Genomic DNA, 57,413 nt, shown 5'->3' on the forward strand with positions numbered 1-57,413 from the left:
ACTGTTAATCGAGTTGTCACAGGTTCGAGTCCTGTTCGGGGAGCCATATGGAGAGGTGTCCGAGTTGGCCGAAGGAGCACGATTGGAAATCGTGTAGGCGCCACAAGCGTCTCGAGGGTTCGAATCCCTCTCTCTCCGCCATAGTAAGGCCCGTTGGTCAAGGGGTTAAGACACCTCCCTTTCACGGAGGTAACAGGGGTTCGAATCCCCTACGGGTCATAATTTTAACCTTAAAAAAGAGGTTGATTTTAATAAGAGTTTTATGTTAAGATCATAAATGTGTTGTTCGGAGGCTTAGCTCAGCTGGGAGAGCATCTGCCTTACAAGCAGAGGGTCGGGGGTTCGAGCCCCTCAGCCTCCACCATATAACTTTTATAACGACGCGGGGTGGAGCAGCCCGGTAGCTCGTCGGGCTCATAACCCGAAGGCCGCAGGTTCAAATCCTGCCCCCGCAATTAAACTTTCATTAAGAAAGTGATTTGGAACCGTGGTGTAGTTGGCCTAACATGCCTGCCTGTCACGCAGGAGATCGCGGGTTCGAATCCCGTCGGTTCCGCCATTTTTACTCTGCATGAGGAATATGTTCACTAAGTCTGCTATATGGCACCGACGCCCTGGATAAAGTGTAACGTTCATGATTAGACTTTATTATGGCTCGGTAGCTCAGTCGGTAGAGCAGAGGACTGAAAATCCTCGTGTCGGCGGTTCGATTCCGTCCCGAGCCACCATTATCATCACAACTTAATACGCCGGTGTAGCTCAACTGGTAGAGCAACTGACTTGTAATCAGTAGGTTGGGGGTTCAAGTCCTCTCGCCGGCACCACTATGGAGGATTAGCGAAGTGGCCAAACGCATCAGACTGTAAATCTGCTCCCGTACGGGTTCGGTGGTTCGAATCCATCATCCTCCACCAGTTTTTAGGGGCATAGTTTAAAGGTAGAACAACGGTCTCCAAAACCGTTGGTGTGGGTTCAATTCCTGCTGCCCCTGCCAATTAACTTTTTAAGTAAATAATGCATATGGCGATCGTGGCGAAGTGGTTAACGCACCGGTTTGTGGATCCGGCATTCGGGGGTTCAATTCCCCTCGATCGCCCCTTTGTTTTTATTGGGGATTAGCCAAGCGGTAAGGCAACGGACTTTGACTCCGTCATGCATAGGTTCAAATCCTATATCCCCAGCCATTTTGCGGACGTGGCTCAGCGGTAGAGCATCGCCTTGCCAAGGCGAGGGTCGCGGGTTCGATTCCCGTCGTCCGCTCCAAAATATGGCGCCATAGCCAAGTGGTAAGGCACAGCTCTGCAAAAGCTTTATCCCCAGTTCGAATCTGGGTGGCGCCTCCAGTATATTCTTAATAAATATACTGCAACATGATATGCCGGCGTGGCGGAATGGCAGACGCGCTCGACTCAAAATCGAGTGGGAAACCGTGGAGGTTCGAGTCCTCTCGCCGGTATAACGTATAACCCTGTGAATTGCTTAGACAATTCACAGGGTTATTTTTATTAGAAGATAAGCATTGTTTTCGCGGAGCTTAAGAGCAGGCTGATATTTGATGTTGACGTATGAACTTATTGGATATATTGTAGATATATAAAGTCTATAATAATAATGACTATACCTTAATAACACTTTATACCTCTGTAGATTTTAAAAGGCTTTAATTCTTGTGAATTTCGATTCCTATTTATAGAACGGAGTGAAGTGTAATGGCTGGAGAAAAAGTTCTTGAGGAAAGTAATGTCGCTGCGTATTCGGAAATATTATTTAATTTGTCCGTATGGGAAGAGGCATGGAAGCAGCGGCCGAGAAACCCAAAATACAAGAAAAAAAGTGCCCCGTTTGACACCGAAGTAGCGTTTGAAGGCTGGGCTAGAGATTATCACCGCCAATCCTTCACAGAAGAAGGGAAACAGCGTTCTGAGCGTATCATGAACTGGATTGAGAACCAAGGTGTAGATTTTAGTGGTTTATCCATATTGGACATTGGAGCAGCTTCAGGTATCTTTACGATTCCCTTCGCCGAGAAGGGAGCAAAGGTCACTGCAGTCGAACCCTCTGAACTGCTTGTATCTTTGATGAAAGAGACAATTCCACATTCCTTGGTGTCCAATATTGAGATTGTTTCGGAGCGTTTTGAAGACATATCAATTCAGGAGAAGGGCTGGGAAAAGGAATATGATGTTGCCTTTGCATCCATGTGCCCAGCGATGTCTGATTGGGAAACGATTGAACAGGCGATCCAGTGCGCACGAAAATATGTATATATCAGTACTATGGCTGGACCAAAAGTACATACGTTAATGGATGAACTAAAAGAGGTACTCGGGGTCAATTCACCCTACCGGGCTGGGGATATGGGATACATACAACAGTTGCTGTTCCTGAAAGGTTACGCGTATACGACCCTGATTACGAACGAAGTCAATCCTATTGAGATGCCTGTTCAGGAAGTTGTTAATCTTTTGCCGGAGTGGCTTAACACCTACGGTTTACCTACGGACGAAGATTCACTATACAGAGCTGAGCAATATATCAGAGATGCCTACCCAGAGGGTGTGGTTACCTTTTTACGCGGAGGTCGGTTTGGAAAAATTCTGATTCAACTGGACCAGCAGCACATGAAGGTTGTTCGTACCAAAGGATCTAAATAAACAATCTTTTCTCAATAAAAAGGGAGCAGACCATCTGCTCCCTTTTGGCTTGCCTACAATAACAGCCTTTATTTCGTTGTAGAGGAGAAAGCCTTCTGCCTACGTTCCCGGTATTGGCCGGGAGTAATTCCTTCCCATTTTCGAAACGAACGGATAAAGTTCTGTGGGTTGTTGTAACGAAGCCGTGCAGCAATATCTTTGACCGTTAACTCAGTTTCATCCAACCACTTTCTTGCCATCTTGAACCGATATTGTGCGAGATACTCGCTGAATGCACAGCCTGTTTCTTTTCGGAAAACTGAACTCAAATAGCTAGCATTATAATGGAGCCTCATCGCACACTCCTCCAGTGTCAGGTCAGTATCGTATTCTTGCTGGACAATCGCAATCATTTTTTCCGAGATCTGTTGATGTTGTGCATATTGCCGCTCTCTAAAAATCTCAATAACCGGTCCCATGATACGAGAAATGAACCATTGTTCAACTTCAGCAGCATATTGTAGAGCAAGCAATTCCTTGAAAATCGAACTGTGTCCTGGAGAAATCTGTGCGAGTCGAATACCAGAGTCGTGCATCATCTGTAAAACCTGCATCAGTAATCGAGTTAGAGCAACCTGATACTCTTCCGCAGTCCAATCCATACGAAATATACTCTGGAGCAATTGTTGTAAAAGAACGGAGGCTTCAGCCTCATCTGCTGATTGAATGGCATGGATCAGATTATATTCCAGTGACTCAGGGTAAGGGAGCGTCCATTGGGAAGGATAAATAGCTTCCGCTTCATATTGAACGATAACCCCACTCCCCAGCTTCATTCGCTGTTGTAATGCTCCCATGGCTTCAACATACGCCTGATGTACCTCTAAAATTGATGTGACCGGTTGACTAAATCCGAAACTTACCTGAAGATTCAATATCTCACCAATTTGATGTTGTAATTGCGTTGTTATTTTATAAAGTTCTCGCGAAAACAAGTGATTGTCCAATTCAACACTACCTATTACTGTCACTATGGTCTGTTCCATAACAGTTGGGGAAAATTGATGTTCCTCATCAATGGATTCTTCCATTATGTTTTGAATCGCAAACAGCAAAAGATCGAGATCCTGCGGACCATACTTCGTTTGATTCACCAGATCTGCCTGTACGGTTAATACGGCCATTTGTTGCCACCGAATAAGCTGGTTGTTATAGCCTTGTTCACTGATGCTTTTATATAGTGTGGCTGGTGAGCATCTGCCTAGATACATATTCATCATCAGCTGGTTGCGTAACTGCAACACATATTGATTCAATTTATGTTCCATCTGGGATCGAGAAGCAGAAAGCTGAGTAATGTGTGCTTTAATTTGCTCGAATTCATCTTGATGCGGTGCAAAGGATTCTTGCAGATGCTGGTTTAACAGCGCTCTGTCTCCAATCCCAAGCTGCTTTAACAGTTCACGAACAGGGATATGCAATCGTCTTGAACCAACCCACGAGAAGAGCAAGGAAAGTAACAGAAGTACGATGCTGATACACATTGTGTAAAGGGCAGTCTCTACAGATTGCTGGGTTAGGACATTCATGGGTGTGATCAAAATATAGGTCCATCCCTTTAATGGTGACTGAGTGTAATTCAAGGAATAGTGTGCATCGGAGATACGCACTTCCCGATATCCCGACGAAGCAGGAAAACGGGTTGGAGACAGCAGCTCGCTCAATTCCATGTTGGATTCGCTATCCTCAAAGTTCACTGCCGATAAAGGTTGACCAATATAAATGGGATTGGGATGAACGAGAATGCGCTGTTCCCGATTAATAATAATCAATTCTGAAGCCGATAGGTCCCTGTCATCAGGTATGACAGGGTTTTGCATAGAGCACGCAGGGATTCCGGCAATTAAGGCAGAACCAGAAGATGCATTCAAATGTGGAATAGATCTCGCGAGCGCAATATGATAGATACAACCGGAATCGGATGACCGTTCATTATGATTAAATACGGAGGAAGGAGCTAGCTGCCAACCAGAGGTCAGCGTCTTGGACAACAAATCCTGCATGGGAAGAGCGAGAGGGAAATCCGCGTTCAGATACAGTCCGGCATGATCGATCAGCCAATCCTGCGTTTGATTCACCAGAGTAATATCCATTAAGGGCTCCCATGATCGCATATGTTGAAATTCGGATTGCAGCTGGTTCGCTGTTGTTAAATTCATATTCGGAAGCGGAGCGGACAGGGACTGAAGCATAAAGGGAGAGCGTGTCGCCTGATCCAACATATAACTGACGGTGGCAAGCTTGTGTTCGACATTGGACTGCATCTGTAAAAGAAGTTGCTTATTGGTCTGAATCCGGTGCAGCTCCGTTTGATTCACTGAATAAGTGAATGCCGCTATTCCGGTCAACAAAATAGGCAAGGTGCTGAGCAGCGTGCCAAACACGATTATTTTATGAAGATAACTGACGGGTCGCACAGCCCCACTCCTGACTTTTGAATTAGGATAGTACCTGTTTCTATTCTAGTAAACGCTTACAATTTAAACAACATAAATTTGTTTATATGGATAAATAAGTAATTTAAGTTGGAATTTTAGATTTCCCTTTCGCTAAACAGAGAGTCGATCTGGAGAAACGGATTACCTGTTGCATACGTAAGTAAGAGGTGAGGACGGATTTTATCATATAAGGTCACACTGACTCGGATAAGGGTATTAAGAGTTAACCGTAGTTCATGCTGAGGTGTATGAGTACAGAGGTCTGATGCAAGGACAGACGGAGGTCCAACCCCATCCCCGACCTGAGTCTAGGATGAAAAACCGTCCGCGGTCTGTTTTGAAAAGTCTCCGTTTCCCCTAGAATAAGGACATAAGGTTAAACAAGAAACAACAAACACAAACGAGCAAACAAACAATTCAAAATACAAACCGAAAGGGCGGTGAAAAAATTATGAGATGGAATAAGGGAAATGGCTGGGCGATTGTACTAATCGTGCTGGGAGCTCTCATCCTTTTCGGAAAGTTAACTCCGCTTCTTGGACACCTAATGGGGTATCTGATTCCGATTCTGATGATTGCACTTGGATATTACGGAGTTAAACGAGGAAATGTGATGTTGGGATGGATCGTCCTGATCATCGGTATCATTTCACTGATGGGTAAACTGGCTTGGTTGATTGGACCAATCATCGCCATCGGATTAATCATCTTCGGTGTATCGATGCTCAGCAACAACCGCAGTCGTCGTGGCCGTTACTAAGTTTTCACGATCTTGAAAAGGAGGACAGAACATAATGAGTGTATTTCGTCGAATGCGGGATATTACCGTAGCTACTTTAAACGAACATTTGGAGCAAAGTCAGGATCCAGTCAAACTGATTGATCAGTTTCTGGTCTCGACCCGCCAAGACATTGGTGAAGCCGAGAAGCTTCGTCATCAATATGCTAGCCATACCAGACAAATGAAACAACAAGCCGACCAGGCAGCAGGTATGGTACACAAACGTGAAGAGCAGGCTTCCATGGCTCTCAAAGCAGGAGAAGAGCACTTAGCCAAACTGGCCCTGCAGGAGAAGATTCTCCACGAGGAAAAAATGGAACAATACAATGAACTGTATGCACAAAGCAATGCAGCATTGCAGGAACTCGATGAACAGATTGACCAGCTGAAAGTGGAGTATCAAAATGTGTACAGCAAACGTCAATACTACTACGCTCGTATGCAAACCATTCAGTTGCAGCAGCGAATGAACCAGAGAGGGCACTATAACGGTCAAAACGTACCCCGTATGTTTAACCGACTGGATGACCAAGTCTCTGATCTCGAATATGAGGCACAAAGTCTCCGGGAAATCCGGCGGATGAGTCAAGATGGTTCAGGAGCGTCTGGCAGCATGTCATCCTCTGCGCTGGATAAGGAATTGGAACGGTTGAAGCAGAAGCTAACCAATGAAAGAAAGGAGTAGTCACATGAATAGATTATACCGCTCAACGCGTAACCGAAGGCTGACAGGTTTGATCGGCGGCATCTCTGAAAATCTCGGACTAAGTTCCACGCTGCTGCGTCTTATCTTCTTCATCAGCATTTTCGCTACGGGAGGTACATCATTGCTGATCTACTTCATCGCTGCATTGGTAGTGCCGAAGGAATCCTATCCTGCTGATCCATACGGATATAATTCCGCAACAGGATATAAGTAAACGAAAGGAGCAAGCACATGAGCAAATTATACCGCTCAACGCGTGACCGGATGTTAACAGGTTTGATCGGTGGGATCTCAGAATCCATTGGAATGGATTCCACGCTGCTGCGGATCATCTTCGTCATCAGTATCTTTGTAACAGGCGGCACAGCGTTGTTGATCTATTTCATCGCAGCACTAGTGGTACCGAAAGAACCGCTTCCACCATATGATCCATACGGTTATGGTCCTGGCCCCGGCCCTGGTCCTGGCAGAGGATACAATAGTTATGATCATGAGCCGCAAAGAGGCCCATTCCGCAACAACAATCAAGGACATGGAAGCTTCGGTCCCGGCCCAGGATACAATAACAGACCGCATTCGGGCCCACGTCCTTATGACAATAACACCTATGGAGCAGGTGCACAGCAAGAAAGTGAACTGGATTCCATGATGAAAGATATTGAGAAAAAAGCACTGAAAAAAGAAGTTGAAGAGCTTCGCCAAAAATTATCTCGTTACGAGAAGGGAGAAAAGTAAAATGGGAGTATTTAAACGGATTAAAGATATGACTAAAGCGTCGGTAAACGATATGTTGGATAAAGTGGAAGACCCGATTGTAATGTTGAACCAGTATTTGCGTGACATGGAGGCCGAGATTCACGAGGCTGAAGTAACGGTAGCGAAACAAATGGCAAACGAGCGTCGCATGAAGCAACGTTTGGACGAAGCGGAGCGTACATCTGTACAACGTGAGTCCCAAGCTGAAGCTGCTCTGGCTAACGGTCAGGAAGAAGTGGCACGCAAACTGCTGGAAGAGAAAATCTACTTTGATCAAAAAATTACAGAGTACAGCGAACTGCACGCTCAGTCTGAAGCACAAGCCAAAGATCTGCTGCAACAGCTCCATGACATGAAAGATGAGTTCTACAAAATGCGTAACAAACGCAATGAGCTCGTATCTCGTGCACAAATGGCGAAAGCCAAAAAGCAAATGTCCCAAATCAACAGCTTGCATACGATTGAAAGCGGCGGCGCATCCCTTGGATTCCACCGCATGGAAGAGAAAATCATGCAAATGGAAGCTGAAGCAGACGTAATCCGTGCACCATACCGCAACACACAATCTTCATACACGAACCCTGTGGATGCAGAGAAGCAGTACAAAGTGGATCAACAACTTCAAGCCCTGAAAAACAAAATGGGCAGCGGTTCGAAAAATGAAACGGGCGGTACTGCAAAAGAATAACTGTTCGCTCAGCAGACAATATGATATTCTATAAATCGTGAATAAAGAACGGTTTGTGGAACAAAGGTTAAGCCATACAGGTCATCATTGCCTGGTATGGCTTTTCCAACGAATAGGGAAATTCAACTTACAGAGGAGGTGCGGCAGAGATGAACAAAAAAGAACAATGGCTTGCATTTGCGATCATTATCATCGGTGTAGTCATGTTGCTGAATCAGCATATTAACTTGCTGACGGCTGCCGCACTAATTCTGTTAACGATTGGAATGGTCCAAATCCGTAAGGGAGACACTCACAAGGGGTACCGTTACTTGGCGATTGGCGGATGTCTTCTGCTGCTTGGCAACCTGATGATTGTATTTTTAATTGTACTGGCCTCACTGGCATACTTTTATTCCAAAAACAAAAAGATTCATCTGCATGGCGATGTCATGCGCAAACAGAATTTTATGGCCCGCTACTACTGGGATCAGGGACCTTGGACGTTACGCAGCATGAGCCTCTGGCACGCCCTTGGTGAGATCAATGCAGATCTGTCTCTCTCCATTCCGGAAGAAAAACAGACAATCGTGCTGTTGCAAGGCGTTATGGGGAATGTTCGTTTGACACTGCCGGAAGATTACGGTGTAGAAATTGAGGCTTCTGTCCTGTTTGGACGAATTAATCTGAATGGTGAAAAAGACAGCGGCATGATGAACAAGTTAATATGGAGAACACCTGGTTATGAAACCAGTGAACATAAAGTAAAATTTGTTATTTCTTATATTGTTGGCGACCTAAGTATCAGTAATCCGTAATAAGTTAATAAGTGAAGAAAAGGAGGAGACCCCGTTGAAGACAAAACGACATACCGACATGGTAACCCGAAGTATGGGTGAAGGGATCCTCCTTGTTTTCATTGTGCTCGCCGTTATTTTGTATGTATTGTATACATATGGTTATCTTGCTCCGTTTGCAGGATGGAGGCATCTGATTCAGTCAGGTCTCGCACTGTTATTATTATTGGTTGGTATTGGAGCCGTTTTTGGTTTCTATCAGAGCTATCGGGTCAAACGCAGGCTTGAATTGCTGCGGGAAACCCTTCTGCAATGGGAAAAGGGATCTCTATCACGCACCGTGCCTGATCTGGGGATCGATGATGTAGGCCGTTTAAGTGAACAGCTTGGACGCATCGGCAAGAAGTGGGAAGATCAGGTTACCTCGCTGCAGAGACTATCGACCAATAATGCTCAGCTTGCGGAACAGGCTCGAATAACAGCGATTGTGGAAGAGCGTCAGCGTTTGGCACGAGAGCTGCATGATGCCGTCTCTCAGCAACTATTCGCAATTTCCATGACAGCCACAGCGGTTGGACGGAAAATGGAAAAGGACTTTGCACGTGCCCAGCGGCAGGTGGCTTTGATTGAGGAGATGGCTTCGGTAGCCCAATCCGAGATGCGAGCGCTGCTGCTGCATTTGCGGCCGGTATATCTGGAAGGCAAACATCTGGAACAAGGTTTGAAGGATCTTGTCATGGAACTGAAAACAAAAGTACCCATGGACATTGTGCTCGAAATGGATGAAGATATTCATTTGGTCAAAGGAATTGAGAATCATCTGTTCCGTATTATTCAGGAGGCGATGTCCAACACATTGCGCCATGCCAAGGCAGAAAAAATGGAGATTCGGCTGCAGCGCCGAAACGATGCGATTCGCGTGTTGATTCGCGATGATGGTCAAGGCTTCGATCTGGATGACCAAAAGCAGGCTTCCTACGGTCTGGCGAACATGCGTGAACGGGTTACGGAAATTGGTGGAGCCATTCAATTCGTAACTGCACCGGGTAAGGGAACACGGATTGAGATAACGATACCTTTGATGAGCGATGAAAGTGAGGAAGAACATGTCAATGGAACCCCAAGTAGAAACGGAGACGGAAACGTCGATCAAAGTGTTGCTCGTGGATGATCATGAAATGGTACGGATCGGCCTTGCGGCTGTGCTCGATACCGAGGACGGTATTGAAGTTGTGGGTGAAGCAGGCAGTGGAGAGGAAGGCATTCGACTGGCTCAGGAATATAAACCGGATGTCGTGCTAATGGACCTCGTTATGGAAGGCATGGACGGGATTGAAGCTACCCGGCAGCTGCTCAAAATGTATCCGGAATGCAAAGTCATTGTACTGACCAGTTACCTGGACGATGAAAAGATGTACCCTGTTATTGAGGCAGGTGCCTTCAGTTATTTGTTGAAAACATCAAGAGCCAATGAGGTGGCAGATGCCATTCGTGCTGCAGCACGTGGACAATCCGTTCTGGAGTCACAGGTTGCTTCCAAAATGATGAATCGTTTCCGGCAGCCACAGGCGGCAGCACCAGCACATGAAGAGCTTACTGACCGGGAGATGGATGTGCTCCGATTACTGGCAAAAGGCAAATCCAATCAGGATATTGCCGATGATCTGATTATTGGGATCAAGACAGTCAAATTTCATGTCACGAATATCCTGGCCAAACTTGGTGTGGATGACCGTACACAGGCAGCTATTTATGCCTATAAAAATGGGCTTGCAGAGTAAGAAAAACAGTGATTTGAACGACTAACTAAGCAAAAGAACCGTACTTAAAGAGTTCGGAGATTATAGATCTGGTACAGAGATCGGTAAGACGGAAAGGTCCCCTCCCCATGAAGATGGTGGAGGGGACCTTTTTTGATATGTCTATCGAAGTTTAGCAAATGAGAAATGGGGGCATGCTGTTGATAGATTCATAGAATACAAGTGAGAGCGGGGGATCTACATGTTAAATCGATGGATGACTGCAGGTCTAGTGGCAATGGCACTTATTATTGTTATAGGCATGACTAAGGTGTATGCAGGGAATGGAGAGAAGAGCGAATCGGAAGGTACGAAGTTGGAACAACTGATGAAGACTTCAAACGCGGCGATGGATCAGATAGAGCGCATGATTATCAAATGGCAGGGACAGGGGATAGGAAATGCACAAGAACAGGCAGAGCTGCTGGCGGGGCAACTGGGACTGCCACAACCGGTTTTGATACGGCAGACAGGCCACGATGTATATCGCAGTGAAATTCAGGCTGAAGGACAACATGCAGGAATACGGATGAATGCAATTGTGACTGGAGAAAATGGGTATTACGTGATTGTACAGTTATCGGGTGACAAGTTTACGAATTCAAGTCAACTAACGTCTTTGCATGAGCAAGTAAATCAAACGCTTGCAGAATCCGGAGTGGAAGCGACGTGGAATTATGCGGTTCAGGGCAAAGGGGCAAGTGATGCAACCGCCAGCATTCAATTGCAGAAGATGGAGGATAAGCTGTCCGGCCAGCTGAGTATGCATGCCGCAGAGCGCTACACGGATGCCAACACTGCAAGTGTATCCTACCGAGTGCCTGAGCTGTCTACTGCCATCCAGAGCGGTTCCCACATTCTGAACATGCAGATGGCTGTGCATCAGGATGATGACACAGGAAGCAATCGCATTACGTTAGGATTTCCGGTAATCACTATCGAATATTAAGTTTATATAACGTGTATTTATAAGCTTGATCATGAATATTTATAGATGAATTTTCTGAGAAATTCTGGAGCCATATTGAGAATCTTTATCAGGAAAATTAGTGCAACCGGTCAGGCAATATGCTAAAATGGCATCACATCCAAGAAGGAACTTGCTGGTAATTGTCGGTTGTATGTTGTGCATATATAACACCATTACATAGCTCGGGAAGAACGAAGAAATTGAGTCTTTCCGGAAGGAAGAGGAGCCCATGGTCGAAAAACAAATGCAAGATGAAGTGCAGACGCCTGGCGCAGTATTTTTCATTTTTGGAGCAACGGGTGATTTGGCCCGCCGGAAGCTGTTTCCGGCCATCTACAGTCTCTACCGCGAAGGCAAACTAGCCGAAGACTTTGCGGTTATTGGTGTTGCTAGGAGTCCAAGGACACCAGAACAATTCCGGGAAGACATCCTTGAATCCATCAGGGAGTTCTGCCGTTATCCGGCGGGGGAATCTGATGAGTGGAATGCTTTTGTCGAACATTTTGAGTATAAAGCTCTTGATATTAATAATGTGGATGGTTTCAGAGAACTGCGGGACCAGACAGAACGTCTGGAAGAGAAGTTCAAAACGCCGGGCAACCGGCTATTCTATCTGGCGCTTGCACCTGAGCTGTTCGGCAGTGTCTCATATAGTCTGCGAGATGGTGGGATGCTGGAGAGTCGTGGTTGGAACCGCCTTGTCATTGAGAAACCATTTGGATATGATCTGCAGTCTGCCGAGCAGTTGAATGAGCAGATTCGTGAAGTGTTCCGTGAAGAGGAAATTTATCGGATTGACCATTATCTGGGCAAAGAGATGGTGCAGAATATCGAAGTGATTCGCTTTGGTAATGCATTCTTCGAGCCGCTCTGGAATAACAAACATATAGCGAATGTTCAAATTACGCTTGGGGAGACTGTGGGCGTGGAAGAACGCGGAGGTTACTATGATCACTCCGGTGCCTTAAGGGACATGGGACAAAATCATATGCTTCAGATGCTGACGATGATTGCCATGGAGCCGCCAAGCCGTTTATTCCCGGAGGACATTCGGGATGAGAAGGTCAAGGTGCTGCGCTCCTTGCGACCATTTACTTCCGATGAAGAAGTAAGCAGCAATGTTGTCCGCGGGCAGTATACGGAAGGGGAATATCGTGGGAAACAGCTTCCGGGTTATCGTCAGGAAGACAAAGTTGACCCGGAGTCGAATACGGAGACCTATTTTGCGGCGCGTGTATTTGTAGATAATTTCCGCTGGGCTGGTGTACCTTTCTACATTCGGACAGGCAAGCGTCTCCCGGTGAAAACGACCGAGATCGTCGTTGAATTCAAATCAATGCCAAACAACGTATATCTGGGGAAAAAATATAAGCTCGAACCGAATCTGCTTGTGATCCGGGTGAATCCGATGGAAGGCATCTATATCAAGATCAATGCCAAGAAACCTGGCTCGGACTCCGAGATTCAGCCGCTCGCGATGGACTTCTGCCAGAGCTGCATGATCGGAATCAACTCGCCTGAAGCGTATGAGCGTCTGCTGCATGATGCAGCAGAAGGAGATTCCACATACTTCACCCGTTGGGATGAAGTGGCGACCGCATGGTCTTTTGTTGACCGGATTGCTGCGGCATGGGCTGAGAATCATGGAGAGCTCCACACGTATCCTGCTGGGACATGGGGTCCGGAAGCGACAGGCAAGCTGCTGGAGCAGGATGGTTTCCACTGGTGGCCCGTTAATGGGCAGGACGAAGACAGTGTCATTTGGCAAGTGAACAACTAATACAGTGAATTAAGGTAATGAGGCCTGAAAAGGACGCAATTACGCGTCCTTCCAGGCTTTTTTTGTGACCAAAAAGAGAAGAGAATAATTAACAAAAAGTAAATAAAATTAAGTTGTTGACAAAAAGTAAGTGAATAACTTATACTCAACTCAAGAGTTAAAGAGATTACGCAAAAACAAAATGCACTGAAGGAAGTTCTAAGAAGTTCTTCAATCCAGTAAAACATTCATGAGATGAAATTTGAACCAGTAGAAGGGGTTTCAACAACATTCATGAAAAAAAATTTTAGCATAATATCTTTAATCTAAGAATACTATTTTGTAACTATTTGAATGGGGGAAAAGAATATGTTGGATGTAGGATTGCTGTTGATTCGTTTGGTGATTGGATTGTCGTTCATGGCTCATGGTGCACAGAAATTGTTTGGATGGTTTGGCGGGTACGGAATTAAAGGAACAGGCGGTTGGTTTGAGTCAATGGGAATGAAACCTGGCGCACTGGTTGCGCTGCTGGCAGGATTGGCGGAATTCGGTGGCGGCTTGCTGCTCGCTCTGGGTCTGTTGACTCCAGTAGGTGGCATTCTGATTGCGCTGACGATGGTAATTGCAATTGTAAAAGTGCATGGTGCGAACGGATACTGGTCCACGCAAAACGGTTTTGAGTATAACCTCGCCATCCTGGCGGTGGGTGTAGCTCTGGCTTTGACAGGTGGAGGACAATACGCACTGGATGCATTGATTTTCTAAGTGAGCTGAATAACATGAATGAGGAGTACCTGGATGCCATTACGATGGCTGAAAGGTGCTCTTTTTTTGCAATCGGAAAAGAGAAGAATCCTCTGCAGGTAATCGGTTATTTTCGCTAAAGATTATGGTACAATAGGAGAGTTGGGTAAGAAAGCAGGTTAACGGATTGAATGGAAGCACAGGGATAGGGAGGATGAACTCCGTTGTAAATGTGTAAAATTAACCTAATGTGCAAAAAGCGAAGGAAACAATCAACCGGTACTACCGGATTGCATAAAGATTGAATTTAGACCGGCCTGGCCGGTAATTAACGTTGAATGAACGGATGAAAGGGATAGAATCGATGAGCAAAGCAGATAACATTCTTCAACAGGAAGTGGACAAACGCCGGACGTTTGCCATTATCTCTCACCCGGATGCGGGTAAAACAACATTGACCGAGAAGCTGTTGCTGTTCGGGGGCGCCATTCGTCTCGCCGGTACGGTCAAAGCGCGGAAAGCAAGCAAACACGCAACAAGTGACTGGATGGAAATTGAGAAGCAGCGGGGGATCTCGGTTACATCTTCCGTGATGCAGTTTGACTATCTGGGTCATCGCGTAAATATTCTGGATACCCCGGGTCACCAGGATTTCAGTGAAGATACGTACCGTACACTGACGGCTGCCGACAGCGCGGTGATGTTGATCGACGTGGCAAAAGGTGTGGAGGCACAAACGATCAAGCTGTTCCAGGTTTGTGCAAAGCGTGGCATCCCGATCTTCACGTTCATTAACAAGCTGGACCGTGAAGGGCAAAGTCCGTTCGATCTGATGGAAGAACTCGAAAATGTACTGGGTATTCGCTCCGTACCGATGAACTGGCCGATTGGTACTGGTCGCGATTTGTGCGGTGTGTACGACCGGATGAAAAACCAAGTGGAATTGTTCCAAGGGGACGACCACTCCACGATTAAAGTGCAGAAAGTCGATGGATACGAAGATCCAGTGATCCGTGAGATGGCAGGAGAGTATCTGCATGATCAACTGTGTCAGGATCTGGAACTGCTGGATGTGGCAGGTGACCAGTTTGATATGGAAAAGGTACAACGTGGTGAGCTGACACCGGTATTCTTCGGCAGTGCGATCAACAACTTTGGTGTGCAGACGTTCCTGGAGAACTTCCTGCAGCTGGCACCGAAGCCTGAGCCACGTCACAGTACAGCGGGTGAGATTGAGCCGACCAATGAGAAATTCAGCGGCTATGTATTCAAAATCCAGGCGAACATGAACCCTGCACACCGTGACCGGATCGCTTTCCTGCGAATCGTGTCCGGTAAGTTCCAACGGGGAATGAGCGTTAAGCATAACCGTGTAGGTAAAGAGATTAAGCTGTCACAGCCACAGCAATTCCTGGCCCAGGACCGGGATATCGTAGAAGAGGCATACGCTGGCGATATCATCGGTTTGTTTGACCCGGGTATTTTCCGAATTGGCGATTCACTCAGTCAGGGCAGTGAGGTTATATTTGATGAAATGCCAACCTTCTCACCAGAGATTTTTGCCAAAGTAACCGTCAAAAATGCATTGAAACATAAACAGTACCAAAAAGGAATTGACCAGTTGACCGAGGAAGGAACCATTCAGGTGTTCAACACGGTGAGCTTCGACGAGACGCTGCTCGGTGTTGTAGGTCAGCTCCAGTTCGAGGTATTTGAATACCGGATGAAAGGCGAGTATGGGGTGGATGTGCAGCTGCAGCGCATGCCTTATCAGTTTGCTCGCTGGATTGTGGATGAGAACCTGGATCCAAGTAAATTCCGGATTAACTCCACGCTGGTGAAGGATAAAAAGGGAAACTATGTTGTCCTGTTCGAGAATGAGTATGCGATGAGAACGGCAATAGACAAAAACCCAACTGCCCAGTTCCTGGAGACAGCTCCATAAGTTAAGCTTATCAAGAGAAAGAATCAGTGTTTGACGCAGTGATAAGCATGAAATGTTAAAGATCCCTCCGCCTTTATGGCGGGGGGATCTGTTTGCTTTGCACCTTACTTATATGGCAGGTATGATCCAGCCGGATAAGGGAAAGCTTTCTTTTGCAGACAGAACAAACGTGATGACGGTTACCGTTCCCCTTCATTACCTCGATTAGCGAAGCGGTTGAACGGGGATGGTGTGCAGATGCTCCTGCGCGACTTGAATCAATTCATCCTGCTTGGCAGGTTCAGTGTTCTTCCAGATCATTTCAAAAATGGCACCAAGTCCGGGCAATGCGGCTTCCGGTCCATCTACAGAACCTTCAATCATTTCCCGGAGTTGAGCATCACTCTTGTCATGCACCTTATGAACAATCGCTTCACGCAGGCTTAATGTAATTGGCATCGCAAGTCCCTCCTCGTATATTCGGCTGCTCCTTTACTGTTCCCTGGGAAGCGTGAGCGCATTCAAGTTTATCTGGCTTTGTGGTATACTACGAAGGATATTTAAGTAAGCATTGACATCATGAATGATGCTCAAGTGCTGAAGTGCAGCGGGAGGTTAAGAACCCTAATGGCTAAGAAACAGTATGCCGTAATTGGCATGGGACGGTTCGGATCAAGTGTAGCCAATGCGTTAAGCGGCATGGGATTTGACGTGCTGGCAATTGATGCGGATGAGCAGCGGACCCAGGAAATGTCCAATGTGGTGACTCATGCTGTATCGGCAGATTCAACGGATGAAGAAGCGCTGCGGGCGCTGGGCATACGAAATTTTGACGTTGTCGTTGTGGCAATTGGTGAAGATATTCAGGCGAGCATTTTGACGACCCTGATTTTGAAAGATATGGGTGTACCGGTTCTGATCGTCAAGGCACAGAATGAGCTGCATGGTAAAGTGCTGCAAAAGATTGGAGCGGACAAGGTCATTTACCCTGAGCGGGATATGGGGCTCCGGGTAGCCCATCATTTGACCTCCCCTAACATACTGGATTATATCGAGTTGTCTGAAGATTACAGCATTTTGGAGATGAGAGCTTCCGAGCAAATGATTGGCAAAAACCTGTTGGAGTTAAACATTCGTGCACGTTTCGGTTGTAACGTGATGGCAATCCGCAGCGGGAATTCCATGAACATCTCCCCGTATGCCGAGGATCGGATTGAAGCCGGAGATGTGTTGATCATCGTGGGCCACAAAGACCATTTGACGAAAATGGAGCTGGCATACCCGAAGTGATCTCTTGGAGTATTCGGAGTAAATTGAACCGCAGACGGGAAGGATGGAAAGATGGATATTGTATCACCGCAAAATTCACGTGTAAAGGAATGGGCACAGCTCCTGGAGAAAAAGCATCGTGCCCGTCAGCATAAATATATCATTGAAGGCATTCACCTGGTACAGGAGGCACTGCGTGCCCAGGCTGATCTGGAGTGCATTGTTTACGACGGTGAACAGGGTGTACCAACAGAACTGTCAGGGCTTGAAGCTCCGCTTCAACGTATAGAATGGATTAGTGTGTCACCGGCTGTTATCGCCAAATGCACGGATACGATGACGCCGCAGCCTGTTTTTGCGATTGTCCGTAAAGGACGTGAGCCGCTGGAAAGCCTGATCTCTGGAGCACGCGGGCTTGTTGTGGTGCTGGACGGAGTCCAGGACCCGGGGAATGTGGGGACGATCATCCGCAGTGCAGATGCAGCCGGAGCAGCCGGCGTGGTGCTCGGCGCGGGATGCGCTGATGTATATAATCCGAAGACGATTCGTTCAACGATGGGGTCTCTGTTTCATTTGCCCATTGTCGAAGGCCAGTTGGAAACCTTGCTTCCCGAAGCGAAGGCGGCGGGCGTGAAGCTGGTAAGTACCTCTTTGCAGGCAGAGTATTCATGCTATACCTATGATTTCACACAATCCGTTTGGCTTGTGATCGGCAATGAAGGCAAGGGGATATCCGAGTCTACAGCAAGGCTGGTGGATGATGCAATTACAATCCCGATGCAGGGACAAGCAGAATCGTTGAATGCCGCGATGGCAGCAACTATTTTGTTGTTTGAAGCGATGAGGCAGCGGATGGTCTAATATAGAATTATGTACAAGGGCAAGTAACATATAGGACAAGGTTTCCAGAGCAAGATTAAGCTTATTCCTACTTCTGCGAAGAGATAGGGATGAGCTTTTTCTTATTTCTTATAGAGAAGATAAAGAGTTATTAAAAAAAATCGAACGATATCACCCTCATAAGCCAATATATAGTGTGAAGAAGACTAACAACAAGTTGCAGGAAATCAACGGTGAGAGCGGAGGGAAGGATCCTTCGCTTTTATTTTTTGACTGCTAAAATCAGGTTCTCCCTTGTACATTCAATCGGTATTGATGGGGAGTTGTGCCTGTTACGGTTCGGAATACTTTGCAGAAGTAGGAAGGGGTAGACATGCCTACACGATGGCCTATTTCTGGCACGCTGTAGGAGGTACGGGCGAGTAATATGCAAGCATGGCGAATACGGGTGGCCTGGGCATAAGCAACGATGGTCGTTCCTGTAGCCTTTTTGAACACGTGAGACAGATGGTAGAGAGACATGTGCATCTCTGATGCCAGATCCTTTAAATGAAAAGGCTCATCATAATGTTCTTCAATCCACTGCATGACAGCTTCCGCATGAGGATGAAGAAGGCTGGAGGAAGTTGGAGGTACCAATTGAGAGGGGGAATGCTTCCCTTCTTCCCATATATATTTAAGTTGTCCGAGCAGATGAAGCAAAAAGAGCCGGATATGCTCTTCTCCTTCGTATGGGAGCAGGTTGGGATGAACTTGCGCGAATTGTTCCATTAATTGAACCAGCATGGATGCAGAAGGCAGGATGAACGGTGCAATCGGTGAGTTTTGTCCCAAAAGCTCCTGTACAAAATCGTGGATAGCGGTAAAATGCCGCCAAGATCCCTTTAACAACTCCAGATCATACATAAGTACACTGCGGACAAAAGGATGCTCATCCGTAACTTGAATCTGTACCTGGTGTAATTGAAACGGGCGGAAAATCATTAGCGTTCCCGGTTCAAGCGGAAATGCCTGACCTTCCGTGATCAGTTGACCATAGCCCTCATGAATATAAGTTACTTCCATCTGGGAATGGGCATGGAATATTTCACGGAAAGTCGCGGTGGATGTACGGCGGCAAGCCAGATCGAATTGCTCTTTGCCTAAGATGGACAACGTCAATTCCTCCCTCAACATAAGCGCAAGATCCTTTTATTTTAGCACAAGATGAACGCATAAAAGCGCTTAATTTTTGTGTATTGTGTAGGAAATAAGGGAGGAATGTTCAGATGTTGAAAGTGGCGATTATTGGAGCTGGTGCAATTAGTGGAGCGCATATCTCAGCGTATTTGGTCTTTCCCGATCGATGTCAGATTGTAGCTGTCGTGGATATGTACCCTGAAAAAGCACAGAAGCGAATTAACGAACATGGACTGGAAAATGCACAGGCAGTAACGGATTATAAAGAATTGCTGAGTCAAAACATTGATGTGGTTTCGGTCTGTACCCCACCGTACACACATGCTCCTATTGCGTGTGACTTCCTGCATGCGGGTACCCATGTGCTGGTGGAAAAACCGATGGCTTCTTCCCTGCAGGAAGCCGATCAGATGCTGAACGCTGCACAGCAAAGTGGCAAGCTGTTGTCGGTTGTGGCACAGAATCGATTTACGACGCCAATGATGAAGCTCAAGGGTGTGCTGGACAGTGAACTGATGGGGCCAATAGTGCATGTGCAGGTGGATTCGTTCTGGTGGCGGGGCCATAACTATTATGATCTGTGGTGGCGTGGAACGTGGGAAAAAGAAGGCGGAGGCTGCACGCTTAATCATGCGGTGCATCATATTGATGCCATGCTCTGGATGATGGGTCCACCGGTGGAACTGCAGGCCATGATGGCCAATACGTCCCATGATAATGCCGAAGTGGAGGATGTGTCGATGGCCATGCTTCGTTTCCGCGAAGGGGCAGTTGGCATGATCACCAGTTCCGTCGTACATCACGGAGAGGAGCAGCAGTTGATTTTCCAGGGCAAAGAGGCCCGGGTATCCGCCCCGTGGAAAGTGGTTGCCTCTACGGCACGCAGTAATGGATTTCCGGAACCGAATCCGGAACTGGAACAACAGATTCAGCAAAGGGTTGAAGAATTGCCGGATGTTGTTCATGTCGGCCATGCCGGGCAGATCGAGAATGTGTTAAACGCCATTGAGACCGGGTCAACACTTCTGGTGGATGGGGAGAGTGGCCGGAATACACTTGAACTGATTGTAGGCATCTATAAGTCGGCGAGTACGGGGGAAAAGGTAACGTTTCCGCTGGGAGCAGAAGATCCGTTTTACACACGGGAAGGTATAATGAAACATGCGGTTCATTTTTACGAAAAGAAGACGACGGTGGAGAACTTTGAGGATCTGAGTATTACGCTGGGGAGCAAATTGGAGCCCTAAGCAAACAATTGAACATAAAAAGATGCCCGCCTCATTAACGTGAGAGCCGGGCATCTTTTGCGTACTCTTTTATCAGCACCACTTTAACATCAATACACCCGGTGCTTCCATCCATTCAACTTGGCGATCGCTTCCAGATAATAATAATCTCCATAAATTAGGGAGACATCAATGAAGGAAGTGCCGCTGCCGGTGGCGTGCAGTAAAATCGATTCATGCTCTGGCTGATCCCAGACGGCATAGTTCTCGGTTAATGAACGTAGTATACGTTCAGCGGCATCGGCATAGAGGCGTTTCTCACCTTCGGGAACGAAGGAAGCAAGCTCAAGGAGACCGGAAGCCGCAATCGCTGCAGCGGAACTGTCACGGGATTGTCCTTCCAGAGAAGGAAGCCTGAAATCCCAATAAGGCACGGAGTCTTCCGGGAGTGCGGAGATAAAATAATGTGCAATACGCTTCGCCGTATTCAGGAAACGGACATCCTGAGTATGGCGATATGTATTGGCAAATCCATATAAGCCCCATGCAGCGCCTCGGCTCCACGTTGAATCCGGTGAATACCCTTGACCGCCAAAACTTTCAATATAATGTCCGTCCTCTGGATCGAAGGACAGAATATGTTTGGTTGATCCATCTTCTCTGACACCATATTGCATCGTTGTCTCGGCATGCCGAATCGCAATATGCTTGTACCCGGGATCTCCTGTAACTTCGGAAGCCCAGAACAACAAAGAAATATTTAACATACAATCGATGATGGCCCAGCCGTATTTATCCCCATTCCAGGCACGAATAAATTGACCTGCCGGATTATATCGTCCAGCCAGGAAATTGGCAGCCTCCAGACCACGTCTGAACCCGTCTTCATCACCTGTAATTTTATACTTGATGACAGCGGTGGAGAGGAACTGAAAACCAACGTCGTGATGAAGTTCCACAGTAGGTTTAACCAGCCATTGCTCCAGCATCTCATCCCATGACCACGCTGCATCCCGATAGGCCTTATCTCCAGTCATATCATGCATAATCCAGAGCATGCCCGGCCAGAAACCGGAGGTCCACCAATCGGTATGGATGTTATCATACTTCCCATCTTCACCGGCAAAATGGGGACACTTTTCCCCGATTTGATCTTTCATTCGGTTCATTTTGTTTTCCAGCTTCTTCATGACTTCCTGCCAGTATGTGATCGCAACACCGGAACCTATGTTAGACATGTCCAACCTCCTGAGAATAAAATTAGAAATGCTGGATAGCGCTTTCTTTAAGCAGATTATATCTTTTTTAAATCCAGGAAAGTTGTGCTAGGATATGGAGAAATGTTGTTTTGTTGTCATGCTGCAGAAAGGGGGAAAAAGATGTTTGATCGCGTGGAATTTGCGGGGGCTACGCTTGCATGGGACTACAGAATTCGATCGGTGAATGATTTTACAGGGTATTATCACTGGCATCAATGTGGAGAGTTCCTCTATGTACATAAAGGCAATGGCATTGTCGTTTTGAACAATCATACATACACCATTCGCAAGGGGATGCTGTTCTTTTTTCAACCGTATCAGCTGCATCATGTCTATGCGGAAGTTGAACCGGAGAACCCGTATGAAAGGAATATTTTTTATATTGATCCGATCATTATGGATCGTTATCTGGAATCATTCCCACATCGGCGTGCGTATTTTTCAACATTATGGAAAGGGCATAATCAGCAGCAGGTGTTTGATTTGAGCTCATACACTTCGCAATTGGACTGGATTTATGAGAGTTACGATAGGTCACGCAATCGTGGTTGGGGAGAACGGGAAGAATCGGTTATGTTTCTGCTTCAGATCTTGAGTCTGTTGGAGCAGCAGAATGCGGGGGAAGGACAGCAGGGCTTGGCGAGGCAAGTAAAGATCTCCCGAGATTTAAAACATGCCGAGAGGATCATGCACTGGATCGAGGATCATTATGAACATGAGATCAAGCTTGACCATATGGCTTCAGACATCCACTTGTCCAAATCATATGCTTCCCGTATTTTTCAACAAGAAACTGGCAGCAGCATTACTGATTATGTTACAGCCCGGAGACTGAAGCAGGCTTATCTATTGCTTGAGACCACGACCTTCCCCATTGAAGAAATCGGCAGACGTGTCGGATTCCCTAACGGATCTTATTTCATCCAGTTATTTCGCAAATCTGCTGGCTTAACTCCGTTACAGTACCGGCATCAATTTGAACGTAAAAGCAGACATTAGGTCTACATTATAACATTTATCGCTAAATTTTCCGTTTGTTATATTATTGAATTGATGTCAGATATCTTCACAAAAATCCCGGCAGCAGCCAGCCCGATTTGATTCAAAGGGAAGCTGCCACACCGGGATTGCAAGCAACATGTAATTTGAAAGTAGTGAAGTCATTTTATTCTACTGCATTATAGCCACTTATCAGCCCATCGCTCCACGGCACTCAATGCGCGCCCAAGCTCCGTCCCTTTACGGGACAACATATATTCTGTCCGAACTGGTCGTTCCGTAACCACATGCCGTACGACCAATCCTTCTTCCTCCAGTTCCTTCATTCGTTCATTCAGCACTCGCTTGCTCAGGTCAGGGATATAAGCGTGAATTTCACTGAAACGTTTGGGCTCTTCCATCAATGCATGAATAATGAGGGCAACCCATTTTCGGCCAATGATCTGATAAGATTGTTCCACCTTTTCGCATATTTGCTTGGCATTCTCATCATCGCTCATAATAGTACTCCTTTGAATTAGTTATGCTTATTATAGCACTAGTATACTTATTGTAACCTGGGTGTCTACAAGCCTTATGTATAAAATATCACATACCAATTGTTTATAATCTTACCACATAAAGCGTTAACATCAAATAAAAACCCTGTAAACACTGGTGTTCACACGTTAGACACGATTGTTGACGAATTGTGACGACAGGTGTAATATGGGTAACGTTAATTCAAATGGTTACAATTTATAACCTTGGTTTAAGGTTGTGGAGAGAAGGAATGTTCCATGGTTAAATTCAGGTGCATTATTTAAACGGAGGCAAGGGGGCAACATACCCCACTTATTCCGTCTTTTGTCATGCTTGAATTTGAACATTTTGCAACATCATATACTATACTGCACAGATCACAGGAGGCAATCCAATGGATGCAATGACATTTGTCCTGTTCGGGGCAACAGGCGATTTAGCCAAACGCAAGATTTACCCTGCATTATATAATTTGTACATGGATCAAAAAATGCCGAAATCCTTCTCCGTTATCGGTCTTGGACGTCGTGAATTGTCGGATGCTGACTTCCAGGCGAATGTCGAAAAGTCACTGCATGAATTCTCACGGCAAACGCCTGAAGAAGAATCTCAGGTACGTGATTTCATTGGGGCTTTCCGTTATTGTTCTCTGAATAATACGAAGCTTGAAGATTACACCAAACTGCTGAAGCTCGTTGAGCAGCGTGAGCAAGAACTGAGCATTCCGGAAAATCGCATGTTCTACATGTCGGTAGCACCGGAATTCTTCGAGCCAATCGCACTGAACATTCAGGAGAGCGGCTTGGGTAACACCAAAGGCTGGAAAAAGCTGATTATTGAAAAACCATTTGGACACGATCTGCAATCTGCACGTGAACTGAATGAGAAACTGAGCAATACATTTGCTGAAGAAGAAATCTACCGTATTGACCATTTCCTGGGCAAACCGATGGTTCAAAATATTGAAACACTCACCTATGCGAATCCGGTCATTCAGGCGTTGTGGTCCAACCGTTACATTGCCAATGTACAAATTACGGCTAGTGAAACCGTTGGTGTAGAAGAACGCGCGGCTTATTATGACCAAAGTGGTGCCGTTCGCGACATGTTCCAAAATCATATGCTTCAATTGCTGATGATGATCGCCCTGCATTTGCCTAAACGCTGCACTCCGCAGGAAATTCAATTCAAAAAACAGAAGATCGCTGAAGCTCTTCGTCCATTGACGAAAGAAAACATCGCTTCTGAGGTGGTTCGTGCCCAATACGGAGCAGGCGAGTTGCAAGGCTCTTCTGTTGTTGGATATCTGGACGAGCCTGGTATCCCGGCTGGTTCCCAAAATGATACGTATGTTGCCGCAAGATTGTGGATCGATGATCCATTCTGGAGCGAAGTTCCTTTTTACATTCGTACAGGTAAACGTCTGGCTGAGAAATCCACCCGGATCGTTGTTGAATTCAAGGCACCTCTTAAAACAGGCCATGAAGCTGAAAATACAACTGAGCCTAACCTGCTGACGATTGAAATTGGTCCTGGAGAAAGCATCTCTCTTCAATTAAATGCGAAGAACCCATTGAACCACGGTGAAGTGGAACCTGTTCACATGACATTTGCTTCAGGCAAACGCAACATTCCGGAAGCTTATGAGAACCTGATCTTTGACGCAATGCGTGGAGATTCCACCTTCTTTGCTCACTGGAATGAGGTTGAGCTGGCATGGAAGTGGGTACAACCAATTCTGGAAGCATTCCAGGATGGCAGCGTGCCGCTGGACACATACAGTGCAGGTTCGCAAGGACCTGAATCGGCAGATCGTCTTATTGCAGAGAATGGCTACCGTTGGTGGTAATCGAAATTATTTAATCTGGTTATACCGTTCCAATTTTGCATAAGTCCTTCCGGTACTTGCCGGAAGGCCGTAAAAATTTTTGATATAGATAAACTTATAATTGTTCATAACAGGAGGATTTATCATGAAACTTGGACTTGTTGGATTGGGCAAAATGGGATTAAACCTGGGCAGAAACTTGATTGACCACAAACATGAAGTGGTTGCATTTGACTTGAATGCAGAAGCAGTAAACGAAATGAAAGAATACGGCGCACAAGGCGTTTCTTCTTACAAAGAGATGGTTGAATCTTTGGAATCCCCGCGTGTACTGTGGATCATGGTTCCTCACAATGTGGTAGATGCTGTACTGGCTGAAGTAAGCCCATTGCTTTCCAAAGGCGACATCATCATTGAAGCAGGTAACTCCCACTACAAAGAATCCATTCGCCGTTACGAAGAATTGAAACCATCCGGTATCCACTACATGGATGCTGGTACTTCCGGTGGTATGGAAGGCGCACGGAATGGTGCATGTTACATGATCGGTGGCGACCCTGAGGCTTGGGCGATCGTTGAGCCAGCTTTCAAAGACACTGCTGTAGAGAACGGTTATCTGTATGCAGGTAAAGCGGGCAGCGGTCACTTCCTCAAAATGGTTCACAACGGTATCGAGTACGGTATGATGGCTTCCATCGGTGAAGGTTTTGACGTACTGGAGAAAAGCGACTTCGACTTCGACTTCGAAAAAGTGGCTCGCGTATGGAACAATGGTTCCGTTATCCGTTCATGGCTGATGGAACTGACAGAGCGTGCGTTCTCCAAAGATGCAAACCTCGATGAAATCAAAGGTGTTATGCACTCTTCCGGTGAGGGACGCTGGACCGTGGAAACGGCATTTGACCTTCAAACGGCTACACCGGTTATCGCGTTGTCCTTGCTGATGCGTTACCGTTCCCTGGAGACAGATACCTTCACAGGTAAAGTGGTAGCAGCATTGCGTAATGAGTTTGGCGGTCACGCTGTAGAAAAGAAATAATTTATATATAACTGTTAACATATAAGGTTGTTCGGGTAATGATTATTATTGTGTTTACAAATTCATCAAGTGGAGGGAACATATCATGAAATTTTTCTTGGATACAGGGAATGTTGAGGAAATCAAACGGATTGAACGTCTGGGTCTGGTGGATGGAGTCACGACGAACCCGTCTTTGATCGCCAAAGAAGGCAGAGTATTTAAAGAAGTCATTCAGGAGATCTGTGGCGTTGTCAAAGGCCCGGTCAGTGCTGAAGTTATCGGCCTCAAAGCCGAAGATATGTTGAAGGAAGCTTATGAAATTGCTGAATGGGCACCGAATGTAGTCATTAAACTACCGATGACCGAAGATGGACTGTATGCTTGTCATGAGCTTACGCAAAAAGGAATCAAAACGAATGTAACCCTGATCTTCTCGGCAGCACAAGGTCTGATGGCGGCGAAAGCTGGAGCGACTTACATCAGTCCGTTCGTTGGCCGTCTGGATGATATTGCGGTGGATGGCATGAAGCTGATTCGTGATCTGCGTCTCATTCTGGATACGTATGATATGCCGTCCGAGATTATTGCAGCAAGCATCCGTAATATCAAACACGTTGAAGATGCAGCTCTTTCGGGTGCGCACATTGCGACCATCCCTGGTTCGCTTCTGCCAACATTGTGGAAACATCCGCTGACAGACAGTGGCATTGAGCGCTTCCTGAAAGATTGGGAAACTGTTCCTAAATGATTTTTGCACAATATCATGATGAATTATTAAGCAAGTGTTCATATTGAATTGAAGCCTTCCGTCCAGCAGAGCAATCTGCTGACGGGGGCTTTTTTTTATTAGGGTAAGCAGCATTAAGCTAGTTCTACGAAAGGGTTACTCCACTTTTACAAACGGATGATGTCCCCGCAACACGGGTGCTGTCCTTCTTTTTCGGGACAACAGTGCATAAGGATAACATATAACCCTATAGCTCATCCCGCAGGGGAGGGACACCCGATGATGAGAAAAAGATGGCGGAGTCGAAGACGACGGAAGCCGCCAAGCGGCAAACGCAAGATGTGGCTGATTATTTTACTGGTAGCGGTATTTTGCTTAATGCAGGGCTTTGCCTACGTGGATAAGAAAATGAAGCCTCCAATTATGCATCTGGCCAAAATCCGGGTGAAGCAGATTGCCACGGAAGCGATCAACAAGGCGATTACGGCGCAAGTTGCAGAAGGCAAATCGACTGAAGGACTGATTGACTGGAAAACCGATACGGCCGGAAAAGTGTCCGGTTTCATGCTGAACTATGATGAACACATGCGAATTACCGCAAGTACGATGAATATTGTGCAGTCCACGTTACAGAATGTGCATATGTTAAAAGAGAAAATCCCACTAGGTCAGGCGCTCGGGAGCCCGGTACTGGCCTCCTTTGGCCCGAATATTCCCGTTCGTATCGAACCTCAGGGGGCTGTGAAGGTAGATCTGAATACCCGGCAGCAGAATGCCGGAATCAACATGATTCTGGTGGAGGTGTATATTCACATCATTGCCGAAGTGGCCGTGGTGGTTCCCTTCGACATGGAGCCCGAGACGGTAGATACCGAAATACCGATATCCTATCTGCTGGTGGTCGGTGATGTGCCGATGTACTATTACGATAACCAGGGCAAGCCTGTAGGCAGCAACGGCAGCAGTGCACCGTCGATTGCGCTGCCATCAGGACAGACTGGGGTTTCGGGTGGAAATGGCGTAACGACCACCCCCTCAGGCCAGAACCAGCAGCAGGCTCCAGGAGAGAATCTAAACGGAGATGAATTTGAACTTGAACCAGATCTTTCAGGCGAAATTGAAGGGTTACCGCTAGATTCAGGCGTGAATCATTAGCAAAATGAAGAAGTTGTCATTATAAAAAAACGGGATCCTCCAGTAGAGGTCCCGTTTCTTTATTTGCTTTTAGCCTTGGCTTTTTTCTGAGCGCGCTCTTCCTGTTCCCAATGTTTCAATAATGGATAAGGATCGAATGACCATTCTGTGAGCCCGGTGTCACGGTAGATTCCGTAATGCAAATGAGGAGGGAATTTGCCCTGCGTACCCGGTTTTCCATAGCCTGAGCTGCCTACCCAGCCTATGACTTGACCAGGGGTAACAACTTCGCCAATATGGGCATTTTTATCAAACCCGGAAAGATGAGCATAATAGTGATAGTGGTTGTTTAGATCACGGATCCCTATCCGCCAGCCACCAAAGGGATTCCAGCCCTTGATCTCCACGACTCCGTAGCAGGTGCTTCGCACAGGAAGTCCTTGGGGAGCAAAGATGTCTGTTCCCTCATGGATGCGATAACCGCCCCAGCTGCGTTTGGTGCCCCAGGTGCTTCGATACGAATAATTGGTGCCGAGCGGTACGGGGAACGCATGATCAAACAGATCAATACGGTCAAAATGCTCATATAATTTCGCAAACTGCTGTATGCGCTGCACGGCCCGGGTATTGTGATAATACTCCCATAGGGCAATGCTAAAGTCCTCCTGGCGGGTTCCGTATTTTTGGATGACGTTCGCCATGCTGTATAAGACATCCAGATCATTGTTGGCATCTGCCACCCCGTCTCCCGATCCATCACGGCCGTGACCATTAAAAAAAGTGATGGAACCCGGCTGTTGATCCGTTTGGTCCGGGTTGAGCCAGCCTGTCCAGGCTGGAGACGTCATGAAAATACCTGTCAGTCGCTCCGGATGCTTGCGATCCTTGGGATGAGCACGAGTGAGGGTCCGTTCGTATTGATCGATGGCAGCGAGTCTGTACCATGGAATGCCACTAATCTGTTCCATGCTTTCATATAAACCTCGACGTGCTTTCAAAATCTCCGCTGGTTTCAGTTTGGCAGGTTCGGTTTTGGACGGCACAGCGGATGATTCACCATGAACATCAACAGGCAAGAATGGGAGAAGCAATGTGCCTGCAAGTAATGTTTTAATCCAAAACGAGTGAGTGAACCGCGATGTCAAGCGATCTTGCACAGGGAAGCAGCCCCCTTTCCGTTGAGATGATGCACAAAGTGCCCGGTGAACCAAGCTATAACCTAGCGTTCTTCAAAAGTCCTCATTTTATCCGTGAAAGCCTTATATGCACAAGATGTGACAAATGGGAGTTTTTCCAACGCTTTCATGGTATAATATGTTCCGAGCAACAGCCTAACTTCATTAGAAAGAGGGTTTACGCATTGGCTAAACGTGTTAAGGAACCGAAACCGGACTGGATTCGGATCAAATTGACAACCGGCGATAACTATCAGGAAATGAAAACGATGATGCGTTCCAAAACGCTGCATACAGTATGTGAGGAAGCACGATGCCCAAATATTTACGAATGCTGGGCCAATCGAACAGCTACTTTTATGATTTTGGGCGACATTTGCACACGGGCATGCCGTTTTTGCGCGGTTAATACCGGCTTGCCGACGGAGCTTGATTTGCAGGAACCAGAACGCGTGGCGGAAGCAGCGGAACAAATGAATCTGCAGCATTGCGTGATTACAAGCGTCGCTCGTGACGATTTGAAGGATGGGGGAGCGACCATCTTTGCCGAGACGGTGAAGGCAGTTCGCCGCCGTTTGCCTTTGTGCAGTGTGGAAGTGTTGATTCCGGACTTCCTGGGTGATCGGGAATCCCTGAAAATTGTGATGGATGCCAAACCTGACATTCTGAATCACAACATTGAGACGGTGGAGCGACTGTCGGACAAAGTCAGAGCCAAGGCCAAATACAAGCGTTCTCTGGAATTGCTTGCCCGTGCCAAAGAGATGCAGCCAAACATCCCGACCAAGTCCAGCATCATGTTAGGCGTGGGCGAGGAATATCAGGAAATTTTGCAAACGATGGATGATCTCCGTGCCGTGGATTGTGATATCATGACTATTGGTCAATACTTGCAGCCTTCGGAGAAACATCTGTTTGTTGAGAAATATTATCCGCCAGAAGAGTTCGCTGCATTGAAGCAGGAAGGACTGAAGCGTGGATTCAGCCACGTCGAATCCGGCCCGATGGTGCGCAGTTCTTACCATGCGCATGAACAGGTCAAATCTGCTGCAAAACATGCGGAGCAGGCGGCAACACACGCATAATGGAGGACACTGGATTGGAAGAAGAAAAAAGCACTGAGCAGGTTCAGGATGCACTCCAGGATCAATCTCAGGATAAATTACAGGATAAACCACAGGAAAAGATCATCGTTCAAGTGAACGGGAAAAATTATGAAATCGTGCAGAACCACAAAGAAGGCTGGAATCCGGAAGTTTTCCGTGACCGTTACAGTGAAGTACTGGAGCGCTACGATTATATTATCGGAGACTGGGGTTACAGCCAGTTGCGGCTAAAAGGCTTTTACCGGGACAACCATCCGAAAGCCACGAAGGATTCCACAATCTCAAGCATGGTGGATTATATTAATGAATATTGCAACTTTGGCTGTGCTTACTTTGTACTTCAAAAAAGCAAAGAGCAACCTGTCAAAGCAAAAAGCGGCTCCTGAGAAGGACCGCTTTTTTCTATGCTTATTAATGTGTATACCTTTGAATGTAATTGAGCTTGTTTCTGATCCAGGCTAGTCCAAAAAGGCAGTGCGAACCCGGTTCCAGAACGGATAGGGACGATACCGGGCAAAGCTTACCTTGTGACTCGCTACCTGACAACGTACGGAAATGAGATCTTCCACCATGACATTCACATGATCGATGGTGAGCAGCAGCCGTTGATCCTTACGTGAGAAAATGTCGCAGTGATGATGTTTGGGCAAAATAACCGGTGAACCAAGCGTACGGTAGACGCGGTTATTAATCGAAGCAATCTCGGCAATCTGTATGGCCTCGATGGTGGGATGCACCATGGCACCCCCCAGTGCCTTGTTGTAGGCTGTACTGCCTGAAGGCGTGGATACGCAGATCCCGTCACCCCGAAACATCTCAAAGGTCACGTCATTAATGTCGACTTGGGCAACGACAGTACCGTCCACACCTTTTAACGTAAACTCATTCAAGGCAATATAGGAGGTGTTGCCCGACTTTTTACGAATCTCAAGCTCCAGCAATGGATACTCTACAATCCGGGGTTTGAGTCGTTCGGGATCACCTTTGCCACTCATCAGTCTTACAAGTTCCTGCAGTTCGTCCTTCTTCCAATCGGCATAGAAGCCGAGATGGCCTGTATGAACCCCAACAAAAGCAATGTCCGGGATCCGGTCGATGAAATTGTGAAATGCCTGCAGCATTGTACCATCGCCCCCGATGGAGATGACAATCTCCGGCGATTCTGCATCCAGCTTGAACCCTTCTTCCTTCGCCAGCGCATGAAACTGCTGACTCAGATCAATCGATAACTGGTCTCCGCGGTCTTGAACATAGTATCTCAAGATGAAAGCTCCTTTGTGGTCATTATATTACCGATGATAATCAATTCCAGAGCAGAACACAACGTTGGATTGATATTCATTTGAAATATAGATGAACCTCGGGGCTTATTTTTGGAACCGTCCACGGATGAGAAGGGTACGAAGCAGGGAAAAGAACAACAAGACGAGCAGCACACCTACAAGAACCGCCAATCCCGAAAATACAATCTGTCCCGCATCTGGTGAGTATAAAGACATATCGTGGGGGAGAGCACCGGAATCACTCATGACGGGTCTTATCGATCCACCCATGATGGGTACCCATAGTAATATGACAAGTACAGGTGCGATAAGGGCATGAATAGCTCTGGCAAACAGAAATGGCCCGTATCTCATCGGTGTGTTGCTAAGTATACTCATAATTTGGGCATGCACCGACAGTCCGCCCCAGGACAAAACAAATGCAGCAGCGGCAGCCTTATATACGAGAGGGACTGCTGTACCAGCTCCGCCGGCTTCCTTGGCTCCCAGAGTCACTTCAAACAAACCACCCACGAGGCTTTGCGACAGCGCAGGCGGCAGGTTCATCCACGTGAGCAGTTGTTCGGTCATTCGATACAGTTGGCCAAGCCATCCGGTCTGTACAAGCAGCTCCATTATGACCGAGAAGAATACGACAAGCCCTCCTACGATGATAATAAGGCGAAGGGATGAGGAGACAGCCTGACGCAGCAATTCACCAAATGCCCGTCCATCCGCCATTCGTGCCTGATGCATGGCATGAATGGCCTGAAGCAGTCGGTTGCCCTTCGGTTGCCCGGAGGCGGTAGAAGGAGTAGGGTATTGGGCTGTTGAATCCGTGGTCCGTCCATGAAAACGCATGAGCAGACCAACGATAAAGGCAGCAGCGTAGTGAGAAGCGACCAGAACGGGAGCGACGGCTACATTTTGAAAGAAACCAACGGACACTGCACCGATCATGAAGATGGGGTCAGATGAAGTGGTGAACGCCACGAGTCGCTCGCCTTCTTCCCGGGTGACCAGCTTTTGGTCCCATAGCTGAGCGGTTAATTTCGCACCTGTTGGATAGCCGGAAGCACAGCTGACTGCAAATACAAAGCCTCCGCTTCCCGGAACCCGAAACAGCGGACGCATGAGCGGATTTAGCAGGGTACCGAGAAAATGGACGATGCCGAAACCGAGCAGCAGCTCAGAAAGAACCAAAAAGGGAAAAAGGGAGGGGAATAACACATCCCACCAGATGGAGAGCCCTCGTACACCTGCATGCCAGGTTTCTGCCGGAAACAGGACCATAAGAAAACAGAGAACCAGGAGAGCGAGTATAATCAGGACATGGGTGAGTCTAAATGATGAGGAAGCCATGTATACCTCTCCTTTATTTAATAATGGTCGTTAAGCTTGCATCCGTGAGTGTCGCTTGTGCCATCAATATATGAGTAAACGCGGACAAACAGTACAAATTAATATGTAGTAAGCGCTTGCAAAAGAGGCTGTATTTTTAAAGGATGTATGCTAAAATGAAAAAAACGCCTGAACGTCACCTATTTGTCCAAAGGGTGAAATTCAATTCGGATGGAGTGATGATATGAGTCTTGTCACCGGAATCCTGGTCTGTGCTTTTGTCTATGTGATACGTGCCTCGCTTGTACGCTCTGAAGAAGAGGACTGGCGAAGTTATTAATGGTATATGTAGTGCGCCAACCTTTCGTTTGGCGCTTTTTTTGTGTCTTCCGAAGTACGTTGGCTCTAGAAGGAAATACCCGAAGAGGGCCTTGACTTGCTGATGTTAGATAGGACTTTTGGGATTTTTTTGATAGAATGAGGATAAAGGTGATTACAGCCTGATCTTGATTTTGATTTCACATTTAAGCATAGGAGTGTAATATATGACAAAATTCGACACGACTAGTGAGGGTTTAGACGAATGAATCCCAATTTGAGCATTTATGAAAATCTGGGCGGAGAACAAGGTGTTCGGGCATTAGTGGAAGCCTTTTACCCCATTGTCCAGCAAAATGAACAACTGGCTCCCCTTTTTCCAGAGGATATACAGCCGGTCATGGATAAGCAATACATGTTTTTGTCTCAATTTTTCGGTGGGCCAGCATTGTTCTCCGAGGCATACGGTCACCCGATGATGCGTGCCCGCCATATGCATTTTGAAGTGACAGTGGAACGGGCACACGCCTGGCTCGCATGTATGGATCAAGCGTTGACACAGATCGGTGTGGAAGAGCCGTTGCATTCATTTGTCCTGCAGCGTTTGTCGGGGCCGGCACATCATTTTGTAAACACGCCGTAACTTCGATAACAGGATAACGGGAGAGGGATGGAACGAGTGGAATTAGAGCCTCTGTATAAGGTGAAAGTAACATGTCATTATTGCGAGACCGAGTTTGAAACGTCCAGAGTTAGACCTAGCTTGAAGCGGCCTTATCGGACGGATTCCGATTTTTGTGGCTACTACAAACTGGAAAATCCGGATTTCTATGTCGTTCGGATCTGTCCTGAATGCGGGTTTGCTTCGACAGAGAACTCAACCGATAAACTGACTGACAAGCAGCGACAGGCCTTCAAGGAACAGATCGGCAATCGTTGGGAGAAACGGGACTACAGTGGTGCTCGGACACTGGACCAGGCACTGGCTACTTACAAGCTGGGTCTGCTATGTGCGCAGGTGATACAGGAGAAAGATCGCGTGGTTGCGGGGCTGCTGCATCACATCGCCTGGTTGTATCGTTACCGGGAAGACCATGAGCAGGAACGTCGTTTTCTGGAATTTAGTCTGGAAGCCTATGTAAGAGTGTTCGAGCGCGAGGGTGCTGGGAGCAATGAGGCCAGATTGCTGTATCTGCTTGGAGAATTGAATCGCAGAGCAGGCCATTTCCATGAGGCAGTCAAATGGTTTGGACGTGTTATTCATGATAAGCGGATCACGGATGCGGCCATGATTCGAGCGTCGAGAGAGCAGTGGGCGCTGCTGAGGGAACAGATGATTTCCGGCAAGATGGAACTGCCTGAAGAAATGATTGAAGCAGACAAAGAGGCTGCTAAGCGCAGCCCCCTTTAAGTCATATGCAATTATTTGCGGACAGGCTTACTGGATAGCAGATAATCACTGTCGTTATCAATAACGGTCATACTGCCGTTACAACAAGGAAAGACCAGCAATTTCTTTTTGCCTTCACGAATGCGTACAAGCTCTCTCGGTTTGAGGGGCAATAGCACATTGCTTGCTTGGCAGAACGGGCATTGCTGTACATAAATGTCCCCCATGACAATATCATAGGGCCAGCTGTTCTCAAAAGGAATCATTCCTGCTCGCCTTCCGCAGGGGTTGATTTGGACGCTTCTTCTTTGGCCAATTCGGCAATCTTCTGAAGCAGGATGTGCTGGGGCATGTGCATCAGATGCTCGAGGGGTACGCCAAGGGATTCTGCTAATTTGACGGCTGTGTCAGCCGATATTTGTAAAGGTTTCATCACATTTACCTCCTGAAAAATGGCTTGAACTATTTCTCTAGTATAGAGATAGAGCACTCATAAAACCAGTTTTAATTGAAGTCTTTTCGTTCGAATCCTTGAATCCAAAAAAGAGAGGTGCCTTATTAAATGAAAACACCATTAAAACCCGTTTGGGATCTGGAGTCCATTTTTAGTGGAGGTTCTTCCTCCGAATCATTCGCGGCGTACTTGATTGAGCTCGAACAGGATGTACGCAAACTGCAAACCCTTTTGATCGAAACTTCTGCACCAAAAACCGTTGAAAAAACTTACGCGTTCGACAAAATCTTGGAATTGCTGCAAAGCTGTTATATCCGCGTTTCGGAAGGCTCTGCGTTTGTGTCTTGTCTTTCGTCGCAAAATCAGAAGGATAAGAAGGCTACGCAGCTTCAAGGCTCCATAAGTTCTCTCGCGGCTATGCTGAATAGCAGCAAGTCCAGATTCGACAATCTCCTCAGCAAGACGACAGATGACGTATGGGAGAAGTGGATTGCACGTGAAGAGATCAAGCCCTTGGCTTTTGTACTGAATGAGAGCCGTACACAGGCTCGTGAGAAGCTGTCGCCTGAACTGGAAGGTCTTGCGTTGGATCTGGGTGTCGATGGGTATCATGGCTGGGGCAAGTTCTATAATACCATTGTCAGCAAGGTAAACATTCCGTTTGAACAAAATGGTGAGACTATCATGCTGTCTGCAGGACAGGCTGCCAACAAGCTGAGCGACAGTGACCGCGATGTGCGTGAAACGGTATTTGCGAGCTGGGAGAAGGCATGGACGGACGTTGAAGACTTCTGTGCTGACACACTAAATCACCTTGCAGGATTCCGTCTCAAATTATATGAGAATCGTGGCTGGGACGACATTCTGAAGGAGCCGCTAGCGATTAACCGAATGTCACGCCAGACGCTGGATACGATGTGGGATGTCATTAACGGGGCTAAACCTGCACTTGTAAAATATCTGGAGCGTAAGGCACAGCTGCTTGGTGTGGATAAGCTCAGCTGGAGTGATATCGATGCACCTGTAGGCAAATCGGGTGGTAAAGTAACATATGATGAGGCAGCGATCAATATTGTTGAACAGTTTGCCAAATTCAGTCCAAAGCTCTCTAAATTTGCCGAGATGGCATTCGAGAAACGGTGGATTGAAGCCGAAGACCGTCCAGGTAAGCGTCCAGGCGGATTCTGTACTTCATTGCCGCTGAGCAAAGCTACCCGCATTTTCATGACGTTCTCCGGAACGCCGTCGAACGTGTCTACACTTGCACATGAGCTGGGTCATGGCTATCATCAGCATATTATGGAAGAACTTCCTGCACTGAATCAACGTTATGCCATGAATGTGGCAGAGACCGCCTCCACGTTTGCCGAGCTTATTGTTGCCGATGCATTGGTGCAGGCTGCAGCCGATGAACAGGAAAAGCTGGCCCTGCTGGAAGATAAGATTCAGCGCAGCGTTGCGTTCTTCATGAATATCCATGCCCGATTCCTGTTTGAGAATCGATTCTATGAACAACGCAAAAAAGGCTTGGTGAATGCAGATGAACTTTCCAAATTAATGGTAGAAGCTCAGCAGGAAGCATTCTGTGGTGTACTTGCATCGGATCACCCTCATTTCTGGGCATCCAAACTGCATTTTTATTTGACGGGTGTACCATTCTACAACTTCCCATACACATTCGGTTACATGTTTAGTGCAGGCATATACGCCAGAGCGCAGCAGGAAGGCCCAGCCTTCGCAGATAAATACGATGATTTGCTGCGGGATACCGGGCGAATGACGGTAGAAGAGCTTGCTCAGAAACATCTGGGCACAGATCTGACACAATCTGACTTCTGGCAAAATGCTGCTGATTTGGTTATTGCCGATATTGAGCAATTCCTTGAAATGACCGCAGCCGCCAAGTGACAAATGCAATCAACAATACCCAATCATTTTAATCGAGTTGAATAATACTCTGTTACATGAAAAAGAGAGCTGCATCACGTGTTAACCGACATGTGGATGCAGCTCTCTTTGATTATACTGTTAATTATTTGGATTCAGAGATTTTGTCGTATTATAGAGGATTAGCTCGTTTTAAAGCAGGGGATTGGCAATTAATTGTGCAAATTATAGTAATAAATACCCAAGTTTGTTTAGTTTTGTTGAATGAGTATATATGTTGTCATATAATGAGTCGTAAGTCCTTGTTTTATAGGACAAAGTGCATAAAGGAGGAGTGAAATGGTGAAAATTGACCAGCTTTCATTAGCACGACAATTGGATTTAGTGTTTAAAGAGCTTGATAAGGAATTAGAAGGGTTGGACTCAGGTGTTGTTTTTGTGCAAATACGCAATAATGTAATTGGAAAGTTCGGTATTCGACATAATCCGATAACTGGGCGGGATGGACAGATGGAAGTGGAAGATCAGGGATTAAGTGAAAGCCAGCGATCATCATTCCGCGTTATGGCGCTGGAAACGCTGAAATTTAAGCGGAACTGGACCCATGGGGAGATTTCGTATGACTTTACAGTGAGACAGGGCATGATTTTGGTGGATGCAACGATGGAATCGAATTACAACATGGCTAATCTCATGATTCGTTACCCTAGAACAAATACATACATGGAATCCGGAATGGAGTCGACTTCTTAATCATGCAGACATGCCAAAAGCGGCACTTCCGGAGAAGGCCGCTTTGGCTTCAAATCATCCAAGCATTAGTCCGAGCTTAAGAACGACCAGACAATTGTTGCTCAGCGATTTGTACCAGACGTTTAGTAATGTATCCACCCAGAGAACCTGTCTCACGGGAAGTGTAGTTACCATAGTATCCGTCTTGTGGAATTGTTACACCCAGCTCTTGTGCAGCTTCCATTTTCAATTGTTGCAATGCTGCAGTTGCTTGAGGAACAACCAGGTTATTGGAACGGCTTCCGCTACCTCTGTTTTGACCTCCGTACATGTGTGTCACCTCCTTATGGCTTGGTGATGTTAGTATGGTTAGAGAATGAAGAAATATACGTGATATGGCGTAAGGGAAAAAATGGGATTTAGAATGGCTGAATAACATGAAAAAAGCCGATCCAGACAGGATCGGCTACATTGTTTATTAGGTAAATATTATGAGTGTTCCAATGCAATACTCATATAAGATTTAAAGGTTACTACTCGGCAGCGGGAGCCATAACCTCAATACGGGTGAGAAGTTCAACAGGCTGCTCAGGTTCCAGACGAATTAACCCGGTCTGTTTGTCCGTCAGAGGAAGATTCGGGGCATCCGAGAGCCAAGTGTAGGGCTCAATGCACAGAAACTGATCGGATTCACCTTTGGTAAAGAGAACCCAGTGCTTAAAATACTGTTCATCTGCTGAATAGTTCAGCACATATCCATCTTGACGACGAAGTGTTGCGGTAGCCGCCTGACCCTCAGTTGCTTTTAGGATCGTATCCCAATTGCGTCCCTGCATATTCATTCCTTCGTTTAAGGATTCCCATTCACCAAGAGGTTCAAGCTCGCCCGTAGGCAGCTGTTCTTCGTTCTGAGCGTACACGCCCGAGACAGGCAATTGCAGTGTCCATTCGGCAGGCTTGCCGTCTAGCAGGAACCATGTATGATATCCCATTCCAAACGGAGCGGGAGTGGACCCCAGGTTGGTGACACGAAGACGCTGGCTCAGCACAGAATTTTGCAGTCTGAACGTCATTTCGAGTTTCAGTGGCACCGGAAATTGCGCCATCCAGTGCTCTTCATTTGCAGTCAGCAATTCGGTAGTAATGGCACAGCCTTCTTCATCTTCTTCAATGTCGCTGACACACCAGGATTGGGTGCGATGGAGACCGTGAATATGGTTGTCATTTGCCGTATTCTGATCGAACTGGTATTGAACCCCTTCGTACTCGAAGCGTCCGCGATGAATGCGCCCCGGTGGAACCAGAAGCGGAACGCCGAAGTGATATGGTTTCTGCAGATAAAATGCTAACTCATCTTCTTCAGGACTGCGAACGACATCACGATCCTGTACCAGATCACGAATCGAGATGATATTATTTCCTAGACGCGGCAGCAGAGTGATCTCCAATTCACGGCTATGTAGGATATACGTGTCGTAACCATTCCATTGGCCTTTGGTCACTTGTTTCATATCGATGCTCCTTTTCCCACTTGAAATCTGTCTGCAGGCGGCTTGTCATGCTCCGCCGCAGGCGTGTCATTGAGTACATGCCAGCAATCCCATACAGCCTTCAGATCGAGGGCTGAAACAGGATAAGCAATTCCATCATAACAGATTTCGGCTTGGTGGGTAAAAAAAGCTGATTCCATTTTTGACAATCTGCGTGAAGCGCATTAAGATGGAATTCAGATAGCAATCACTTATGAATTCAATTAAAGCGATGACAGGGACAAGTACGTCAGGAGAAAACTCTTCAGAAAGCCGGTGGGTGATGCGAACCGGTGTGAACTCTTAACCGAATGGGCCCTTGAGTGCCGATTGGAACAGGTGAAGCTTGTGATATACCAAGCGAACCTCAGTAGAATGGGACGTCTATTCCACGTTACGGGAAAATGAAGGTGTTTTTGCGAATGGAAAAACACGAATAAGGGTGGCACCACGGTCTCACGTCCCTTGCGGATGTGAGGCCTTTTTGCGTCCGCGGAGAATTCAAGGACCGGGTAAATTTGAATGTTAAATTAGGAGGGCGTACGACATATGAAAACGGTATTGTCTGGAATTCAGCCGAGCGGTAAACTCACGCTGGGCAACTACATTGGTGCAATCAAGAACTTTGTGAAGCTGCAGCACGACTATCAATGTCATTTCATGGTAGTGGATCTGCATGCAGTAACTGTGGCTCAGGAGCCAGCCGCACTGCGTGAACAGTCCGAAGCAGTGGCAGCTCTGTTTTTAGCCGCGGGAATCGATCCGTCCAAATCCAATGTGTTTCTGCAATCCCATGTTCCCCAGCATGCGGAACTCGGATGGTTGATGACCACACTGACATCAATGGGGGAACTTGAGCGGATGACCCAGTTCAAGGACAAATCGTCAGGCAAAGACTCCGTTGGTGCGGGTTTGTTTGTATATCCGTCATTAATGGCTGCTGACATTTTGCTGTACAATGCGGATCTTGTACCTGTGGGCGAAGACCAGAAACAGCATTTGGAACTCACACGTGACCTGGCAGGTCGTTTTAACCACCGTTATGGGGAATACTTTACGATTCCGGATCCTTATATTCCACAGGTGGGAGCACGCGTGATGTCTCTGGATGACGCTTCTTCGAAAATGAGTAAAAGTAATCCCAATGCAGGCAGCTATATTGCTTTGTTGGATCCACCGGATGTGATCCGCAAAAAGATCAGCCGGGCTACAACGGATTCCGGTCGTGAAGTGGTCTATGATCCGGCTAACAAGCCTGAGGTCAGCAACCTGATGAGTATCTATGCAGAATGTGCAGGGATCACCCTGAATGAAGTGGCAGAACGTTATGAGGGTAAAATGTATGGTCCGTTCAAAAAAGAACTGGCTGAAGTGGTTGTATCCGTGATTGAACCGCTGCAGGAACGTTATCGCGAAATTCGTGAGTCCGGCGAGTTGGCCGAGATTCTGGATAATTCAGCACGCCGCGCCGAAACGGTCGCAGCTAAAACTCTTCATGATGTGAAAGATCGTATGGGATTTGTTCCTAGACGTACAGTGTAAGCACCCGAAGATAGAGATTATTGGAAAACTTCATGAGGTAAATGTTTAGATACAAAGAGAGGAGCCAGTGGCTCCTCTCTTTGTTGTTTCGAATAGAAAGATGATGGCTCCTGTTCAGGATGTTGATTCGGATGTGGAGCGTACTTCCTGACGTTCCTTTTTGGCACGAATAACGAATCCCCAGCCGATATTGGCAATGGACAGAATAAACAGGAGCGAGGCCAGCCAGCCGTTATAAGAAATCGATATCGCTGAAACCGTTAACAAAACAATCGAGGAAAATGCAAACCATAGGGATAAACCTTTGCTCATTGGGAAAAACCTCCATCACAAATTTAATGAATCTCCGCATAACCTGAAGCGTGCGAGCCATAATAATCTTGCAAGCTTGCAATACATTACAGACACAGATTGAAAGGAGATTTTAAATATGGCTCAAGGATCTCGTTCTAACAACTTGGTGGTACCTCAAGCAACTGCAGCACTGCAACAATTGAAAATGGAAGCTGCACAAGAACTGGGTGTAACAATCCCACAAGACGGTTACTACGGTAACTACACTTCTCGTGAAACAGGATCTCTGGGTGGTTACATCACCAAACGTCTGGTACAACTTGCTGAGCAGTCTCTTGCTGGGTCTGGCAAATAATTCATCATAACAAGACAGCAACAAAACAAAAGCCCGGAGCGGAAACGCTCCGGGTTTTTCGCGCAACAGTTCCTATGTCTGATTGTGCCTCCCGCAGTCCTTCCCGTCAAGAGCGGGCGGATAAAAGTTTTTTATCCATTTTCTCATCACTTAACCAGCCTACATACGTATCAATGGTTTCGAAATTGCGGTCCATCACGACCACGGCGACAAACGGATACTGCTTGCGGTGACGATAACGAACGTCCGCCCAGCGAACTTTGTATCCAGCTGGCAGCTCTTCTACCTCTGCAACTGCATAGGAAGTGAAGTAAAGAAAGGCATTTACCTCAGGTGATTTGCGTGAGGCCGCTACGGCTGCATGAGTGGAAGAGGAGGCATGCAAATGCCATGTCAGCTCCGATCCATCCATTTTTCCAATTTCATAACTGTCATCTGCAAAATGCTTCACCACATGCCACCGGTTCCAGGATATCGTTGGGATGACGATATAACGAAGTGCCGGTTTGCTGTTATCCAGTCTTTTTACTTTGGCAACAGCCTGGGCATGCGCAACAATACGCCATACATAATAGAGAGCAATAACGATATACAGTGAAACGAACAACGGTGCAGGGGCTGCCAGATCAAAGGCCCACAGCAGGATTGCTACCACATGCGAAGTAAACAGAAACGGATCAAAAATATGAATGATGTTCCAGGCAATCCAGCGTTCTGTAAATGGCCTTGCCGCCTGGGTTCCATATGTATTGAACAGATCAGTGAAGACATGCACACCCACAGCTACAGCTGTCCAGGCAGCGACGTGTCCAATGGGAACAGCCGGGAAAATCAGTGCTATAACCCCCGTAATGAGTAAAACCCACAGCAGGAGAAAAGGCGGTGAATGGGACATGCCCCGGTGATTTCGGATGTACAGTGAATTACTTTTGAGACGCAACGCTGTATCAATATCAGGGGCCTGGGAGCCAGCGATGGTACCCACCATTACGGCAGCCGCGAGCATGGGGCTGGAAGCCACGACAGGATCAACATAAGCAAGACCTGCCAAACCGATACCCATGACAAAATGTGTAGAAGTATCCATAAACGTCTCCTTTGTGGTGTAGATCAATTTCATCATATTAATGATTCTCTATCTAGGTGATACCCATATATAGTGTATATTATCCGCCTGCCCTGAAGCAAAATACGCAAAAAAAACCAAAAAGATGTCATATGAGTTCCATTTTGACTGACATTTGTACGAGCATTGTCATACTCTTTGCCATTTTCCTATGATAAACTTTATATCGGAGGCAAAAAGAGAGACCTCCAAACACGAGAATTAAGGGGGATTTCCAAGCGTGGAAAATCAGTTGAGATACCAGGCTTCTTCCGATTCCGCAACATTAACCTCGCCTCCGATCAAGTCGGGATCGTGGAAAGACTTTATTCACATTACCAAACCGGGAATACTCCGGACCAATCTTATTGCTGTTTTTGGTGGTTTTTGGCTGGCATCCCAGTGGGATATCAACATGGTTAAGATGCTGCTAACCTTGCTCGGAACCGCGCTTGTTATGGCTTCTTCCTGTGTATTCAACAATTATTTTGATCGCGAGCTTGATTTGAAAATGGAACGTACCCGGAACCGATCCCTGCCAACAGGGCGTTTAACACCGAAAGTGGTTCTTTCCTATGCCATTATTTTGGGCGTGTTGGGATTAACCGTTCTGTTTGCTTTTTCGGGTACACTTGCCGGATTATGCGGTATTTTTGGCATGTTTGTCTATGTTATTATTTACACTCTCTGGTTAAAACGTTCTTCGACATGGAGCACATCCATTGGGGGTTTGTCAGGTGCCATGCCGCCTGTCATTGGTTATGTCGCAGTAACGGGACGTCTGGATTTAGGTGCATGGCTGCTTCTCGCCATGTTGTTTCTGTGGCAGCCTCCGCACTTCTGGGCGCTTGCCATTCGCCGGGTTGAGGATTATCGGGCAGGTGGATTTCCACTCTTGCCAGTTGTAAAGGGCATTAGGCGGACCAAGATTCAAATGATTCCTTATCTGGTTTTGCAAATTTTTGTGCCCATTCTGATGTATGCGTATGGCTATGCCGGTATTTTTTATTTGACGGTGTCCCTGGTTCTGTCCGTACTGTGGTTGTACTACGCACTCAAAGGTTTCCGTGCACAAAATACGGACGCCTGGGCCAAAAAGGTATTCCTTTACTCCATTAATTATCTGTCTCTCAGCTTCATCCTGATGATTCTGGATACCGTTCATAAATAACTGGAATACCGTCAGGGGAACATGCAAAATAAATGCTTGGGCATCTGCATCCAGAACGGTTACAATATGGTAGAGTCCCATTGTCGATGGGGTTCTTCGTATACATATGCAGTGCAAAGAAAAAGAAGCAGGTTATTTCCTCAATCATGACAGACACCCCGGCATATAATAGAGCATTTTGCATAAATCCAATAAGCGACTTCCAATCTTCAATATATAGATCGAAATGATCCTATTCGTCTGTATATTGTACCCCGGAGTGAGTGGAATCGAATGATGCAAAATGCTGAATAAAAATACTTGGACTTCAAGCAAGTTATGTATGCGTATTCATATTGGCAGGTATAGAAAGGACGAGGATGATGCTGAAAAAGTACAAATGGACCTGGATGCTGCTGGGGCTCGCACTGATTATGGCTGTATACCTCATGTGGGGCACCGTGTTTGCCAGCAAAGAGAAATTACCCGAAATTAGGGAAATCCAATCCTTTTCTATGGAGAATGTAGATGGAACTACCGTCTCACTTGACGATACCAAAGGCAAGGTGCGTCTGTTCTATTTTTACTTCACCAGTTGTCCGGACGTCTGCCCAATTACGACGTTTACGTTGTCCCAGGTGCAGGATTTGTTGAAGGAAGATGATACATTCGGCAAGGATGCGTCCTTTGTTTCGATTTCGTTTGATCCTGAAGTCGATACGAAGGAGAAAATCAAGGAATTCGCGGACCGCTTCCACGCGGATTATGACGGGTGGTATTTCCTAAGAGGGGATATGGACAAAACGAAGCAGCTCGCCAGGGATTCATTTCAGATCCTGATCGAAGGCGAAAGCAAGGAAGATTTTGCGCACATGAACATGATTGGCCTAGTCGATCAGAACAATCAGCTGCGCAAGGTGTATAATGCATTTAATACAGAAGATGTCGAGCCTGCAGTAATCGCAGAAGATATCCGTAATCTAATCAACGAATAATGGCTGTTATCATATTTGAATCATAGCAAAGGCTGCTGGCCGGGTTGGTAAAATAACCGGCAAGCAGCCTTTTTGGCGCTTTGTTGATTTTAAAATGATGGGTGTTCGGGGTATTGAATATACTCTTCCAATCCGGCCTTCTCCAACTGGGCAATGATGTATTCATCAGGCGTTCCTTCCACACCCGCATAACCACGTCTGGTATACATCTGTACTGCATCGGGGAAGGCATCCCGCAGCACGCCTCTTATTTTTTTGCCTGAACTGTCATTATCCATAAAAAGATACACTTCATCATAACCAACCTGTTTCCGCAGAGACTCCAGCTTGAGCGAATTCAGAGTGCCGAATGTACACAATATGTTGATTTCCGGCCCAACGAGACGCTTCAGCTTGCTGCGGTCATTCTTACCTTCCACAATGACATGAATAGGCATCGTATTCACCTCTTGTTCGAGAGCTAGTGTCGACATTCCCCGGGAAATGTTGCAGCGAAAATCGACTGGATTATATATAGTGTAGCTGTAATTGGGGGAATGATGCAAAGCAAAGGTAAATACAAGGTCGTTCTGTCAAAAAAGAGACTTACGTTCTCGGTTGCCTCAACCCATGACACTATTCGGATCAGTAGAAGACAGGGAAGCTTCGCGTCTGCTTGTGAAGTATGGAAGGAGCAGAATGCCAACCATCAATAGAATGAATGCGATGAAATATGGCGAGACCCCCATACGTAATTGCCCGGCAGCGATTGGACCGATGAAGGAACCAATCGAGGTGGCGATGGATTGCAGCGAGAAAATACGGCCGAGCTTGCTTCCTCCGCTTAAACGGATGAACAGGGTAGCCATGGCTGGGAAGGTAATTCCTTTGGACATCCCGAGCACAAACAGTACACCCGCCAGTGGGATCTGCGGAAAGGCTGCGAGTGTGAAGAAGCAGAGGGACATCAGCAGCACGCCTGCAGTTAAACGCAGTTTGGGCGAATAGCGATTAAGAAACAGCATGCTCAGGGTGAGAAGGGCCCCAACACTAATGACGGAAAACAATAAACCGGTAGACATCATGGAAGAGTGTCCTCCGCCCCGCAGTGGCAATTCAAAAAACAGAATGCCCTGGGCACAAGCAATGACAAGTGGCAGCGCGAAGTATCGCCAGGAGACCGGAATAAATGTACTTGAGCTCCCGCCAAGGTTAGAAGGCTTGGGTGGAACAGTCTCCTTCTCACGCTGTACATCAACAAGCCCTTTCGGCATGGATAACCAGGCAATCATTCCTGACAAAATGAGCAGATAACCAAGACTCGCAAAGGTAGCAGAAAATCCCAAAGCACCAACAATCAGGGCCCCTGCTGCAGGGGATACGACCGACGCCAGCGTATGCACGACACCATGTCCCGACATATATTTGCCCTGCGTGACGGGGTTGGTCGACAGCTGTGCAAGCAGAGCGAGACAGGCCGGAGACAGAAAAGCGAGCACAAATCCACTGATGGAGCGAAGTGCAAGCAGCTGCCAGGGGGTGTGAATATGGGCTTGCAGCAGCAAAATGATGCCGGCCCCGAGCAGACTGAACACAATATAACGCCGACTGCCGTGTTTATCGATTTGTGTGCCGGCAATCAAATTACCAGGAAGATGTGTCAAGGAGTAGATGCCCATCATCCACCCGATGAAGGTGGGAGCAGCCCCGAGCGAAATCGCAAAGGGGGTCAGAATGGGATACTGGGCGTGCAGATCAAAAACAGCAAGAAACAAAAATAGATAGAGCCAGATGGCCGTTTTCACAAAAGCCCCTCCTTGTTAAACGATGCATGTTCATGCCAGGTCGTCAAATGGTTTTCCCGTTCTTCATGCAAAACCTCATGGTACTACTTGTACGTTCAACGGGACGAACTTAGACCTTTATTTTTACAAGGGAGTGCTTAGCTGACAGCGGGTTCGGAAATCATGTATAATATTCGGGAAGTGTGATTTCTTAACTCTAATACGGAAGGTGTAATCATGAACATAGAAGTAATCAAAGAGTTTGTGATGCAGAACTGGCTGGTGATCGTCGTTGCGCTGATCATTTTGTTCTTTGTTCTGAATGTGGTCAAAACCGTATTGAAATGGGCGATTGCCATCATCATTATTGCGGCTCTGTTGATATACAGCGGCATCTCCATCGATCAGATCAAACAGACGGTTTCAGAAGTACAGACCAGTACGATGGACACATTGAAAAAGGAAGCGACCAACATGATGGTGAAGGAGGCCTCCAAGGCAACTTACACCAAAGGACAGGATGGACAATTTACCATTACGAGTCCCAATGTGGAAATTAAGGGTACAGCCGGGTCGAACAAGGTCAATGTCACTTTCCGCGGTATTTCACTGGGTGAATGGAATCTCGACAATGAAACGATACGGACTTTTGTCGATCAGGCCAAAGGAAATATAACAGCACCAGCTTCTTAGCAAAGGGGGAATGGATACGTGCTGCAGAGTTGGCTGGACAGCCTGAAGGAGTTCAATGGCATCACGATTATGCTGTTATTGATTGTGGCTGCTTCATTGCTGCAGGGATGGTCCAGAGGGGCTTCGCGTTCCGCAGGTAGACTTTTTGGATTCCTGATGGATGGAATTATGGCTGTCATTGGCATTCTGTTGTCCATCGGATTGACACTTTGGCTTGCGCCGTACGTGCAGCAGTGGTTGTCTGCACATGCTTCGGCCATGCCGAATCGGGATCTGAACCGATGGGAACAGATGTATTATACGTTAGTTACGGCGATTGCCGATTTTCCGCTGATGCGGTTTGCCGTGTTGTTTGTGCTTAGCTATGGATTTATTCGTTTGATTCTTGGCTTGTTCTCTTCCCTCTTTTTTAGAAGGAGATATCACTCATCAGACCAAGAGAGCAGTCCCAAAGGCATAATTAGCCGCTTTATGGGTGCAGTAATAGGTACAGTCATTGGTTCGGTCCGCGGGATGATTGTCATTGCCGTTCTTTTCATGATTGTCAGCCTGTATCCCGGAAGCACGTTCAGCCGGTATGTAGAGGCTTCGCCAATCTATATGCAGGGGGCCAAATCCGTGATCGAACCGTTATCCGGTAATCTGATCAAGGACAAGCTGCCAGTATTTACCCAAGCGGTACAGAAGGAACTGGGCGGAATTTTGCAGCGCAAGTATGAAGTCATTGACCACAATATTCCGGCTGATATCGAATCTGCGGCAAGTGAGATTGTGAAGGGTCAAGCGACGGATGAAGCGAAAGCACGAGCCCTGTATGATTGGGTCGGTTCCCGCATTCAATATGATTACGGCAAAGTGGATGATTATGAGCAAAAAGGCATATGGCACGAACAGACACCGCAAAACACGTTTGATACCCGAAAAGGGGTATGCATTGATTACGCCCGTCTGTATGCGGTCATGGCTCGTTCACAAGGACTGAATGTTAAGGTCGTGACAGGCCTAGGATATAACGGACAGGGCGGATATGGCCCACATGCATGGAATGAAATTTATTTGAGTGATTCCCAGAGCTGGATTCCGCTTGACCCAACATGGGCAGTGAGTGGTGACTGGTTCAATCCTCCGAACTTTGCCGATACCCATCTGAAAGATCAGACAGCATAACATTACACCGGACAGGGTTCCGGAATATGACGACGTTGCCAGGTTATCATGCCGCGGCTAGACTGCTAAGGGCGGTATGCATCAAGTCATGAAAGAGGTAGGATGAATGAACAACCATTCAAAAGAGAAGGATGAACTTACAGACAAAAGGCGCTTCAGTTACCGGATGAATGTATTTTTCTTCGCTTCCTTTGTTATTTTTAGCGTAATTATTGTACGGCTGGCATTTTTGCAATTTGTGGAAGGGCCTGAGCTCAGTCAAGAGGAGGCTAGCAACATTACCAAGGATGTACCGCTCGCTCCGGTGAGAGGAACCATCTATGATTCGACCGGTGAGGTGAAGCTGGCGTATTCCAAGCCGATTCAGTCTCTATATCTGACATTATACAAAAACTACGGTGATGTGAACGGACAACCAAGTCCAAACTTCCCGGAAGCTCAGGATATTGCAACCCGACTGCATGATGTGTTTGAACAGTACAAAACCAAGGAGTCGGAGTCCCTTACCGTGGATCAGATCATTGAAGCGATGGACCTGAATTCCCGCAAGGCGAATGGCTTCATGCCACGTCTCATCAAGAGCGATCTGTCCGAGGAAGAAGTGGCTTATTTCCTGCAGCACAAGGATGAATTCACAGGGATTCAGATTGTCGAGGAAAGTGTGCGTTACTATGATCCGGACACCGTGGCTGTTCAAACGATCGGATATTTGAAAAAATTCAAAAGTTCCAAAACACTTGATAAATACCAAGAGGTTGATGAAGCGAACAAAACGCAAACCGACCCTGGTCTGGTGTATACGGAAAACGAGTTTGTCGGGTTCGACGGACTTGAGCTGCAATACCAGGACATTCTGCGTGGTAAAAGTGGTTATAACTCCGTGGACGTGGATTTGCGGAATTTGCCTGAAGGTGTGGCTGGTTCCACTCCACCTGAGAAGGGGTATGACCTGATTACGAGCATTAACAAAAACGTTCAGGTGAAGACGGAGCAGGCAATTCTGGATCAACTGAGCTGGCTGCATACACATCCGGTTTCCGGGAAGCTGCATCCCAATGCCAAAACAGGTTTTGCCGTTGCGATGGAAGTGGATACAGGCAAAATCGTATCGATTGCCAGTATGCCGGACTATGATACGAATATCTGGAGAACAGGGAGTATTACGAACGATCAGTACGATGACATCAAGTACGTATACCAAAATGGTACCATTCGTTCCTTTCCTCCGGATGATTCCAAAAAGCGTGCTGAATCTGTTGTTTTGCTTGGTTCCACGATCAAACCGCTCAGTGTATTGATCGGGTTGAAGGAAGGCTTCTTTACAACGAACACGGTCTATTCGGACAGAGGTTCAACGACGTTCGGTGGAGATAACCGCAGAGTACAGAACTCATCGGGACATGTCTATGGTCTGATGCGTCCGCATGATGCGATCCGTCACTCTTCCAACGTGTTCATGATTGACGAAATCGGTAAAAAATTATACTCCCAATATGGTGCCAAAGGGATCGATAAATGGGACGAGTACATGAAGCAGTTTGGCCTTGGCGTTTCCACCGGAATCGATTTGCCAAACGAATGGCTTGGATACAGAGAATATACCAATGAACTGGAAAGTTCCCTGACTCGTCTCGTGTATGCTTCTTTTGGTCAACAGGGGAAATATACAGCCATGCAGCTTGCTCAATATACAACGATGCTGGCAAACAAGGGCAAACGGATGCAGCCGCAATTGGTTAGTGAGATTCGTGATTCCGAGGGTAATGTTGTTGAGAAAATGAAACCGAAAGTTTTGAGCACGGTTGACTTCAATGACGCATATTGGAATGAGGTTCAACGAGGCATGGCCACAGAGGTTACTGCATTTAGCGGTTTCCCGTATGACTTTGCCAGAAAAACAGGTACTTCAACACAGGTAGTCGGCGGAAAGTTAGTGGATAACGGGGTATTTATTGCTTACGCTCCACGCAACAATCCGAAGCTGGCTGTAGCTGTGGTCATCCCGGAAGGGGGCTTCGGTTCGAACAGTGCTGCCCCTGTTGCACGTGCGATCTTTGATGCCTATGACGAGGAGTTCGGTCTCGACGGTGTTCCGAAAAAAGATAAAACCGAAGAAACAGATGAAACAGCAACGCAGTAATTCATATCATTAAGGAGAGGGCCCCTATGGGTCCTCTTTTTTTTGCTTTATGGAGTTAAGAATGGAACAAAAATTTACATAATACCTGTAACTTCATAGGAGTGTAACACGTTTATTGATTTGAATAGATACACAATACTCCAGGTCAACAATGGAGAAGGGGTTATATCTAGTTTACGAAAGTGTAACCAAAATTAGGAAGACGTGTTAATCATCCTTTGATAAACTTATATTAGGAGACTTTTTGAGCTGTGAGTTAATTCAAAATGTTAATCATTATTTGATATAGAACGGAGACGCCTACACATGTTTAAGCGATGGAGGAGCAAGAAAGCATCCGATGAAGATACAGCTGTCAACAAGCCGTCAGCGGCAAGAATGAACATGTTCTTTTTCGCTGCATTTGTCATTTTCAGTATTTTAATTTTTCGATTGGCTTTTGTGCAGTTTGTTGAGGGACCCGAGTTAACGTACATGGAAACGAGTCGGAATACGAAAGACATTCCTCTTGCACCTGTTCGTGGACCGATCTATGATGCCACCGGGAAAGTTGCATTAGCGTACTCCGAGCCTGTGCAGTCTCTATATGTATTGTTGTATGAGGACTACAGTAACGGTTCCCGACAAGAAGAAGTTCAAAAGCTGGCAGATGAGTTGGCTGCCGTCTTCAAGGAGTTTAACCCTGGTGACAAGGAACAGCCGGATGCAGAGGAAATTATGAAACGCCTCGATCTGGATTATCAAAAGGCACACGGGTATACACCAAGATTGGTGAAGTCCGATCTGAATACGAAAGAAATTGCTTATTTCATGGAAAAAAAGGCTGATTATCCAGGAGCAATGGTGCTGGAAGAAAATATAAGAAAATACGATCCTGACAGGGTTGCTGTTCAAGTCATTGGCTACACAAGAGAGTTCAAGGGTCAACAGAAGTTGGATAAGTATAGAGAAATAAGTGAGTCGCTGGCAACGGAACGTGACCCGGGGCTGCGCTATTCTCAACAAGAAATGGTTGGAGTTGATGGATTGGAATTTCAATATCAGGAAGAACTCCGTGGACGTAGTGGCTACCAATCCATTGATATTAACGCAAGGAATCTGCCGGAAGGGACCATGATACAAACTCCACCTGAAAAAGGATACAGCCTGGTATCAACGATTAACAAGGAAATCCAACTGGCAGCTCAGCAGGCTATTACAGATGAACTGCGCAAACTGCCCAAAGCCATTACCGGGTATGCGGTTGCCATGGAAGTGGATACAGGCAATGTAGTAGCGATGGCGAGTATGCCAGACTACGACCCGAATGAATGGGATTATGATAAAATCAAGTACGTTTTCCGTAATGGGACGATTGCCTCCTTCCCGCCAAATGATTCCAAGCCCAGCCATGCAGAGTCAGTTGTTCTGCTAGGTTCCGTCATCAAACCTCTTAGTGTACTTATTGGTTTGAAAGAGGGCCTGTTTACAGCAGGAGAGACCTATCCCGATCAGGGATATGCCATTCTGGGGAAAGACGGGCGACAGGTGAGAAACTCCCACTCTGCCTATAATGGTAATATCACTGCAAGACGCGCCATAGAGAAGTCTTCCAATGCTTTTATGATTGATATGGTGGGTAAACGGTTGCTGAATAAATACGGCTCGGACGAAGGAATCCGCGTCTGGGACGAAAACATGAAAGATTTCGGCTTGGGTGTCTCCACAGGTGTGGATCTGCCAGGTGAGTACCTCGGCACACTTGAATATAAAGATAAAGATGAATCCGCATTGACACGTCTGGCGTTTGCCTCGTTTGGTCAACAAGCGAAGTACACTACACTTCAGCTCGCACAATATACTACGATGCTTGCCAATAAGGGCAAACGAATGGAACCTCATCTGGTGAAGGAGATTCGTGACGCGGAGGGTAACGTGGTTAAGAAGATCAAACCTAAAGTATTAAACGAGGTGGATTTTGCGGATGCATACTGGAATGAAGTGCACCGCGGCATGGTCACCAAAGTAAGCTCGTTTGACGGCTTCCCTTATGACTATGCTCGTAAAACAGGTACGTCCGAGCAAGGGACAGGACCGAATAAGAAGGAGAACGGTGTGTTTATCGCATTTGCACCACGTGAGAATCCGAAACTGGCCATCGCGGTAGTGGTACCGGAAGGTGGCTTCGGGTCCGTCAGTGCGTCTCCGATTGCACGCAAAATTTTTGATGCATACGATGAAGTGTACGGTCTGGACGGAACTCCAAAAGGGAAAAAGGGTCAGGAGAAAGACAAAGAGTAAAACAAGATTTTTGAGGAGAGATACCCAAATAAGTGAGTTTAACTAACTCAAGTGTAGTTGGTTACTTCATACCATCGTCCTTCAAACAGCCAATGAAACGGATGAACTACGGAACTGGACAGGCAAGGGAAATTATCCCTTGCCTTTTTATTTTGCATCGGCTAAAATTTGCACAAGGGAAACATTATTAGTCGTGTATAAATTTTAATACCATGTACAACAAAATTAGTTATGGACAATTATTTTAGGTGAGGGAAAGGGGAGACTTGATTTGTTGATGGTGAAGATGAGGAGTATTCAGAGAGGGCTCATGACGCTTACGGCAATGGTTTTGGTTGTTGTATTGACAGCTTGCTCCAGTTCGGCAGAAACGGGAAGTACTGAAGGGAAGATGCAGGTCACAGCAACCACAGGCATGATTGCAGATGTAGCACGTGAGATCGGAGGGGAATATGTTGACGTTACCGGGCTAATGGGTCCAGGCGTAGACCCTCACTTGTACAAGGCATCGCAAGGGGATATCCGCAAGCTGGAGCAAGCCAGCGTTATTTTCTATAACGGGCTGCATCTGGAGGGCAAGATGACTGACATCCTGGAGAAAATGTCCAAGAGCAAAACGGTAACGGCAGTAACCGAGGGCATTCCAGTAGAGGAATTACATTCGGGTCAGGAAACTGGCGGCACGGAATATGATCCACACGTTTGGTTTGACGTAAGCCACTGGATGCATGCAGCAGAAGCCGTGCGTGACACACTCATGGAAGCTGATCCGGATCATGCCGAGGCATACAAAACCCAGGCAGAAGCGTATTTGGCCAAACTTGAGGAACTAGACAATGAAGTGCGGGAGAAAATCCAGGAGATCCCTGAATCGAGCCGGGTACTGGTTACAGCCCATGATGCTTTCGGATATTTTGGAGATGCTTACGGCATGAAAGTGATGGGACTTCAGGGAATCAGTACAGCAGCCGAGTATGGAGCAAAGGATGTCAGCGAGCTGCGCGATTATCTTGTGGATAACAATATCAAGGCCGTCTTTGTAGAATCGAGTGTGCCGGCTAAAGCAATGGAAGCAATTATTGCCGGAGCCGCCGAAAAAGGACATACGGTCACCATTGGCGGCGAATTGTTCTCGGATGCCATGGGTGCTGAAGGGACCGAAGAAGGTACGTATATTGGCATGATCCGCCACAATACCGAGACGATTGTAGAAGCTTTGAAGTGATGAACCATATCGAGAGAGGAGTGGAAACAGCATGAGCGACACATCTTTATCACAAAAAATTCCTACATCTATAAATCCTAAACACTTGCAGGGAACACAGCCTACATCGGCTCCTCTTAGTGTTCAGGATCTGGCAGTGGCCTATCATAAAAAACCTGTGCTCAGCGGGGTATCCTTTGATATACCCGAAGGCCAGCTGATTGGCATTCTCGGTCCGAATGGGGCCGGGAAGTCTACCCTGATCAAAGCTGTGCTGGGACTGGTGCCGAAGATGCACGGTGAGGTACGGATTTTTGGTCAATCTTACCGTGAGCAGAGGCGCCGTATTGGATATGTACCCCAACGGGAATCGGTAGATTGGGATTTTCCAACCCACGCACTGGACGTAGTTATGATGGGACGGTACGGTCATCTGGGCTGGTTCCGTCGTCCAGGCAAAAAGGAACGGGATCTGGCTGCACACTGCTTGGAGCAAGTTGGAATGGGCGAATACATGCACCGCCAGATCAGCCAGCTGTCCGGTGGACAGCAGCAGCGAGTCTTTTTGGCCCGCGCACTGGTCCAGGATGCAGACTTGTACTTTATGGATGAGCCGTTTGCAGGAGTGGATGCCACAACGGAAAAAGCCATCATTTCCCTTTTGGAACAGTTGAAAAAGCAAGGAAAGACGGTACTCGTTGTTCATCATGATCTCGCGACGGTGGAAGAATATTTTGACCATGTGCTGCTGCTCAACGGGCGACTGGTTGCCGGCGGTCCGACGAGCGAAGTATTTGTCCCGGATCTATTGCAGGAAACGTACGGGGGCCGGATTGCGATGATCGGAAGCCGGACGGAGAAAGGCCAGGTGTAATGATGGGGAACTGGATCCTTTCCATTCTGTCTGATCCCAACACACGCTGGATTTTGCTGGGTTGTTTGCTGCTTGGGTTCAGCAGTGGAATCATTGGCTCGTTTACATTTTTGCGCCGCCAAAGTTTAATGGGCGACACTTTGGCGCATGCGGCATTGCCGGGGATTTGTATCGCATTTATGTTGACGGAAACGAAATCGGTAGGACTCTTCCTGTTTGGTGCACTCGTTGCAGGAATCATCGCTACCTTCGGTATATCGTGGATTACACGCTATTCACGCATTAAGCAGGACGCAGCAATGGGAATTGTGCTAACTGTATTTTTCGGCATTGGCGTAGTCATGCTGACCCGCATCCAGCATGGAGCCAGCGGGAGCCAGAGCGGGCTGGATAAATATTTGTTTGGTCAGGCGGCATCCATGGTGATGACGGATGTATATGTCATGGGCGGTGTCTGTCTGGTATTGCTCATTGCCTGTCTGGTGTGGTTTAAGGAATTCAAGCTGGTGAGCTTCGATCCGGGATTTGCACGGGGTATGGGTCTGCCTGTTGCGGTGCTTGAACAGTTGATTCTGCTGCTGACGGTCATTGCTGTTGTCGCCGGAATTCAGGCGGTCGGAGTCGTTCTGGTCGCTGCCCTGCTCGTGACTCCCGCGGCCGCAGCGCGCTGCTGGACCGATTCGCTTGCACTTATGGTGCTGCTCGCAGGCATATTCGGTGCACTGAGTGGTGCGACAGGTACCATCTTCAGTACACTCGTACCTAATCTGCCGACAGGACCCGTAACAGTACTTGCGGCTACGGTATTGTTTGCCGGATCAGCGTTGCTGGCACCACGTCGTGGATTGCTGGCTCGCCGTTTACGAAGTATGCAGGCAAAATCGGCTTATCTTAGAGAAGAGCGTGCTACGCTTCAGACACTTTCCGCCCAAGGCACACAGCAGGAACGAGGTGAGATGTAATGGCGACATTTTGGATTATATTAACGGCAGTCCTGGTTTCAACCGCATGTGCCATTCTCGGCTGTTTTCTCATCCTGCGGCGGATGGCACTGGTCGGGGACGCGATCAGCCATGCCGTACTTCCCGGGATTGCGATTGCTTTTCTGTGGAGTGGTTCCAGAGATTCGTTGTGGATGCTGCTCGGGGCAACGGTGTTTGGTCTGTTAACTGTGTTCTTCATCCAGAGTTTGCAGGCCGGGGGGCTCTCTTCCGATGCTTCCATTGGCATTGTGTTCACGGCACTGTTTGCCGTTGGCGTTATTCTGATCAGTCTCAATGCCCAGCATATTGATCTGGATCTGGACTGTGTGCTGTTTGGCGAGATTGCTTACGTGCAGTGGGATACATTAACGCTTGGGGGCACCGATGTGGGGCCGAGGGCGGTTTGGATGCTCGGTATCACGCTGCTGGTTATCCTGATTGTGATCGGACTGTTCTATAAACAGTTCAAGCTGTGTGCCTTCGATCCTGCACTGGCAGCTGCCTGTGGTATTCCGGTCGTATTGTTCCATTACCTGCTCATGGGGCTCGTTTCCATGACGTCCGTGGCTTCTTTTGAAAGTGTAGGATCTATACTCGTGGTAGGCATGTTGATTGTTCCTGCAGCGACAGCTTACCTGCTCACGGATCGTTTGGGTAAAATGATTCTGTACAGTGTACTGGTAGGTGCAGCTTCCTCGGTGGGAGGTTACATCATGGCCTACGCGCTGGATGCCTCCATTGCGGGCTGTATGGTGGCGGTAGCTGGTATCCTGTTTGTTCTGGCACTGCTTTTGTCTCCGAAGCATGGTATTGTATTCCGTTACGCTCGTCGCAAATTGGCTGCACGTTAATGGATCGCAAAAACCGTCTGCATTGCGCAGACGGTTTTTGACTTTTATTTTTATATCCATATGGAGAAGGATTTCATTGATTATGCCATACAGAAGGAGTGTATTTATTCTTAACTCCCTTTATATCGATATTTTGTTGCATATGGATGATCTGTGGTAAAATGTCGTTAGCTGTGACGTCCGGAGCGTCCGCCTCCCGCGGATACCGGGCGGTCTTTTTGTGAGAATATGTTGAATAGAGAAAAAGAGATGTATATCCAAGAGTTAAACTTGGAGAGAGAACCGAGGAGGAATACTGCATGAGTGAACTTAAATACAAATTGCTGGCACTGGATATGGATGGGACATTGCTCAACGATAATCATGAAATCACCCAGGAAACCGCCAAGTGGATTCAGATTGCCATTCGTCGTGGGGTACATGTGTGCTTGTCCACGGGAAGAGCCGTGTTCCATGCGATGCCGTATGCGGTACAGCTTGGTCTGGAAACGCCGATGGTTACGGTGAATGGCAGTGAAGTCTGGAAAGCTCCGCATGACCTGCACATTCGCCATCTGATGGACCCTGCTCTGATCCGTACGATGCAGGAGATTGGCGAAAAATATAACAGCTGGTACTGGGCTTACTCCGTGGAAGAACTGTTTAACCGTGAACGTTGGACAGACAATATTGAAGGTCTGGAGTGGCTGAAATTCGGTTTTAATACCGAAGTGGATGAAGTTCGTCACCAGATCATGATGGAGCTGCAGCAGCTGGGAGGTCTTCAAATGACGAATTCCTCA

General features: G+C 47.0%; 57 protein-coding genes, 14 tRNA genes and 1 other annotated feature (1 of these 72 running past the window's edge). Of the genes, 54 read left to right on the forward strand and 17 right to left on the reverse strand.

Annotated features, from left to right (window positions below):
* Positions 1-49 precede the first annotated feature (49 nt).
* The 15 genes from HP552_RS30685 (at position 50) to HP552_RS30755 (ending at position 2,654) form a co-directional block, all read left to right on the forward strand.
* A tRNA-Ser gene (locus HP552_RS30685) sits at positions 50-141 on the forward strand.
* Between the two features lie 6 nt (positions 142-147).
* Positions 148-219: transfer RNA gene (locus tag HP552_RS30690), tRNA-Glu, on the forward strand.
* Positions 220-288: 69 nt separating this feature from the next.
* Positions 289-364: transfer RNA gene (locus HP552_RS30695), tRNA-Val, on the forward strand.
* A 17-nt stretch (positions 365-381) separates the two neighbouring features.
* Positions 382-455 (forward strand) — tRNA-Met (locus tag HP552_RS30700).
* A gap of 26 nt (positions 456-481) precedes the next feature.
* A tRNA-Asp gene (locus HP552_RS30705) sits at positions 482-559 on the forward strand.
* Positions 560-652: 93 nt separating this feature from the next.
* Positions 653-728, forward strand: a tRNA-Phe gene (locus HP552_RS30710).
* 20 nt (positions 729-748) lie between these two features.
* Positions 749-824: transfer RNA gene (locus HP552_RS30715), tRNA-Thr, on the forward strand.
* A 4-nt stretch (positions 825-828) separates the two neighbouring features.
* Positions 829-914 (forward strand) — tRNA-Tyr (locus HP552_RS30720).
* Positions 915-920: 6 nt separating this feature from the next.
* Positions 921-994: transfer RNA gene (locus HP552_RS30725), tRNA-Trp, on the forward strand.
* A 29-nt stretch (positions 995-1,023) separates the two neighbouring features.
* Positions 1,024-1,096 (forward strand) — tRNA-His (locus HP552_RS30730).
* Positions 1,097-1,109: 13 nt separating this feature from the next.
* Positions 1,110-1,184, forward strand: a tRNA-Gln gene (locus HP552_RS30735).
* 4 nt (positions 1,185-1,188) lie between these two features.
* Positions 1,189-1,263, forward strand: a tRNA-Gly gene (locus HP552_RS30740).
* Between the two features lie 6 nt (positions 1,264-1,269).
* Positions 1,270-1,343, forward strand: a tRNA-Cys gene (locus tag HP552_RS30745).
* 34 nt (positions 1,344-1,377) lie between these two features.
* Positions 1,378-1,456: transfer RNA gene (locus HP552_RS30750), tRNA-Leu, on the forward strand.
* 253 nt (positions 1,457-1,709) lie between these two features.
* Positions 1,710-2,654, forward strand: a complete 945-nt coding sequence (locus HP552_RS30755; RefSeq protein WP_175399172.1) for a class I SAM-dependent methyltransferase — start codon at positions 1,710-1,712, stop codon at positions 2,652-2,654.
* Between the two features lie 68 nt (positions 2,655-2,722).
* Here the strand turns inward: HP552_RS30755 and HP552_RS35675 are convergent, their stop codons facing one another.
* Positions 2,723-5,110 (reverse strand): helix-turn-helix domain-containing protein, encoded by a 2,388-nt coding sequence (locus HP552_RS35675; RefSeq protein ID WP_175399173.1) that lies wholly within the window; start codon positions 5,108-5,110, stop codon positions 2,723-2,725.
* A 472-nt stretch (positions 5,111-5,582) separates the two neighbouring features.
* Here HP552_RS35675 and HP552_RS30765 point away from each other — a divergent pair, with 472 nt between their 5' ends.
* From HP552_RS30765 to HP552_RS30820, 12 genes are all read left to right on the forward strand, one after another.
* Entirely contained in the window at positions 5,583-5,891 is a 309-nt protein-coding gene (locus HP552_RS30765; protein ID WP_175399174.1) for a LiaF transmembrane domain-containing protein, read from the forward strand.
* Between the two features lie 34 nt (positions 5,892-5,925).
* Positions 5,926-6,597, forward strand: coding sequence for a PspA/IM30 family protein (locus HP552_RS30770; RefSeq protein ID WP_175399175.1), 672 nt, complete (start codon positions 5,926-5,928; stop codon positions 6,595-6,597).
* Between the two features lie 4 nt (positions 6,598-6,601).
* Complete coding sequence (locus HP552_RS30775; RefSeq protein WP_175399176.1) at positions 6,602-6,832, forward strand: PspC domain-containing protein; 231 nt, start codon at positions 6,602-6,604, stop codon at positions 6,830-6,832.
* A gap of 17 nt (positions 6,833-6,849) precedes the next feature.
* Positions 6,850-7,353, forward strand: a complete 504-nt coding sequence (locus HP552_RS30780; protein ID WP_175399177.1) for a PspC domain-containing protein — start codon at positions 6,850-6,852, stop codon at positions 7,351-7,353.
* 1 nt (position 7,354) lies between these two features.
* The gene (locus HP552_RS30785) at positions 7,355-8,062 is read left to right on the forward strand and encodes a PspA/IM30 family protein (protein ID WP_175399178.1); all 708 of its coding nucleotides are present in this window, start codon (positions 7,355-7,357) and stop codon (positions 8,060-8,062) included.
* 149 nt (positions 8,063-8,211) lie between these two features.
* Positions 8,212-8,859, forward strand: coding sequence for a cell wall-active antibiotics response protein LiaF (liaF, locus tag HP552_RS30790; protein ID WP_175399179.1), 648 nt, complete (start codon positions 8,212-8,214; stop codon positions 8,857-8,859).
* 34 nt (positions 8,860-8,893) lie between these two features.
* Positions 8,894-10,009, forward strand: a complete 1,116-nt coding sequence (locus HP552_RS30795) for a sensor histidine kinase (RefSeq protein ID WP_175399180.1) — start codon at positions 8,894-8,896, stop codon at positions 10,007-10,009.
* Positions 9,951-10,619 (forward strand): response regulator transcription factor, encoded by a 669-nt coding sequence (locus HP552_RS30800; RefSeq protein WP_175399181.1) that lies wholly within the window; start codon positions 9,951-9,953, stop codon positions 10,617-10,619. Before HP552_RS30795 ends, HP552_RS30800 begins: the two co-directional genes overlap by 59 nt.
* A gap of 220 nt (positions 10,620-10,839) precedes the next feature.
* Positions 10,840-11,586 (forward strand): YwmB family TATA-box binding protein, encoded by a 747-nt coding sequence (locus HP552_RS30805; protein ID WP_175399182.1) that lies wholly within the window; start codon positions 10,840-10,842, stop codon positions 11,584-11,586.
* Positions 11,587-11,836: 250 nt separating this feature from the next.
* Positions 11,837-13,387 carry a glucose-6-phosphate dehydrogenase gene (gene zwf / locus HP552_RS30810; protein ID WP_175399183.1) on the forward strand — a complete coding sequence of 517 codons (1,551 nt, stop codon included), beginning with the start codon at positions 11,837-11,839 and terminating at the stop codon, positions 13,385-13,387.
* 348 nt (positions 13,388-13,735) lie between these two features.
* Positions 13,736-14,134, forward strand: a complete 399-nt coding sequence (locus HP552_RS30815) for a DoxX family protein (protein WP_175399184.1) — start codon at positions 13,736-13,738, stop codon at positions 14,132-14,134.
* Positions 14,135-14,477: 343 nt separating this feature from the next.
* The gene (locus HP552_RS30820) at positions 14,478-16,058 is read left to right on the forward strand and encodes a peptide chain release factor 3 (protein ID WP_175399185.1); all 1,581 of its coding nucleotides are present in this window, start codon (positions 14,478-14,480) and stop codon (positions 16,056-16,058) included.
* A 204-nt stretch (positions 16,059-16,262) separates the two neighbouring features.
* Here HP552_RS30820 and sspI read toward each other — a convergent pair whose 3' ends face one another.
* Positions 16,263-16,496: a small acid-soluble spore protein SspI gene (gene sspI, locus HP552_RS30825; protein WP_175399186.1), complete on the reverse strand. Its 234-nt coding sequence runs from the start codon at positions 16,494-16,496 to the stop codon at positions 16,263-16,265.
* A gap of 168 nt (positions 16,497-16,664) precedes the next feature.
* On the opposite strand from sspI, the gene HP552_RS30830 reads away from it, so the two are divergent.
* Together HP552_RS30830 and HP552_RS30835 are read left to right on the forward strand one after the other, a co-directional pair.
* The gene (locus HP552_RS30830) at positions 16,665-17,327 is read left to right on the forward strand and encodes a potassium channel family protein (RefSeq protein WP_127538885.1); all 663 of its coding nucleotides are present in this window, start codon (positions 16,665-16,667) and stop codon (positions 17,325-17,327) included.
* A 51-nt stretch (positions 17,328-17,378) separates the two neighbouring features.
* Entirely contained in the window at positions 17,379-18,167 is a 789-nt protein-coding gene (locus tag HP552_RS30835) for a TrmH family RNA methyltransferase (RefSeq protein WP_175399187.1), read from the forward strand.
* A 261-nt stretch (positions 18,168-18,428) separates the two neighbouring features.
* Here HP552_RS30835 and HP552_RS30840 read toward each other — a convergent pair whose 3' ends face one another.
* Complete coding sequence (locus HP552_RS30840) at positions 18,429-19,301, reverse strand: AraC family transcriptional regulator (RefSeq protein WP_175399188.1); 873 nt, start codon at positions 19,299-19,301, stop codon at positions 18,429-18,431.
* 113 nt (positions 19,302-19,414) lie between these two features.
* Between HP552_RS30840 and HP552_RS30845 the strand changes: the two genes are divergently transcribed.
* On the forward strand, positions 19,415-20,572 hold the full coding sequence (locus tag HP552_RS30845) for a Gfo/Idh/MocA family protein (protein ID WP_175399189.1): 1,158 nt from the start codon (positions 19,415-19,417) through the stop codon (positions 20,570-20,572).
* An 89-nt stretch (positions 20,573-20,661) separates the two neighbouring features.
* On the opposite strand, the gene HP552_RS30850 is transcribed toward HP552_RS30845, so the two are convergent.
* Complete coding sequence (locus tag HP552_RS30850) at positions 20,662-21,789, reverse strand: glycoside hydrolase family 88 protein (protein ID WP_175399190.1); 1,128 nt, start codon at positions 21,787-21,789, stop codon at positions 20,662-20,664.
* A 141-nt stretch (positions 21,790-21,930) separates the two neighbouring features.
* Here HP552_RS30850 and HP552_RS30855 point away from each other — a divergent pair, with 141 nt between their 5' ends.
* Entirely contained in the window at positions 21,931-22,809 is an 879-nt protein-coding gene (locus HP552_RS30855; protein ID WP_175399191.1) for an AraC family transcriptional regulator, read from the forward strand.
* Positions 22,810-22,988: 179 nt separating this feature from the next.
* Here HP552_RS30855 and HP552_RS30860 read toward each other — a convergent pair whose 3' ends face one another.
* Positions 22,989-23,309 carry a winged helix-turn-helix transcriptional regulator gene (locus tag HP552_RS30860; protein ID WP_095292196.1) on the reverse strand — a complete coding sequence of 107 codons (321 nt, stop codon included), beginning with the start codon at positions 23,307-23,309 and terminating at the stop codon, positions 22,989-22,991.
* A 416-nt stretch (positions 23,310-23,725) separates the two neighbouring features.
* On the opposite strand from HP552_RS30860, the gene zwf (HP552_RS30865) reads away from it, so the two are divergent.
* From zwf (HP552_RS30865) to yunB, 4 genes are all read left to right on the forward strand, one after another.
* Positions 23,726-25,180, forward strand: coding sequence for a glucose-6-phosphate dehydrogenase (gene zwf, locus HP552_RS30865; RefSeq protein WP_175399192.1), 1,455 nt, complete (start codon positions 23,726-23,728; stop codon positions 25,178-25,180).
* A 124-nt stretch (positions 25,181-25,304) separates the two neighbouring features.
* Positions 25,305-26,198: a phosphogluconate dehydrogenase (NAD(+)-dependent, decarboxylating) gene (gnd, locus tag HP552_RS30870; RefSeq protein ID WP_175399193.1), complete on the forward strand. Its 894-nt coding sequence runs from the start codon at positions 25,305-25,307 to the stop codon at positions 26,196-26,198.
* Between the two features lie 85 nt (positions 26,199-26,283).
* On the forward strand, positions 26,284-26,928 hold the full coding sequence (gene fsa / locus HP552_RS30875) for a fructose-6-phosphate aldolase (RefSeq protein WP_095361223.1): 645 nt from the start codon (positions 26,284-26,286) through the stop codon (positions 26,926-26,928).
* Between the two features lie 258 nt (positions 26,929-27,186).
* A complete protein-coding gene (gene yunB / locus HP552_RS30880) occupies positions 27,187-28,062 on the forward strand; it encodes a sporulation protein YunB (protein WP_175399194.1) in 876 nt (291 codons plus the stop codon).
* A 59-nt stretch (positions 28,063-28,121) separates the two neighbouring features.
* On the opposite strand, the gene HP552_RS30885 is transcribed toward yunB, so the two are convergent.
* On the reverse strand, positions 28,122-29,198 hold the full coding sequence (locus tag HP552_RS30885; protein WP_175399195.1) for a M23 family metallopeptidase: 1,077 nt from the start codon (positions 29,196-29,198) through the stop codon (positions 28,122-28,124).
* Positions 29,199-29,401: 203 nt separating this feature from the next.
* On the opposite strand from HP552_RS30885, the gene lipA reads away from it, so the two are divergent.
* Both lipA and HP552_RS30895 read left to right on the forward strand, forming a co-directional pair.
* Positions 29,402-30,301 carry a lipoyl synthase gene (gene lipA, locus HP552_RS30890; protein WP_175399196.1) on the forward strand — a complete coding sequence of 300 codons (900 nt, stop codon included), beginning with the start codon at positions 29,402-29,404 and terminating at the stop codon, positions 30,299-30,301.
* Positions 30,302-30,315: 14 nt separating this feature from the next.
* Positions 30,316-30,708, forward strand: a complete 393-nt coding sequence (locus tag HP552_RS30895; protein WP_246311136.1) for a YutD family protein — start codon at positions 30,316-30,318, stop codon at positions 30,706-30,708.
* Positions 30,709-30,780: 72 nt separating this feature from the next.
* On the opposite strand, the gene HP552_RS30900 is transcribed toward HP552_RS30895, so the two are convergent.
* The gene (locus tag HP552_RS30900; RefSeq protein ID WP_095292189.1) at positions 30,781-31,584 is read right to left on the reverse strand and encodes an NAD kinase; all 804 of its coding nucleotides are present in this window, start codon (positions 31,582-31,584) and stop codon (positions 30,781-30,783) included.
* A gap of 105 nt (positions 31,585-31,689) precedes the next feature.
* Positions 31,690-32,946 carry a dipicolinic acid transporter SpoVV gene (gene spoVV / locus HP552_RS30905; RefSeq protein ID WP_175399197.1) on the reverse strand — a complete coding sequence of 419 codons (1,257 nt, stop codon included), beginning with the start codon at positions 32,944-32,946 and terminating at the stop codon, positions 31,690-31,692.
* Between the two features lie 562 nt (positions 32,947-33,508).
* Between spoVV and HP552_RS30910 the strand changes: the two genes are divergently transcribed.
* Complete coding sequence (locus HP552_RS30910) at positions 33,509-33,886, forward strand: globin domain-containing protein (protein ID WP_095361226.1); 378 nt, start codon at positions 33,509-33,511, stop codon at positions 33,884-33,886.
* Between the two features lie 36 nt (positions 33,887-33,922).
* Positions 33,923-34,654 (forward strand): DUF2225 domain-containing protein, encoded by a 732-nt coding sequence (locus HP552_RS30915; protein ID WP_175399198.1) that lies wholly within the window; start codon positions 33,923-33,925, stop codon positions 34,652-34,654.
* An 11-nt stretch (positions 34,655-34,665) separates the two neighbouring features.
* Here HP552_RS30915 and HP552_RS30920 read toward each other — a convergent pair whose 3' ends face one another.
* On the reverse strand, positions 34,666-34,899 hold the full coding sequence (locus HP552_RS30920; RefSeq protein WP_095292183.1) for a hypothetical protein: 234 nt from the start codon (positions 34,897-34,899) through the stop codon (positions 34,666-34,668).
* The gene (locus tag HP552_RS30925) at positions 34,896-35,066 is read right to left on the reverse strand and encodes a YycC family protein (protein ID WP_175399199.1); all 171 of its coding nucleotides are present in this window, start codon (positions 35,064-35,066) and stop codon (positions 34,896-34,898) included. Before HP552_RS30925 ends, HP552_RS30920 begins: the two co-directional genes overlap by 4 nt.
* A gap of 129 nt (positions 35,067-35,195) precedes the next feature.
* Between HP552_RS30925 and HP552_RS30930 the strand changes: the two genes are divergently transcribed.
* Both HP552_RS30930 and HP552_RS30935 read left to right on the forward strand, forming a co-directional pair.
* The gene (locus HP552_RS30930; protein WP_175399200.1) at positions 35,196-36,995 is read left to right on the forward strand and encodes a M3 family oligoendopeptidase; all 1,800 of its coding nucleotides are present in this window, start codon (positions 35,196-35,198) and stop codon (positions 36,993-36,995) included.
* Between the two features lie 318 nt (positions 36,996-37,313).
* Positions 37,314-37,727: an O-methyltransferase gene (locus HP552_RS30935; protein ID WP_175399201.1), complete on the forward strand. Its 414-nt coding sequence runs from the start codon at positions 37,314-37,316 to the stop codon at positions 37,725-37,727.
* A gap of 76 nt (positions 37,728-37,803) precedes the next feature.
* Here the strand turns inward: HP552_RS30935 and HP552_RS30940 are convergent, their stop codons facing one another.
* From HP552_RS30940 to HP552_RS30950, 3 genes are all read right to left on the reverse strand, one after another.
* Entirely contained in the window at positions 37,804-38,037 is a 234-nt protein-coding gene (locus HP552_RS30940; protein WP_175399202.1) for an alpha/beta-type small acid-soluble spore protein, read from the reverse strand.
* A gap of 202 nt (positions 38,038-38,239) precedes the next feature.
* On the reverse strand, positions 38,240-39,217 hold the full coding sequence (locus HP552_RS30945; RefSeq protein ID WP_175399203.1) for an aldose 1-epimerase: 978 nt from the start codon (positions 39,215-39,217) through the stop codon (positions 38,240-38,242).
* On the reverse strand, positions 39,214-39,396 hold the full coding sequence (locus tag HP552_RS30950; protein ID WP_175399204.1) for a hypothetical protein: 183 nt from the start codon (positions 39,394-39,396) through the stop codon (positions 39,214-39,216). Before HP552_RS30950 ends, HP552_RS30945 begins: the two co-directional genes overlap by 4 nt.
* A 62-nt stretch (positions 39,397-39,458) precedes the next feature.
* Positions 39,459-39,704 (forward strand) — a binding site (T-box leader).
* Between the two features lie 80 nt (positions 39,705-39,784).
* On the opposite strand from HP552_RS30950, the gene trpS reads away from it, so the two are divergent.
* On the forward strand, positions 39,785-40,777 hold the full coding sequence (gene trpS / locus HP552_RS30955) for a tryptophan--tRNA ligase (RefSeq protein WP_175399205.1): 993 nt from the start codon (positions 39,785-39,787) through the stop codon (positions 40,775-40,777).
* 114 nt (positions 40,778-40,891) lie between these two features.
* On the opposite strand, the gene HP552_RS30960 is transcribed toward trpS, so the two are convergent.
* Complete coding sequence (locus HP552_RS30960; protein WP_175399206.1) at positions 40,892-41,089, reverse strand: hypothetical protein; 198 nt, start codon at positions 41,087-41,089, stop codon at positions 40,892-40,894.
* Between the two features lie 118 nt (positions 41,090-41,207).
* Here HP552_RS30960 and HP552_RS30965 point away from each other — a divergent pair, with 118 nt between their 5' ends.
* Entirely contained in the window at positions 41,208-41,426 is a 219-nt protein-coding gene (locus HP552_RS30965) for an alpha/beta-type small acid-soluble spore protein (protein ID WP_175399207.1), read from the forward strand.
* A gap of 106 nt (positions 41,427-41,532) precedes the next feature.
* Here HP552_RS30965 and HP552_RS30970 read toward each other — a convergent pair whose 3' ends face one another.
* Complete coding sequence (locus tag HP552_RS30970) at positions 41,533-42,513, reverse strand: metal-dependent hydrolase (RefSeq protein ID WP_175399208.1); 981 nt, start codon at positions 42,511-42,513, stop codon at positions 41,533-41,535.
* 259 nt (positions 42,514-42,772) lie between these two features.
* Between HP552_RS30970 and cyoE the strand changes: the two genes are divergently transcribed.
* Both cyoE and HP552_RS30980 read left to right on the forward strand, forming a co-directional pair.
* The gene (gene cyoE / locus HP552_RS30975) at positions 42,773-43,702 is read left to right on the forward strand and encodes a heme o synthase (protein ID WP_175399209.1); all 930 of its coding nucleotides are present in this window, start codon (positions 42,773-42,775) and stop codon (positions 43,700-43,702) included.
* A 362-nt stretch (positions 43,703-44,064) separates the two neighbouring features.
* The gene (locus tag HP552_RS30980; protein WP_175399287.1) at positions 44,065-44,676 is read left to right on the forward strand and encodes an SCO family protein; all 612 of its coding nucleotides are present in this window, start codon (positions 44,065-44,067) and stop codon (positions 44,674-44,676) included.
* 89 nt (positions 44,677-44,765) lie between these two features.
* On the opposite strand, the gene HP552_RS30985 is transcribed toward HP552_RS30980, so the two are convergent.
* Both HP552_RS30985 and HP552_RS30990 read right to left on the reverse strand, forming a co-directional pair.
* The gene (locus HP552_RS30985; RefSeq protein WP_175399210.1) at positions 44,766-45,113 is read right to left on the reverse strand and encodes a toprim domain-containing protein; all 348 of its coding nucleotides are present in this window, start codon (positions 45,111-45,113) and stop codon (positions 44,766-44,768) included.
* Positions 45,114-45,278: 165 nt separating this feature from the next.
* A complete protein-coding gene (locus tag HP552_RS30990; RefSeq protein ID WP_175399211.1) occupies positions 45,279-46,460 on the reverse strand; it encodes an MFS transporter in 1,182 nt (393 codons plus the stop codon).
* Positions 46,461-46,676: 216 nt separating this feature from the next.
* Between HP552_RS30990 and HP552_RS30995 the strand changes: the two genes are divergently transcribed.
* The 9 genes from HP552_RS30995 to HP552_RS31035 form a co-directional block, all read left to right on the forward strand.
* On the forward strand, positions 46,677-47,132 hold the full coding sequence (locus HP552_RS30995) for an ATPase (RefSeq protein ID WP_175399212.1): 456 nt from the start codon (positions 46,677-46,679) through the stop codon (positions 47,130-47,132).
* A gap of 18 nt (positions 47,133-47,150) precedes the next feature.
* Entirely contained in the window at positions 47,151-48,299 is a 1,149-nt protein-coding gene (locus tag HP552_RS31000; RefSeq protein WP_175399213.1) for a transglutaminase domain-containing protein, read from the forward strand.
* 106 nt (positions 48,300-48,405) lie between these two features.
* Positions 48,406-50,439, forward strand: coding sequence for a peptidoglycan D,D-transpeptidase FtsI family protein (locus HP552_RS31005; protein ID WP_175399214.1), 2,034 nt, complete (start codon positions 48,406-48,408; stop codon positions 50,437-50,439).
* 306 nt (positions 50,440-50,745) lie between these two features.
* Positions 50,746-52,719: a peptidoglycan D,D-transpeptidase FtsI family protein gene (locus HP552_RS31010; protein ID WP_175399215.1), complete on the forward strand. Its 1,974-nt coding sequence runs from the start codon at positions 50,746-50,748 to the stop codon at positions 52,717-52,719.
* Between the two features lie 310 nt (positions 52,720-53,029).
* Complete coding sequence (locus HP552_RS31015) at positions 53,030-53,944, forward strand: metal ABC transporter solute-binding protein, Zn/Mn family (RefSeq protein ID WP_246311137.1); 915 nt, start codon at positions 53,030-53,032, stop codon at positions 53,942-53,944.
* A 31-nt stretch (positions 53,945-53,975) separates the two neighbouring features.
* Positions 53,976-54,797 (forward strand): metal ABC transporter ATP-binding protein, encoded by an 822-nt coding sequence (locus HP552_RS31020; RefSeq protein WP_246311138.1) that lies wholly within the window; start codon positions 53,976-53,978, stop codon positions 54,795-54,797.
* Between the two features lie 2 nt (positions 54,798-54,799).
* Positions 54,800-55,759: a metal ABC transporter permease gene (locus HP552_RS31025; protein WP_175399290.1), complete on the forward strand. Its 960-nt coding sequence runs from the start codon at positions 54,800-54,802 to the stop codon at positions 55,757-55,759.
* Entirely contained in the window at positions 55,759-56,631 is an 873-nt protein-coding gene (locus HP552_RS31030) for a metal ABC transporter permease (protein ID WP_175399216.1), read from the forward strand. Before HP552_RS31025 ends, HP552_RS31030 begins: the two co-directional genes overlap by 1 nt.
* Positions 56,632-56,930: 299 nt before the next feature.
* On the forward strand, positions 56,931-57,413 hold the 5' portion of the coding sequence (locus HP552_RS31035; RefSeq protein WP_175399217.1) for a Cof-type HAD-IIB family hydrolase. It continues 267 nt past the right edge of the window; the window shows 483 of its 750 coding nt (coding positions 1-483); the start codon lies at positions 56,931-56,933; its stop codon lies off the right edge, out of view.

Source organism: Paenibacillus xylanilyticus (assembly GCF_013359935.1).
GTDB lineage: Bacteria > Bacillota > Bacilli > Paenibacillales > Paenibacillaceae > Paenibacillus > Paenibacillus xylanilyticus.

What these genes read in the sequence shown, in the direction of transcription:
- HP552_RS30755 (WP_175399172.1), top strand. Translation starts at nt 1,710, where the DNA reads ATGGCTGGAGAAAAAGTTCTTGAGGAAAGTAATGTCGCTGCGTATTCG.
- HP552_RS30765 (WP_175399174.1), top strand. Translation starts at nt 5,583, where the DNA reads ATGAGATGGAATAAGGGAAATGGCTGGGCGATTGTACTAATCGTGCTG.
- HP552_RS30770 (WP_175399175.1), top strand. Translation starts at nt 5,926, where the DNA reads ATGAGTGTATTTCGTCGAATGCGGGATATTACCGTAGCTACTTTAAAC.
- HP552_RS30775 (WP_175399176.1), top strand. Translation starts at nt 6,602, where the DNA reads ATGAATAGATTATACCGCTCAACGCGTAACCGAAGGCTGACAGGTTTG.
- HP552_RS30780 (WP_175399177.1), top strand. Translation starts at nt 6,850, where the DNA reads ATGAGCAAATTATACCGCTCAACGCGTGACCGGATGTTAACAGGTTTG.
- HP552_RS30785 (WP_175399178.1), top strand. Translation starts at nt 7,355, where the DNA reads ATGGGAGTATTTAAACGGATTAAAGATATGACTAAAGCGTCGGTAAAC.
- liaF (WP_175399179.1), top strand. Translation starts at nt 8,212, where the DNA reads ATGAACAAAAAAGAACAATGGCTTGCATTTGCGATCATTATCATCGGT.
- HP552_RS30800 (WP_175399181.1), top strand. Translation starts at nt 9,951, where the DNA reads ATGGAACCCCAAGTAGAAACGGAGACGGAAACGTCGATCAAAGTGTTG.
- HP552_RS30805 (WP_175399182.1), top strand. Translation starts at nt 10,840, where the DNA reads ATGTTAAATCGATGGATGACTGCAGGTCTAGTGGCAATGGCACTTATT.
- zwf (WP_175399183.1), top strand. Translation starts at nt 11,837, where the DNA reads ATGGTCGAAAAACAAATGCAAGATGAAGTGCAGACGCCTGGCGCAGTA.
- HP552_RS30815 (WP_175399184.1), top strand. Translation starts at nt 13,736, where the DNA reads ATGTTGGATGTAGGATTGCTGTTGATTCGTTTGGTGATTGGATTGTCG.
- HP552_RS30820 (WP_175399185.1), top strand. Translation starts at nt 14,478, where the DNA reads ATGAGCAAAGCAGATAACATTCTTCAACAGGAAGTGGACAAACGCCGG.
- sspI (WP_175399186.1), bottom strand. Translation starts at nt 16,496, where the DNA reads ATGCCAATTACATTAAGCCTGCGTGAAGCGATTGTTCATAAGGTGCAT.
- HP552_RS30830 (WP_127538885.1), top strand. Translation starts at nt 16,665, where the DNA reads ATGGCTAAGAAACAGTATGCCGTAATTGGCATGGGACGGTTCGGATCA.
- HP552_RS30835 (WP_175399187.1), top strand. Translation starts at nt 17,379, where the DNA reads ATGGATATTGTATCACCGCAAAATTCACGTGTAAAGGAATGGGCACAG.
- HP552_RS30845 (WP_175399189.1), top strand. Translation starts at nt 19,415, where the DNA reads ATGTTGAAAGTGGCGATTATTGGAGCTGGTGCAATTAGTGGAGCGCAT.
- HP552_RS30850 (WP_175399190.1), bottom strand. Translation starts at nt 21,789, where the DNA reads ATGTCTAACATAGGTTCCGGTGTTGCGATCACATACTGGCAGGAAGTC.
- HP552_RS30855 (WP_175399191.1), top strand. Translation starts at nt 21,931, where the DNA reads ATGTTTGATCGCGTGGAATTTGCGGGGGCTACGCTTGCATGGGACTAC.
- HP552_RS30860 (WP_095292196.1), bottom strand. Translation starts at nt 23,309, where the DNA reads ATGAGCGATGATGAGAATGCCAAGCAAATATGCGAAAAGGTGGAACAA.
- zwf (WP_175399192.1), top strand. Translation starts at nt 23,726, where the DNA reads ATGGATGCAATGACATTTGTCCTGTTCGGGGCAACAGGCGATTTAGCC.
- gnd (WP_175399193.1), top strand. Translation starts at nt 25,305, where the DNA reads ATGAAACTTGGACTTGTTGGATTGGGCAAAATGGGATTAAACCTGGGC.
- fsa (WP_095361223.1), top strand. Translation starts at nt 26,284, where the DNA reads ATGAAATTTTTCTTGGATACAGGGAATGTTGAGGAAATCAAACGGATT.
- yunB (WP_175399194.1), top strand. Translation starts at nt 27,187, where the DNA reads ATGATGAGAAAAAGATGGCGGAGTCGAAGACGACGGAAGCCGCCAAGC.
- spoVV (WP_175399197.1), bottom strand. Translation starts at nt 32,946, where the DNA reads ATGGCTTCCTCATCATTTAGACTCACCCATGTCCTGATTATACTCGCT.
- HP552_RS30910 (WP_095361226.1), top strand. Translation starts at nt 33,509, where the DNA reads ATGAATCCCAATTTGAGCATTTATGAAAATCTGGGCGGAGAACAAGGT.
- HP552_RS30920 (WP_095292183.1), bottom strand. Translation starts at nt 34,899, where the DNA reads ATGATTCCTTTTGAGAACAGCTGGCCCTATGATATTGTCATGGGGGAC.
- HP552_RS30925 (WP_175399199.1), bottom strand. Translation starts at nt 35,066, where the DNA reads ATGAAACCTTTACAAATATCGGCTGACACAGCCGTCAAATTAGCAGAA.
- HP552_RS30930 (WP_175399200.1), top strand. Translation starts at nt 35,196, where the DNA reads ATGAAAACACCATTAAAACCCGTTTGGGATCTGGAGTCCATTTTTAGT.
- HP552_RS30935 (WP_175399201.1), top strand. Translation starts at nt 37,314, where the DNA reads ATGGTGAAAATTGACCAGCTTTCATTAGCACGACAATTGGATTTAGTG.
- HP552_RS30940 (WP_175399202.1), bottom strand. Translation starts at nt 38,037, where the DNA reads ATGTACGGAGGTCAAAACAGAGGTAGCGGAAGCCGTTCCAATAACCTG.
- HP552_RS30945 (WP_175399203.1), bottom strand. Translation starts at nt 39,217, where the DNA reads ATGAAACAAGTGACCAAAGGCCAATGGAATGGTTACGACACGTATATC.
- HP552_RS30950 (WP_175399204.1), bottom strand. Translation starts at nt 39,396, where the DNA reads ATGGAATCAGCTTTTTTTACCCACCAAGCCGAAATCTGTTATGATGGA.
- trpS (WP_175399205.1), top strand. Translation starts at nt 39,785, where the DNA reads ATGAAAACGGTATTGTCTGGAATTCAGCCGAGCGGTAAACTCACGCTG.
- HP552_RS30960 (WP_175399206.1), bottom strand. Translation starts at nt 41,089, where the DNA reads ATGAGCAAAGGTTTATCCCTATGGTTTGCATTTTCCTCGATTGTTTTG.
- HP552_RS30965 (WP_175399207.1), top strand. Translation starts at nt 41,208, where the DNA reads ATGGCTCAAGGATCTCGTTCTAACAACTTGGTGGTACCTCAAGCAACT.
- HP552_RS30970 (WP_175399208.1), bottom strand. Translation starts at nt 42,513, where the DNA reads ATGGATACTTCTACACATTTTGTCATGGGTATCGGTTTGGCAGGTCTT.
- HP552_RS30980 (WP_175399287.1), top strand. Translation starts at nt 44,065, where the DNA reads ATGCTGAAAAAGTACAAATGGACCTGGATGCTGCTGGGGCTCGCACTG.
- HP552_RS30985 (WP_175399210.1), bottom strand. Translation starts at nt 45,113, where the DNA reads ATGCCTATTCATGTCATTGTGGAAGGTAAGAATGACCGCAGCAAGCTG.
- HP552_RS30995 (WP_175399212.1), top strand. Translation starts at nt 46,677, where the DNA reads ATGAACATAGAAGTAATCAAAGAGTTTGTGATGCAGAACTGGCTGGTG.
- HP552_RS31005 (WP_175399214.1), top strand. Translation starts at nt 48,406, where the DNA reads ATGAACAACCATTCAAAAGAGAAGGATGAACTTACAGACAAAAGGCGC.
- HP552_RS31010 (WP_175399215.1), top strand. Translation starts at nt 50,746, where the DNA reads ATGTTTAAGCGATGGAGGAGCAAGAAAGCATCCGATGAAGATACAGCT.
- HP552_RS31015 (WP_246311137.1), top strand. Translation starts at nt 53,030, where the DNA reads ATGACGCTTACGGCAATGGTTTTGGTTGTTGTATTGACAGCTTGCTCC.
- HP552_RS31020 (WP_246311138.1), top strand. Translation starts at nt 53,976, where the DNA reads ATGAGCGACACATCTTTATCACAAAAAATTCCTACATCTATAAATCCT.
- HP552_RS31025 (WP_175399290.1), top strand. Translation starts at nt 54,800, where the DNA reads ATGGGGAACTGGATCCTTTCCATTCTGTCTGATCCCAACACACGCTGG.
- HP552_RS31030 (WP_175399216.1), top strand. Translation starts at nt 55,759, where the DNA reads ATGGCGACATTTTGGATTATATTAACGGCAGTCCTGGTTTCAACCGCA.